The organism is Streptomyces flaveolus, from assembly GCF_044765825.1.
GTDB lineage: Bacteria > Actinomycetota > Actinomycetes > Streptomycetales > Streptomycetaceae > Streptomyces > Streptomyces flaveolus.
In genome coordinates this window covers 1-57,671 of record NZ_JBIWKU010000012.1, presented here as the reverse complement: position 1 = coordinate 57,671, position 57,671 = coordinate 1, and the positions used below count along the sequence as shown (strand labels likewise).

44 protein-coding genes and 3 pseudogenes (1 of these 47 running past the window's edge) are annotated in these 57,671 nt (G+C 73.6%); 23 read left to right on the top strand and 24 right to left on the bottom strand.

The window, feature by feature from the left end; translation table 11 throughout:
- Positions 1-211: the 5' portion of a hypothetical protein gene (locus ACIRG6_RS30205; RefSeq protein ID WP_403325066.1), read on the bottom strand. It extends 227 nt beyond the left edge of the window; only the first 211 of its 438 coding nucleotides appear in the window; its start codon is at positions 209-211; the stop codon falls past the left edge of the window.
- A 267-nt stretch (positions 212-478) separates the two neighbouring features.
- On the opposite strand from ACIRG6_RS30205, the gene ACIRG6_RS30200 reads away from it, so the two are divergent.
- The 4 genes from ACIRG6_RS30200 to fxsA all read left to right on the top strand — a co-directional run bounded on the left by ACIRG6_RS30200 (position 479) and on the right by fxsA (position 4,640).
- Positions 479-919 (top strand): Lrp/AsnC family transcriptional regulator, encoded by a 441-nt coding sequence (locus ACIRG6_RS30200; RefSeq protein WP_004002750.1) that lies wholly within the window; start codon positions 479-481, stop codon positions 917-919.
- Between the two features lie 78 nt (positions 920-997).
- Positions 998-2,602, top strand: a complete 1,605-nt coding sequence (locus tag ACIRG6_RS30195) for an amidohydrolase (RefSeq protein WP_403325065.1) — start codon at positions 998-1,000, stop codon at positions 2,600-2,602.
- Positions 2,603-3,127: 525 nt separating this feature from the next.
- Positions 3,128-4,021 (top strand): glycosyltransferase, encoded by an 894-nt coding sequence (locus tag ACIRG6_RS30190; protein ID WP_403325064.1) that lies wholly within the window; start codon positions 3,128-3,130, stop codon positions 4,019-4,021.
- 46 nt (positions 4,022-4,067) lie between these two features.
- A complete protein-coding gene (gene fxsA / locus ACIRG6_RS30185) occupies positions 4,068-4,640 on the top strand; it encodes an FxsA family membrane protein (RefSeq protein WP_403325063.1) in 573 nt (190 codons plus the stop codon).
- A gap of 138 nt (positions 4,641-4,778) precedes the next feature.
- On the opposite strand, the gene ACIRG6_RS30180 is transcribed toward fxsA, so the two are convergent.
- The 4 genes from ACIRG6_RS30180 to yczE all read right to left on the bottom strand — a co-directional run bounded on the left by ACIRG6_RS30180 (position 4,779) and on the right by yczE (position 8,270).
- Positions 4,779-5,153, bottom strand: a complete 375-nt coding sequence (locus ACIRG6_RS30180) for an RNA polymerase-binding protein RbpA (RefSeq protein ID WP_003977404.1) — start codon at positions 5,151-5,153, stop codon at positions 4,779-4,781.
- Between the two features lie 279 nt (positions 5,154-5,432).
- A complete protein-coding gene (locus ACIRG6_RS30175; protein ID WP_364680811.1) occupies positions 5,433-6,779 on the bottom strand; it encodes an MFS transporter in 1,347 nt (448 codons plus the stop codon).
- Between the two features lie 64 nt (positions 6,780-6,843).
- A complete protein-coding gene (locus ACIRG6_RS30170; RefSeq protein ID WP_364680809.1) occupies positions 6,844-7,611 on the bottom strand; it encodes a glycerophosphodiester phosphodiesterase in 768 nt (255 codons plus the stop codon).
- Positions 7,608-8,270 carry a membrane protein YczE gene (gene yczE / locus ACIRG6_RS30165; protein ID WP_364680806.1) on the bottom strand — a complete coding sequence of 221 codons (663 nt, stop codon included), beginning with the start codon at positions 8,268-8,270 and terminating at the stop codon, positions 7,608-7,610. The genes ACIRG6_RS30170 and yczE overlap by 4 nt, the downstream gene beginning before the upstream one ends.
- Before the next feature lie 102 nt (positions 8,271-8,372).
- Here yczE and ACIRG6_RS30160 point away from each other — a divergent pair, with 102 nt between their 5' ends.
- The gene (locus tag ACIRG6_RS30160; protein WP_350723286.1) at positions 8,373-9,872 is read left to right on the top strand and encodes an SCO1417 family MocR-like transcription factor; all 1,500 of its coding nucleotides are present in this window, start codon (positions 8,373-8,375) and stop codon (positions 9,870-9,872) included.
- Positions 9,873-9,975: 103 nt separating this feature from the next.
- Here ACIRG6_RS30160 and ACIRG6_RS30155 read toward each other — a convergent pair whose 3' ends face one another.
- Together ACIRG6_RS30155 and ACIRG6_RS30150 are read right to left on the bottom strand one after the other, a co-directional pair.
- Positions 9,976-11,817, bottom strand: coding sequence for a hypothetical protein (locus ACIRG6_RS30155; protein WP_403325062.1), 1,842 nt, complete (start codon positions 11,815-11,817; stop codon positions 9,976-9,978).
- A gap of 49 nt (positions 11,818-11,866) precedes the next feature.
- Positions 11,867-12,061: a hypothetical protein gene (locus ACIRG6_RS30150; protein WP_364680798.1), complete on the bottom strand. Its 195-nt coding sequence runs from the start codon at positions 12,059-12,061 to the stop codon at positions 11,867-11,869.
- Between the two features lie 310 nt (positions 12,062-12,371).
- Between ACIRG6_RS30150 and ACIRG6_RS30145 the strand changes: the two genes are divergently transcribed.
- From ACIRG6_RS30145 to ACIRG6_RS30130, 4 genes are all read left to right on the top strand, one after another.
- Positions 12,372-12,764, top strand: a complete 393-nt coding sequence (locus ACIRG6_RS30145; protein ID WP_239770149.1) for an ankyrin repeat domain-containing protein — start codon at positions 12,372-12,374, stop codon at positions 12,762-12,764.
- A 322-nt stretch (positions 12,765-13,086) separates the two neighbouring features.
- Positions 13,087-14,505, top strand: coding sequence for a HEAT repeat domain-containing protein (locus tag ACIRG6_RS30140; RefSeq protein WP_403325061.1), 1,419 nt, complete (start codon positions 13,087-13,089; stop codon positions 14,503-14,505).
- Between the two features lie 302 nt (positions 14,506-14,807).
- Positions 14,808-15,935, top strand: a complete 1,128-nt coding sequence (locus ACIRG6_RS30135) for a glycosyltransferase family 4 protein (protein WP_350724935.1) — start codon at positions 14,808-14,810, stop codon at positions 15,933-15,935.
- Positions 15,932-17,125, top strand: coding sequence for a glycosyltransferase (locus tag ACIRG6_RS30130; RefSeq protein ID WP_403325060.1), 1,194 nt, complete (start codon positions 15,932-15,934; stop codon positions 17,123-17,125). Before ACIRG6_RS30135 ends, ACIRG6_RS30130 begins: the two co-directional genes overlap by 4 nt.
- Before the next feature lie 306 nt (positions 17,126-17,431).
- Here ACIRG6_RS30130 and ACIRG6_RS30125 read toward each other — a convergent pair whose 3' ends face one another.
- Positions 17,432-18,265: a putative hydro-lyase gene (locus ACIRG6_RS30125; RefSeq protein ID WP_403325059.1), complete on the bottom strand. Its 834-nt coding sequence runs from the start codon at positions 18,263-18,265 to the stop codon at positions 17,432-17,434.
- Positions 18,262-18,507, bottom strand: a pseudogene (locus ACIRG6_RS30120) (MFS transporter); the annotation flags it as partial. The gene ACIRG6_RS30125 and the pseudogene ACIRG6_RS30120, both read right to left, overlap by 4 nt.
- 131 nt (positions 18,508-18,638) lie before the next feature.
- Between ACIRG6_RS30120 and ACIRG6_RS30115 the strand changes: the two are divergent.
- The 4 genes from ACIRG6_RS30115 (at position 18,639) to ACIRG6_RS30100 (ending at position 26,680) form a co-directional block, all read left to right on the top strand.
- The gene (locus tag ACIRG6_RS30115) at positions 18,639-19,346 is read left to right on the top strand and encodes a GntR family transcriptional regulator (protein WP_364680783.1); all 708 of its coding nucleotides are present in this window, start codon (positions 18,639-18,641) and stop codon (positions 19,344-19,346) included.
- Positions 19,347-19,437: 91 nt separating this feature from the next.
- A complete protein-coding gene (locus tag ACIRG6_RS30110) occupies positions 19,438-20,964 on the top strand; it encodes a hypothetical protein (protein WP_350724942.1) in 1,527 nt (508 codons plus the stop codon).
- A 115-nt stretch (positions 20,965-21,079) separates the two neighbouring features.
- Positions 21,080-21,961 (top strand): hypothetical protein, encoded by an 882-nt coding sequence (locus tag ACIRG6_RS30105; RefSeq protein WP_318217694.1) that lies wholly within the window; start codon positions 21,080-21,082, stop codon positions 21,959-21,961.
- A 54-nt stretch (positions 21,962-22,015) separates the two neighbouring features.
- Positions 22,016-26,680, top strand: a complete 4,665-nt coding sequence (locus tag ACIRG6_RS30100) for a hypothetical protein (protein WP_403325058.1) — start codon at positions 22,016-22,018, stop codon at positions 26,678-26,680.
- Here ACIRG6_RS30100 and ACIRG6_RS30095 read toward each other — a convergent pair.
- The 8 genes and pseudogenes from ACIRG6_RS30095 to ACIRG6_RS30065 all read right to left on the bottom strand — a co-directional run bounded on the left by ACIRG6_RS30095 (position 26,677) and on the right by ACIRG6_RS30065 (position 35,989).
- Positions 26,677-28,227: a GMC family oxidoreductase gene (locus tag ACIRG6_RS30095; protein ID WP_403325057.1), complete on the bottom strand. Its 1,551-nt coding sequence runs from the start codon at positions 28,225-28,227 to the stop codon at positions 26,677-26,679. The two genes, ACIRG6_RS30100 and ACIRG6_RS30095, sit on opposite strands and share 4 nt — an antisense overlap.
- Before the next feature lie 16 nt (positions 28,228-28,243).
- Positions 28,244-29,773: an APC family permease gene (locus ACIRG6_RS30090; RefSeq protein WP_403325056.1), complete on the bottom strand. Its 1,530-nt coding sequence runs from the start codon at positions 29,771-29,773 to the stop codon at positions 28,244-28,246.
- 64 nt (positions 29,774-29,837) lie between these two features.
- Positions 29,838-30,358: pseudogene (locus ACIRG6_RS37780) on the bottom strand (aldehyde dehydrogenase family protein); the annotation flags it as partial.
- A gap of 109 nt (positions 30,359-30,467) precedes the next feature.
- Positions 30,468-30,662 (bottom strand): hypothetical protein, encoded by a 195-nt coding sequence (locus ACIRG6_RS37775; protein WP_450152416.1) that lies wholly within the window; start codon positions 30,660-30,662, stop codon positions 30,468-30,470.
- Complete coding sequence (locus ACIRG6_RS30080) at positions 30,643-31,809, bottom strand: aromatic ring-hydroxylating oxygenase subunit alpha (RefSeq protein ID WP_365024054.1); 1,167 nt, start codon at positions 31,807-31,809, stop codon at positions 30,643-30,645. The genes ACIRG6_RS37775 and ACIRG6_RS30080 overlap by 20 nt, the downstream gene beginning before the upstream one ends.
- Positions 31,810-31,910: 101 nt before the next feature.
- Entirely contained in the window at positions 31,911-34,364 is a 2,454-nt protein-coding gene (locus tag ACIRG6_RS30075) for a GcvT family protein (RefSeq protein WP_364680767.1), read from the bottom strand.
- 220 nt (positions 34,365-34,584) lie between these two features.
- Positions 34,585-34,821, bottom strand: a pseudogene (locus ACIRG6_RS30070) (S-(hydroxymethyl)mycothiol dehydrogenase); the annotation flags it as partial.
- A gap of 310 nt (positions 34,822-35,131) precedes the next feature.
- Entirely contained in the window at positions 35,132-35,989 is an 858-nt protein-coding gene (locus ACIRG6_RS30065) for an IclR family transcriptional regulator (RefSeq protein WP_350724955.1), read from the bottom strand.
- A gap of 234 nt (positions 35,990-36,223) precedes the next feature.
- On the opposite strand from ACIRG6_RS30065, the gene ACIRG6_RS30060 reads away from it, so the two are divergent.
- Together ACIRG6_RS30060 and ACIRG6_RS30055 are read left to right on the top strand one after the other, a co-directional pair.
- Positions 36,224-36,547 carry a bifunctional 3-phenylpropionate/cinnamic acid dioxygenase ferredoxin subunit gene (locus tag ACIRG6_RS30060; protein WP_239770165.1) on the top strand — a complete coding sequence of 108 codons (324 nt, stop codon included), beginning with the start codon at positions 36,224-36,226 and terminating at the stop codon, positions 36,545-36,547.
- Entirely contained in the window at positions 36,544-37,728 is a 1,185-nt protein-coding gene (locus ACIRG6_RS30055; RefSeq protein WP_364821409.1) for an NAD(P)/FAD-dependent oxidoreductase, read from the top strand. The genes ACIRG6_RS30060 and ACIRG6_RS30055 overlap by 4 nt, the downstream gene beginning before the upstream one ends.
- A gap of 17 nt (positions 37,729-37,745) precedes the next feature.
- Here ACIRG6_RS30055 and ACIRG6_RS30050 read toward each other — a convergent pair whose 3' ends face one another.
- Positions 37,746-38,288 (bottom strand): hypothetical protein, encoded by a 543-nt coding sequence (locus ACIRG6_RS30050; protein ID WP_403325104.1) that lies wholly within the window; start codon positions 38,286-38,288, stop codon positions 37,746-37,748.
- A gap of 427 nt (positions 38,289-38,715) precedes the next feature.
- On the opposite strand from ACIRG6_RS30050, the gene ACIRG6_RS30045 reads away from it, so the two are divergent.
- Genes ACIRG6_RS30045 through ACIRG6_RS30030 form a run of 4 tightly spaced genes read left to right on the top strand, consistent with a single transcriptional unit; the run spans position 38,716 to position 43,154 of the window.
- Entirely contained in the window at positions 38,716-41,655 is a 2,940-nt protein-coding gene (locus ACIRG6_RS30045; protein WP_403325055.1) for a nitrate- and nitrite sensing domain-containing protein, read from the top strand.
- Entirely contained in the window at positions 41,652-42,086 is a 435-nt protein-coding gene (locus ACIRG6_RS30040) for a roadblock/LC7 domain-containing protein (RefSeq protein WP_239770169.1), read from the top strand. The genes ACIRG6_RS30045 and ACIRG6_RS30040 overlap by 4 nt, the downstream gene beginning before the upstream one ends.
- Positions 42,087-42,096: 10 nt before the next feature.
- Complete coding sequence (locus tag ACIRG6_RS30035) at positions 42,097-42,492, top strand: DUF742 domain-containing protein (RefSeq protein WP_318217686.1); 396 nt, start codon at positions 42,097-42,099, stop codon at positions 42,490-42,492.
- A 56-nt stretch (positions 42,493-42,548) separates the two neighbouring features.
- Positions 42,549-43,154 carry a GTP-binding protein gene (locus ACIRG6_RS30030; protein WP_189230713.1) on the top strand — a complete coding sequence of 202 codons (606 nt, stop codon included), beginning with the start codon at positions 42,549-42,551 and terminating at the stop codon, positions 43,152-43,154.
- A 43-nt stretch (positions 43,155-43,197) separates the two neighbouring features.
- Here ACIRG6_RS30030 and glpK read toward each other — a convergent pair whose 3' ends face one another.
- The 3 genes from glpK to ACIRG6_RS30015 all read right to left on the bottom strand — a co-directional run bounded on the left by glpK (position 43,198) and on the right by ACIRG6_RS30015 (position 47,887).
- Entirely contained in the window at positions 43,198-44,718 is a 1,521-nt protein-coding gene (gene glpK, locus ACIRG6_RS30025; protein WP_364680755.1) for a glycerol kinase GlpK, read from the bottom strand.
- 56 nt (positions 44,719-44,774) lie between these two features.
- Positions 44,775-45,524, bottom strand: a complete 750-nt coding sequence (locus ACIRG6_RS30020) for an MIP/aquaporin family protein (protein ID WP_364680753.1) — start codon at positions 45,522-45,524, stop codon at positions 44,775-44,777.
- Between the two features lie 728 nt (positions 45,525-46,252).
- Positions 46,253-47,887 carry a GGDEF domain-containing protein gene (locus ACIRG6_RS30015; RefSeq protein WP_364680750.1) on the bottom strand — a complete coding sequence of 545 codons (1,635 nt, stop codon included), beginning with the start codon at positions 47,885-47,887 and terminating at the stop codon, positions 46,253-46,255.
- A gap of 147 nt (positions 47,888-48,034) precedes the next feature.
- Here ACIRG6_RS30015 and ACIRG6_RS30010 point away from each other — a divergent pair, with 147 nt between their 5' ends.
- Positions 48,035-48,844: a M15 family metallopeptidase gene (locus ACIRG6_RS30010; RefSeq protein ID WP_364821400.1), complete on the top strand. Its 810-nt coding sequence runs from the start codon at positions 48,035-48,037 to the stop codon at positions 48,842-48,844.
- Positions 48,845-48,891: 47 nt separating this feature from the next.
- Positions 48,892-49,428 (top strand): NUDIX domain-containing protein, encoded by a 537-nt coding sequence (locus ACIRG6_RS30005; RefSeq protein WP_403325054.1) that lies wholly within the window; start codon positions 48,892-48,894, stop codon positions 49,426-49,428.
- Here the strand turns inward: ACIRG6_RS30005 and ACIRG6_RS30000 are convergent.
- Positions 49,419-51,800, bottom strand: a complete 2,382-nt coding sequence (locus tag ACIRG6_RS30000) for a glycoside hydrolase family 31 protein (RefSeq protein WP_403325053.1) — start codon at positions 51,798-51,800, stop codon at positions 49,419-49,421. The two genes, ACIRG6_RS30005 and ACIRG6_RS30000, sit on opposite strands and share 10 nt — an antisense overlap.
- A 213-nt stretch (positions 51,801-52,013) precedes the next feature.
- Here ACIRG6_RS30000 and ACIRG6_RS29995 point away from each other — a divergent pair, with 213 nt between their 5' ends.
- Positions 52,014-53,981: an acetoacetate--CoA ligase gene (locus tag ACIRG6_RS29995; protein WP_403325052.1), complete on the top strand. Its 1,968-nt coding sequence runs from the start codon at positions 52,014-52,016 to the stop codon at positions 53,979-53,981.
- A gap of 118 nt (positions 53,982-54,099) precedes the next feature.
- On the top strand, positions 54,100-54,990 hold the full coding sequence (locus ACIRG6_RS29990) for a hypothetical protein (RefSeq protein WP_403325051.1): 891 nt from the start codon (positions 54,100-54,102) through the stop codon (positions 54,988-54,990).
- A 69-nt stretch (positions 54,991-55,059) separates the two neighbouring features.
- On the opposite strand, the gene ptsP is transcribed toward ACIRG6_RS29990, so the two are convergent.
- Both ptsP and ACIRG6_RS29980 read right to left on the bottom strand, forming a co-directional pair.
- The gene (ptsP, locus tag ACIRG6_RS29985) at positions 55,060-56,730 is read right to left on the bottom strand and encodes a phosphoenolpyruvate--protein phosphotransferase (protein WP_318217678.1); all 1,671 of its coding nucleotides are present in this window, start codon (positions 56,728-56,730) and stop codon (positions 55,060-55,062) included.
- Positions 56,731-56,807: 77 nt separating this feature from the next.
- A complete protein-coding gene (locus ACIRG6_RS29980) occupies positions 56,808-57,257 on the bottom strand; it encodes a PTS sugar transporter subunit IIA (RefSeq protein ID WP_239770180.1) in 450 nt (149 codons plus the stop codon).
- Positions 57,258-57,671: the final 414 nt, after the last annotated feature.

The following is a 57,671-nucleotide window of genomic DNA, read 5'->3' as shown; positions in this document are numbered from 1 at the left end:
ACAGCGCGTGCTCCGGCAGCACCTCCTCGTCCGCCAGCAGGGCGATGGGCTGCGCGCAGTCCGGGCAGATCACCCGGAACATCTCGAAGGTGTCGTAGGCGTCGAGCTCCTCGTCGTCGAAGACGTCGGGATCGACGCCCTCCGGCACGGATTCGACGACGGGCTGCTGCCGCTTGGGCGCGGTACGTCCAGGGCGCTTAAGACTCTGCATGGGATTCTCCCCCTCGGGCTGGGCCGTGACGGCACTGCGGCCTCGACCACAGCAAGCACTTCCCGTCCCCCCTCCCGGGTAATCACGAGAACATCACGGAGACGGGCCGGAACGTGTGGTGTTGGTCACACGCCGCTTACGGATGCCCGGTGCGGTGGTTTTGTCCCCGCCGTGCCGCCCCCCGACCCCCTCCCACATCACGAACCGGGCATGACCTGGGCTGCTCAGGTATCCGTGGAGATCAAGCGCACTGTAGGTTCTTGCGCCATGGAGGAGCTGGACCGTCAGATCGTGCAGCTGCTCGTCAAGGACGGGCGGATGAGCTACACAGACCTGGGCAAGGCCACGGGCCTGTCCACGTCGGCCGTGCACCAGCGGGTGCGGCGGCTGGAACAGCGTGGCGTCATCCGCGGGTACGCCGCGGTCGTCGACCCGGAGGCCGTCGGGCTGCCGATGACCGCCTTCATCTCCGTGAAACCGTTCGACCCCAGCGCGCCCGACGACATCGCCGACCGGCTGGCCGGGGTCCCGGAGATCGAGGCCTGCCACAGCGTGGCGGGCGACGAGAACTACATCCTCAAGGTGCGCGTGGCCACCCCGCACGAGCTGGAGGAGCTGCTCGCCCGGCTGCGGTCCCTGGCCGGCGTGTCGACCCGCACCACCGTGGTCCTCTCGACGCCCTACGAGGCGCGCCCGCCGCGGATCTGACCCCGCCCGGACGCCCCGGCCCCGCGCGGCGCCCACCTGCGTGCGGACCGCCCGGCGCGAGGGGCGAGACTGGTGTCCATGAGTGAGTCCACCACCCCGCCCGCCACCGTCCTGCTGCGCCGCGGCGAGGTCCACAGTCCCGCCGACCCCTTCGCGACGGCCATGGTCGTCGAACACGGCCAGGTCGCCTGGGTCGGCTCCGAGGGCGCCGCGGACGCCTTCGCGGACGGCGTGGACGAGGTGATCGACCTGGACGGCGCGCTGGTCACCCCGGCGTTCACCGACGCACACGTGCACACCACGTCCACCGGCCTCGCCCTCACCGGCCTCGACCTGTCCGGCGCCGCCACCCGCGAGGCGGCCCTCGCCCTCGTCCGGGACTTCGCCGCGGCCCGCCCCGGCGACCGGGTCCTGCTCGGCCACGGCTGGGACGCCTCCCGCTGGCCCGACGGCCTGCCCCCGACCCGCGCGGAACTGGACGAGGCCACCGGCGGCCGGCCCCTCTACCTCAGCCGTATCGACGTCCACTCCGCGGTCGTCACCACCGCGCTGCTCGACCTGGTCCCCGGCGGCATCGGCCGGACGGACGGCCCGCTCACCGCCGACGACCACCATGCCGCGCGCGCCACCGCGCTGGGTGCCGTCACCCCCGCCCAGCGCACCGAGGCCCAGCGCGCCGCCCTCGCGCATGCCGTCTCCCTCGGTATCGGAACCGTTCACGAGTGCGCAGGCCCGGAGATCTCCTCCGAGGACGACCTCACCGGACTGCTGCGCCTCGCGGCCGAGGGCGACGGACCGCGCGTGATCGGCTACTGGGCCGAACAGGACGTCGACAAGGCGAGGGAGCTGGGCGCGCTCGGCGCCGCGGGCGACCTCTTCGCCGACGGCGCCCTCGGCTCGGGCACCGCCTGCCTGCACGAGCCGTACGCCGACGCAGGGCACACGGGCACCGCCTATCTGGACGCCGCCGACGTCGCCGCCCACGTCGTCGCCTGCACCGAGGCGGGCCTCCAGGCGGGCTTCCACGCCATCGGCGACGCCGCCGTGACCGCCGTCGTGGAGGGCGTGCGCGCCGCCGCCGAGAAGGTCGGCCTCGCCCGCGTCCGCGCCGCCCGCCACCGCGTCGAGCACGCCGAGATGCTCACCCCGGAGACCGTCGCGGCCTTCGCCGAGCTGGGCCTGACCGCCTCCGTCCAGCCCGCCTTCGACGCGCTGTGGGGCGGCGAGGACGGCATGTACGCCCAGCGGCTGGGCGCCGAGCGGGCCCGCACGCTCAACCCCTTCGCGGCCCTGCTGCGCGCCGGTGTCCCGCTCGCCTTCGGCTCCGACAGCCCGGTCACCCCCCTCGACCCGTGGGGCACCGTCCGGGCCGCCGCCTTCCACCGCACCCCGGAGCACCGCGTCTCCGTGCGCGCCGCCTTCACGGCGCACACGCGCGGCGGCTGGCGGGCGATCGGCCGGGACGACGCGGGCGTCCTGGTGCCGGGCGCGCCCGCGGACTACGCCGTCTGGCGCACCGGCGAGCTGGTGGTCCAGGCCCCCGACGACCGGGTCGCGCGCTGGTCGACGGACCCGCGCTCCGGCACCCCCGGCCTGCCCGACCTCACCCCCGGCCGGGACCTGCCCGTCTGCCTGCGCACCGTGGTGGGCGGCCGGACGGTCTTCGTACGCCCGGGCGAGTGATCTGCACGGGCGACGGGGCGGTGATCTTCTGACCCGCAGGCACCGGCCGTCCGCCGCGCTGACCTGGGCCTTGGTGCGAAAGCCGCAGGTCGAACGACTGTTGACAGGCGACGGCGGAGGGCCGGTAGGTTCGACGGAGTCCACCACCGGACGCCCGACCGGGAAACCTCCGCGCACTCGCCGCGGCGCCGCTGCGTCAGGGACGGTGTGCCGCACCGGCGCACCGCCACTGGGAGCCAGGCTCAGCGCTCGCGCCACGGCGGGGGAACGATACGGCCGGTCGGGAGGTGTGACCCGGGTGGGGCCCGGGCGCTCAGTAGACAACGGCTTTCGGTCGACCCGCAGCCAGCGGGTCCCTGGTCGGCCCGAAGGGCGCCGGGCCCCCATCCGCCGAGGAAACGGTCCGAAACGCGCATCCCTACCCCGGTTCTCGGGCGACGACACCACCATTCGAACGTCCTGTCAGGTCATCGCAGGCCGCGGCCACTATGGTGGTCCTCTGCGTACGGACATGAAGGGGCAGCAGTGAACGACGGCGACGGGACGCTCGCGGCAGCGGACCAAGGGAGGCGGTTCGGCCCCCTGGGCACGGCCCTGGTGATCATCCCGACCTACAACGAGGCGGAGAACATCAAGGCGATCGTCGGGCGCGTGCGCGAGGCGGTCCCCGAGGCACACGTTCTCGTGGCCGACGACAACAGTCCCGACGGCACCGGCAAGCTCGCCGACGAACTGGCCGCCGGGGACGACCACGTCCAGGTCCTGCACCGCAAGGGCAAGGAGGGGCTGGGCGCCGCCTACCTCGCCGGCTTCCGCTGGGGCCTGGAGCACGGGTACGGCGTGCTGGTCGAGATGGACGCCGACGGCTCCCACCAGCCCGAGGAACTTCCCCGCCTGCTGACCGCGCTCAAGGGCGCCGACCTGGTGCTCGGCTCCCGCTGGGTGCCCGGCGGCCGGGTGGTGAACTGGCCCAAGTCCCGCGAGTTCATCTCCCGCGGCGGCAGCATGTACTCGCGCCTGGCGCTCGACCTGCCGCTGCGCGACATCACGGGCGGCTACCGCGCCTTCCGCCGGGAGACCCTGGAGGGGCTCGGTCTGGACGAGGTCGCCTCCCAGGGCTACTGCTTCCAGGTCGACCTGGCCCGCCGGGCGGTCAAGGCCGGCTACCACGTCGTCGAGGTGCCCATCACGTTCGTCGAGCGCGAACTCGGCGACTCGAAGATGAGCCGCGACATCCTGGTGGAGGCCCTCTGGCGGGTCACCACCTGGGGCGTGGGGGAGCGGGTCGGCAAGGTCCTGGGCCGCGACAAGCCCACCGACAAGCCCACCGACAAGCCCACCGACGAGCCCACCGACAAGCCGGGTGACCAGGGGGCCGCCGCACCGGCGCGGCCGGGCGCGCCGGACGAGAAGGCCTGATCACCCCCTTATCCCGTGCTGAGCCGGGCCCAGGCACACTGGGGGTATGACGACAGGCGCTCAGACCCCCAGGCCCTCCGCCCGGCCCCGGCGCTCGCGGCTGCGCACCTTCCTGCCGCTGGGCCTCGCCGCGTGGCTCGTGCTGGAGATCTGGCTGCTGACCGTGGTCGCGGGCGCGTCGAGCGGGTGGGTGGTCTTCCTGATCCTGGTCGCGGGCCTGCTGCTCGGCTCCGTGGTCATCAAGCGGGCCGGCCGCAGGGCCTTCCGCGATCTCACCGAGACGCTGCAACAGCAGCAGCCCGGCACGACGCCCACGCCCCGCCCGAACAGCGAGGGCAACGGCCTGACGATGCTGGGCGGCCTGCTCCTGATGATCCCCGGCATGATCTCGGACGCGCTGGGCCTGCTCCTCCTGCTGCCCCCGGTCCAGAAGGCCGTGAGCCGCTACACGCAGCGAACCGTCGAGCGCAAGCTCCGCGAGGCCGTACCGGGCACTCTGGGCGACGCCTTCCGGCAGGCCCGCATGCACCACCCGGACGGCAAGGTGGTCCAGGGCGAGGTGATCCGGGACGAACCGGGCGACGCCCCGCAGGGCCCCCGCCCGCCGCTGACGCGCTGACGGAGCCGGACCCCTCCCACCCCTCCCGGATGACAAACAAAGGGTGCGTACAGCAAAGCGCGGGCGCCGTACGTGAAACCACGTACGGCGCCCGCGATCGCTTGCGTCGCTGAAAGCTCGGCTCAGCCCCCGTGGGGACTACGCACTCTTGCGGCTGTCCCGCGGATGAACCGCGATGTTCATCGCGCCGGAGCGCAGAACGGCCAGTCGCTCCTCGAGGACCTCTTCGAGTTCCTCGCGGGTGCGCCGCTCCATCAGCATGTCCCAGTGCGTACGCGCGGGCTTGGCCTTCTTCTCCTCAGGGCCGTCGCCGTCGACCAGGAGTGCCTGGGCCCCGCAGACCTTGCACTCCCACTCCGGCGGGATCTCCGCCTCGACCGAGAAGGGCATCTCGAATCGATGCCCCTTCTCGCATGCGTACTCCACGGCCTGGCGCGGGGCCAGGTCGATGCCGCGGTCCGTCTCGTAGCTGGTCACCACGAGGCGCGTGCCGCGAAGAGCTCGCTCACTCATGAATCGTGCCTCCCGGGCTTGTCGCCCACAGGACAGGTGTCGCTGTCGTCGTCATCCGGTCAACGTCCGGGCGGCGGTAAAGATTCCCGTCCGGAGTCCCCGTTCCGGGCCCTGCGTCGCCGTCGCAGCCGCAGCCTTGTCACCCAGTGCAGTACCCGCCGACGTCCGGTTTGTCACCTCTGTTGCCAGATGCGACATAGCGTTTCGACACCTTTGACGCGCAGTAACGGTACGCCTGGCAGGCCAAACGCGTACACTACAGCCCTTTCGTGTCGAGTGCTAAATCCTTTCGGGCACCGGGTTGCCCGCGTCGCCGATCGCACGCCGTACCGGTACCCGCGCGAGCAGGACGAAACCGATGACGAAGAACGCCACCAGCGAGATGATCGCGTCCCGGTAGCTCCCGGTCAGCTGGTAGGTGAGCCCGAACAGCAGCGGCCCGAGCCAGCTCATGCCGCGGTCGCTCATCTCGTACGCGGAGAAGTACTCGGCCTCCTTGCCGGGCGGGACCAGGTGCGAGAAGAGCGAGCGGGACAGCGCCTGACTGCCGCCGAGGACGAGACCGATGCCGGCGGCCAGCACGAAGAACCACCCCGGCGCCCCGGCAGGCAGGAAGTAGCCGGCCGCGAGCGTGACCGTCCAGGCGACCAGCGACCCGAGGATCGTGCGCTTGGCGCCGTACGTCCGGGCCAGCCGGCCCAGCGCCAGCGCGCCCACCACCGCCAGCACCTGGACCAGCAGCACGGCCACGATGAGCGTGGACTGGCCGAGCCCCAGTTCCTCGGAGCCGTAGACGGAGGCCTGGGAGATCACCGTCTGGATGCCGTCGTTGTAGACGAGGTAGGCCAGCAGGAAGGCCAGGGTCAGCGGGCGGCGGCGCATGTCGCGGACGGTCGCCGCGAGCTGCCGGAAGCCCGGGAGGGCCGCCTCCCGGGCGGGGGCGCGGCGGTCGCGCAGCCGCCGCAGCGGTATGAGCGCGAAGGCGCCCCACCACAGTCCGGCCGAGGCGAGGCAGACGCGGACCGCCGCGCTCTCGCTCAGGCCGAACGAGTCGTGGGCGGTGTAGAGGACCAGGTTCACGACCAGGACCAGGGACCCGGCCGCGTAGCCGAAGGCCCAGCCGCGCGAGGAGACCGCGTCGCGCTCCTCGGGCGGCGCGATCTGCGGCAGGTAGGAGTTGTAGAGCATCATCGCCACCGACTGCGCGGCATTGGCGACGATCAGGAGCAGACCGCCCAGCAGGTAGCGGTCGCCGTCGAGGAAGAACATGCCGGCCGTCGCCGCCGCCCCGGTGTACGCGGCGGCCCCGAGCAGCGGCTTCTTGCGGCCCGTGCGGTCGGCCGCCGCGCCCACCAGGGGCATCACCAGTACGGCCACGATCACCGACAGGGACACCGAGTACGCGAAGAAGGACCCGGAGCGCACCGGAATGCCCAGGGGGTGCACATAGCCGTCCGCGTCCGCCGCCGACTCGGCGACCGACGTCAGATAGGGCCCCAGGAACACGGTGAGCACGCTCGTCGAGTAGACCGAGCACGCCCAGTCGTAGAAGTACCAGCCGCGCTGCTCGCGCCGTCGGTCGGCGGCTCCGTCGGCCGCGTCCGTCCGCACGGTGTCGGTCCCCACCCGCGCCCTCGCTTCCCCGTGAACGCGCGCCGCCGCCGGAGCCCCGGCCGCAGGTCCCGGGGTCTCAGACCCAGACGCCGCGGTCCTCCATGACCTTGCGCAGTGTGTCGATGTGATCGGTCATGATGCCATCCACTCCCAGGTCCAGGAGCCGGTGCATCCGGGCCGGATCGTTCACCGTCCACACGTGGACCTGGAGCCCGCGCGCGTGGGCGGTGCGCAGGAACCGGTGGTCCACCACCTGGATGCCCCACTGGGCCTCCGGCACCTGCGCGGCCACCGCCGAGCGGCGCAGCGCGGCCGGGATGCCCCAGGAGCGCAGCCGCAGGCCGAGAACGCCCCGGATGCCGTACGAGGTGGCCAGGCGCGGCCCGGCCAGCCGCTGGGCGCGGACGACCCGGGCCTCGGAGAACGAGCCGACGCAGATCCGGTCCCAGGCGTTCGTCCGCCCGATCAGCTCCAGGAGGGGCCGCAGCGCAGGCTCCGCCTTCACGTCGATGTTCCAGCGCACCTCGGGGAAGGTCTCCAGCAGCTCCTCGAAGAGCGGCACCGGCTCCTCGCCCGCCACGCGCGCGTGGCGCACCTCTTCCCAGCGCAGGTCGGCGATCCGGCCGGCCCCGTCCGTCACCCGGTCCAGGGTCGCGTCGTGGAAGGCGACGAGCTTCCCGTCCCGCGTGGCGTGGACGTCCGTCTCGATGTAGCGGTAGCCCGCGTCGACCGCGTGCCGGAACTGGCGCAGCGTGTTCTCCAGGCCGTCCGCGGCACCGCCCCGGTGGGCGAAGGCGATCGGACCGGGATGGTCGAGGTAGGGGTGGCGTATCGGGGTGGTCACCGCCGCAGTATCGCGCTCCGGGGTTGACCCGCGGCAACCACCGTGCTGCCTTCCGGTGCCACTGGCACGGCGAACACCCGCAGGAAGACCTGGGCGAGCGGGCCGATCGACAGGGCGTACAGGAGGGTGCCGACACCGACCGTGCCGCCGAGGACGAAGCCCGTCGCCACGACGGTGATCTCGAGGACCGTGCGCACCAGGCGCACCGACAGGCCCGTGCGCCGGTTCAGGCCCGTCATCAGGCCGTCCCGCGGGCCCGGCCCGAACCGGGCCGCGATGTACAGCCCGGTCGCCGCGCCGTTCAGGACGATCCCCGCCGCCATCATGGCGATCCGCAGCGTCCAGCCGTGGCCGTCGGGCACCACGGCCAGCGTCGCGTCCATCGCGGCGCCGATCACCAGCACATTGGAGACCGTGCCCAGGCCCGGCCGCTGACGCAGCGGGACCCACAGCAGCAGCACGGCGGCGCCCACGATGGTCAGCACCACGCCCATGGACAGCCCCGTGCGCTCGGCGAGGCCCTGGTGCAGCACGTTCCAGGGCTCGAGACCGAGTCCCGACCTGACCAGCAGCGCCGAGCTCGCGCCGTAGAGCACGAGTCCGCCGTAGAGCTGTGTCAGCCGTCGTGCGAGATGACCGTGTCCGGATCGGCTGGACAAGATGTGCCCCCCTGTGTGGTGGTAGTGGCCTGCTGCATGACACCCTGTGGCTTGAGAAGCAGAGCCAACCATGGCCAATTCGGGGAAGGTGGACTGATTTCCATGGCGCAGTGGACCTCGGCTGTGGGAGCGGCTCAGCTCGCCCGGCTGCTCAGCTCCCAGCAGGACCGTCCGGCCGGCCCCGGCACCCGCCGTCCGCCCGCCTACCGCGCGCTCGCCGACGGCATCCGGCTGCTGGTCCTCGAAGGGCGGGTGCCGGTCGCCGCCCGGCTGCCCGCCGAACGCGAGCTGGCCCTCGCCCTGAATGTCAGCCGCACAACGGTCGCCGCCGCCTACGAGGCCCTGCGCGCCGAGGGTTTCCTGGAGTCCCGGCGCGGCGCGGGCAGCTGGACCGCCGTACCGGCCGGGAACCCGCTGCCCGCGCGGGGCCTGGAGCCCCTGCCGCCCGAGGCCCTCGGCTCGGTGATCGACCTCGGCTGCGCGGCGCTGCCCGCGCCCGAGCCCTGGCTCACCCGCGCGGTGCAGGGCGCCCTGGAGGAGCTGCCGCCGTACGCGCACACCCACGGCGACTACCCGGCCGGGTTGCCCGCGCTGCGGTCGATGATCGCCGAGCGTTACACCGCGCGCGGCATCCCGACCATGCCCGAGCAGATCATGGTGACCACGGGCGCGATGGGCGCGATCGACGCGATCTGTCACCTCTTCGGGGGGCGCGGCGAGCGCATCGCGGTCGAATCGCCGTCGTACGCCAACATCCTCCAGCTGATGCGCGAGGCGGGGGCGCGGCTGGTCCCGGTCGCCATGGCCGAGGGCCTCACCGGCTGGGACGTGGACCGCTGGCGGCAGGTGCTGCGCGAGGCGGCACCCCGCATCGCCTACGTCGTCGCCGACTTCCACAACCCCACCGGCGCGCTCGCCGACGACGACCAGCGGCGGCGGCTGGTGGACGCGGCCCGGTCGGCCGGCACCGTCCTCGTCGCCGACGAGACGATGAGCGAGCTGTGGCTCGAGGACGACGTCGAGATGCCGCGCCCCGTCTGCGCCTTCGACCCGGCCGGCTCCACGGTCGTCACCGTCGGCTCCGCCAGCAAGGCCTTCTGGGCCGGCATGCGCATCGGCTGGGTCCGCGCCGCCCCCGACGTGATCCGCAGCCTGGTCGCCGCGCGCGCCTACGCGGACCTGGGCACGCCGGTGCTGGAACAGCTGGCGGTGAACTGGCTGTTCAGCACGGGCGGCTGGGAGCAGGCGGTGCGGATGCGCCGCGAGCAGGCCCGGCAGAACCGTGACGAACTGGTGGCGGCGGTACGGCGCGAGCTGCCGGACTGGGAGTTCGAGGTGCCGCGCGGCGGCCTCACCCTCTGGGTGCGCTCCGGCGGACTCTCGGGTTCGCGGCTCGCCGAGGCGGGGGAGCGCGTGGGGGTGCGGGTCCCGTCCGGGCCGAGGTTCGGGGTCGACGGGGCCTTCGAGGGATACGTCCGGCTGCCGTTCACCGTCGGCGGGGCGGTGGCGGACGAGGCGGCCGCACGGCTCGCCGCGGCGGCCCGGCTGGTGGAGAACGGCGGCGCCGGGGCAAGCGAGGCACCCCGGTCCTTCGTGGCCTAGCCGGGACAAGCCCCCGCCGACGGCGGGGACCGGCGGGGCGAGTGCAGGGGCCGGCCGCCGGTCCGGCCGGGCGGGGCCGACACCTCGCGGCCGGGCCCGCGGGTCAGGTCGTCTCCGCCGCGACGGCCTTGGCGGCAACGGCTTCCGCGGCGACGGTCCCGGCGGGAGCCGGGTCCGCGGCGACCGGTTCGGCCGGCGCCGCTGCGGCGACGGTCCTCTGCGGTGCGGGGGAGGCCGTGACCGGGCCGGGCATGTCGGGGGTGCCCTCCGTCTCCCCGGGGGGCGTCCTCGTGCCGGCGGGGGCGGACCCGGTCCCGAGCCTCGCCGTCCCCTCGGTGGCGACGGTCCGCATCTCGACCGGGACGCCCTCCGTCTTGATCAGGATCGTGTGCGGCCTTGCCTTCGCGGGCACGGCCGCCTGTTCGCCGTCGGCGGGCGTCGTGCGCGGCGGCAGCAGGTCGAGGACCGCCTGCCGCTGCGCATCGCTCGTCGCGTCGTCGTAGGGGTCCGGCGTGGCCGGTACCTGGAGCCGGTGCACCGGACCGTTGCCCAGGCGGGCGTAGCCGCGGCCGGGCGGCACCTGGTCGACGGGCGTGGTGTGCGGGGCGGCGCCCAGCACGGTCGTCAGTTCGTCGGCCGTGGCCGGACCGAGCACCACCCGCGCCCGCGTGTGCTGCCGTACGGCGTCGACGAGACCGTCCAGCGCGTCCAGCTGGTCGGCGACGACCACCGTCACGTTCGCCGCTCGGCCGTGCCGCAGCGGGATCTGGAGCAGGGACTGGGGATCACTGCGGCCGTCCGCGGCGGCGAGGTGCGTGAACGCGCTCGGACGGTCCACGAGCACCCACAGGGGCCGCCGGGTGTCGTCGGGCGCCGGCCGGCCTTCCTGCCGGGCCCGGTTGACGGTGATCAGCCGGCGCTCCGTCTCGTGAGCCGCCCACTCGAGGCTGGTCAGCGCCCCGGCGAGGCCGCACTCGACGGCCAGGACGCCGTCGCGCCCGGTCAGACAGGCGTACTCGCCGGTGCCGCCGCCGTCCACGATGACCAGGTCGCCGTGGTGCAGGGCCTGGAGGGCGATCGAGCGCAGCAGGGTGGAGGTGCCGGTGCCGGGCTGCCCGAGGACCAGCAGATGCGGTTCGGTGGAGCGGATGCCCGTGCGCCAGACGACCGGCGGCACGTCCCGCTGCTCCTCGCCGTGGGTGAGCGGAAGGGTGCGCTGCACCCGGGTCGGGTCGGTGAAGCCCAGGACCGTCTCACCCGGTGCCGTGACGAACCGCTGGGCGGCGATGTCGGTGGGCAGCGGCGGGAGGACGGCGACGGTGAGGTGGTTGGCCTCCTCGTCCCACGTGTAGAGGTACTCGCGGCCCCGTCCGGCCTTGGCGGTGAGCAGGTGCTCGATCCGCGCCCGGGACTGGGCCTCCCCGTCGGTGAAGTACGCCGGGTAGCGGATCACCAGCTCGGTGACACGGCCGGCGTCGTCGAACTCGTGAGCCGGGAACGCCTTCTCCCACGCGCCGCCGTGGACGTAGAGCGGATCGGGGTCCTCGGCGATCGAGAAGTACGGGACCAGCGCCTCGTAGAGCGACTTGAGGCGCTGGATCTGCGCGTCGTCGGGGCCCTGTGGCCCCGACGGCGTGCGGTCTCTGCCCTGCCACGCCGCCGCCGCCATCAGGACGATGACGGCGAGCAGCGGGCCGTACGGAGCCAGCGCCACGACCAGGACCACGGAGGCCATCAGGAACAGCAGCGCGCCGCGCCGGTCCTTGGGGGTCTCGGTCCATCTGCGCCGGGCGGCCGAGGCCAGTCGGCGCAGACCGCGGCCGATCGTGATGAGCGGCTGGAGGACGTCCGTGGCGCTGTCGGCCGCCGTCCGGGCCAGCTCCCGGCTCCGGGCGAGCTGTGCGCCGCCGTTGCTCAGAATGCGGGGGAGGGGCCGCCGGGCCACTGCTGCCTCCTGGAGGTCCGTACGTGCGGGTATCGGGCGGGCCGGGCCGTCAGAACTTGATTCCGCCGAGGAGGCCCGCCAGGCTCTCGCCGCCCGCTCTGATGCCCGGGGCGATGGCCGTGCTGGCGAGGTAGAAGCCGAACAGGACCGCGCACAACGCGTGCGTGCCCTTGAGGCCGTCCTTGCGGAAGAAGATGAAGACGACGATGCCGAGCAGGACCACGCCTGAGATCGAGAGGATCATGTGAGTTCTCCTGGTTCACGGGGACAGTCACCATGAGTACTTCCAGGATCACAGGATGTATCCATACGATTAAAGGTGCAAATGGGGGAATTCTCATGAATTTGCCCCGTGTGGCGGAGTGGTCCCCGGGCCGGCCGCGCGCGCGGGTTGCGCCATGCCGGGTCCGTGACGATCTTTGCCTCGGGCGCGTCCGCCCATGTGCGGCGCGAGCCAGTACCCTGGCGATTCACTCGTACGGCCGCACCGCTCGCGGTCGTGCGCACGCAGTCCCCGACGTTCGAACGTCCGTGAGTGAGAGGTGGTCCGGCCGATGACTGAAGCCCCCGACCCCGAGGTCGTGGAGCTGGCGACCAAGATCTTCGATCTGGCCCGGCAGGGGCGGACCGAGGAGCTGGTGGCCTATGTGGACGCCGGCGTTCCGGCCAACCTCACCAACGACCGGGGTGACTCCCTCGTCATGCTCGCCGCCTACCACGGCCACGCCGACGCGGTCCGCGAGCTGCTGACCCGCGGCGCCGACGTGGACCGGGTCAACGACCGTGGCCAGACACCTCTCGCCGGTGCCGCCTTCAAGGGGGAGACGGACGTGGCCAAGGCGCTCCTCGAGGCCGGCGCGGATCCGTCCGCGGGCACGCCGTCGGCGGTCGACACGGCGCGGATGTTCGCCCGGACCGAGCTGCTGGAGCTCTTCGGGGTGGCGTGATGCCCAGCTGATCCACTCCTGGTCCCATGTGTTGACCAGGGAAGATACGACAAACGGGGGAGGCGGTACGGGGCCGCCGAAATTTCGGTCGCGGCAGATGTGACCGCCGGGTCATCATGACGACGTGGTTCACGGACGCGATGGCTGGGCAGGTGTTGCCGCACCGCGCGGGCCGTGGTGCGGCCCGCATGGGCCACCGACGAGAGGCAGAGAAACATGGTTCACGGCAAGCAAGAGACGGCGGGCGCTCCGACGTGCAGGCACGCGGCCAGGTAACGCGTGGTTCCCGGTTGCGTCGACGCTTGATGTGAGGCTGTTTCCCATGTTCGATCCGGTCATAGCGCCCAGCGGTACCCTGCTCGGCCTGCTGCAGCGGGGTCGCGGCGACGGCACGCTGCACGCGCTCACCGCCCCGCGGGCCGAAGCGCTCGCGGCACTGAACCACTGTGTGCTGCGCGATCCCCGCCACGACTGGCAGGTGGAGAACCGCTCCCTGTACTACGCCCGCCTCTACCTCGACCTGAACGGCGAGCTGGACGCGATCGAGACCCACCTCTTCGACCCCGAGGACGTCCTCGACTCCGACGAGTCACGCACCGGGCTGGCCCTCGCGGTCCTCGGCCACCTCGCCTCCTACGGCAGGCTCGACGCGCTCCAGCTGCTGCGCCGGTACGCCGCCCACGGCGTCAACTGGGCCTGGGCCCTGGACGAGCTGGCGCTGCGCGACGACGACGCGGGGCTGCGCGCCCTCGCCGCTCCCGTACTGGCCCGCTTTCCACGAGATCCCGAGGGCGAGGCCGAACTGGCCGCCGCCGTGCGCGACGCCTTCGAGCCCAGGCCCTGGCGGCTGTGGGCGGAGGACTCCCGCGAGTCGATCGCCACGCGCGTGCGTGCCGCCCACGAGACGGGCTGCTTCGACCGCTGGCAGCGTCAGATGAGTCCGAGCGGGCCGCGTCCGGGCTGGAGCGTCCGGGCCGTGTTCGAGTGGGCCCAGCAGGGCGTGGAGCGCGGCGCCGCGCTCCACGTCCCCGCCGCCCGCTGCCTCACCGCGGTCGCCGGCCCCGACGACCGGGCCGAGATCGTCGAGGCCGCGCGGACCGGCACCGAGGGCGCCCGCTGCACGGCCCTGCGCTATCTCGCCGACTGCGAAGATCCCGAGGCCCTCGGCCTGATCGAGGGCGCCGTGATCACCGGTTCGGCACCCGTCGTGGAGGCCGCCGTCGCCGCCTTCGAGCGCATGAGCAGCCCCGCCGCCGTCGACCGGGCCCGCGGCTGGGTCCACCGGCCCGACGCCCTCGGCGCTGCCGCCGGACGCGTGCTCGCCTGCCGGGGCGGCGCACAGGACAGCGAACTCGTCCTCGCCGCCCTGCGGGAGGCGGTACGGGGCGAGGGCCCCGACGCGCCCACCCTGTGGACCCTCGTGGACGGCACCGGCCGGCTCGGCATCGCCTGCGCCGCCCCCGTCCTGCGCCACATCTACCGCGAAACCGCCTCCTCCCATCTGCGTGGCCGGGCCGCCCGCGCGCTGGCCGCCACCGACCCGTCCTTCGCCGCCGGCTTCGCCGTCGAGTGCCTGTGGGACTGCGAGGAGACGACCCGGGAACTGGCCGCCCGTTATGCCGAGACCGGCGACAACCGCGTCGTCGAACGGCTGCGCCGGCTCGCCGCCGATCCGGCCGAGGAGGACGAGGTCCAGACGGCGGTACGCAGCCGCTTCGGACCGGACGCGCCGGCCGTGTGATCCACGCCTGGCGCGGCGGCGCGGCGTCCGCCGCGCGACCCGTGGCCGCCTCGGGGCCGCGCCCCGGCCCTGTACGAGCCCCACGCCGTCCGGCGCACGCCCCGGGGACGACCGGCCGCGGCGCCGGCCCGGTGCCGCCGGTGCGCACGGCCTGGGACAGGTGAACGGGCAGTGGCCCGTGGGGCAGGCGGACGTGGCCGGTGCCTGAGCCGCCCGGGCGGGACGGCAACGCTCACGGGACGTTCCTCGCCCGGAAAGATCGACGTTGATGCGAGCACGTCCAGCCCGGCGACAACACCGGTATGCGTGTCGTCATCGTGACCGAGTCCTTTCCCCCCGACGTGAACGGCGTGGCCCACTGCGCGCTCCAGACCGCCCGGCACCTCGTCGACCGCGGTCACGACTGCGTCGTCGTCGCGCCGGCCACGGCCGCCGCCGACGAGACCGACGCCCTCGCGCCGTGCCCCCTCGTCCGGATCCCCTCCCTCCCGCTCCCCGGTTACCCCCAGGTCCGCGTCGCCCTGCCCAGCAGGCGCGTCGCCGCGGCCATCACCGAACACCGCGCCGACCTCGTCCACCTGGCCGGCCCCTTCGTCCTCGGCGTCCGGGGCATGGCCGCCGCGGCCCGGCTCGGCGTCCCCGCCGTGGCGGTCTACCAGACCGACCTCGCCGGATACGCCCGTACGTACATGGGGGCGGGTGAGGCGGCGGCCTGGCGGCGCATCCGCTCCGTGCACACCGCCGCCGACCTCACCCTCGCCCCGTCCAGCGCCGCCCTGCACGACCTGACGGCGCACGGCGTGCCCCGGGTCACGCTGTGGCCGCGTGGCGTGGACACCGTGCGCTTCCGGCCCGGCCGGCGCGACGAGGCGCTGCGCCGCGAGCTCGCCCCGAACGGCGAGCTGATCGTCGGCTACGTCGGGCGGCTCGCCCCCGAGAAACAGGTCGAGCTGCTGTCCGGGGTCTGCGGGCTGGACGGCGTACGGGTCGTGGTCGTCGGGGACGGGCCGAGCCGCTCCGCCCTCGGACCGGCACTGCCCGGCGCGGTCTTCCTCGGCCGCCGCACCGGCGACGACCTCGCCCGCGTATTCGCCTCCCTGGACGTCTTCGTGCACACCGGCCCCTTCGAGACCTTCTGCCAGACCGTGCAGGAGGCCATGGCGAGCGGCGTGCCCGTCGTGGCTCCGGCCGCGGGCGGCCCCCTGGACCTCGTCGCCCACGGACGCACCGGGCTGCTGGTGCCGCCGCGCGACGCCGCCGCCGTACGGGACGCGGTGTGGTCCCTGGCCGCCGACCCGGCGCGGCGGGCCGCGTACGGCACGGCCGGCCGGGCGGCGGTCGGGAAGCGCACCTGGGCCGCCGTCGGCGACCTCCTGCTCGGGCACTACGCCGATGTGCTCGCCGCCCGCAAGGCGGTGCTGGCGGCATGAGCGCGCTGCGGATCGTCCGCCTCGCCAACTTCGTCGCCCCGGCCTCCGGCGGACTGCGCACCGCGCTGCGCGAGCTGGGCAAGGGGTTCCGGGCGGCCGGGCACGAGCCCGTGCTCGTCGTCCCCGGCGCGCACGCCGACGACCGGGAGACCGAGCAGGGCCGGGTGATCACCCTGCCCGGCCCGCTGCTGCCCGGTACCGGCGGCTACCGCGTCCTGACCGACAGGCGCCGCGTGGCCGCGCTGCTGGAGGAGCTCGCGCCGGACCGCCTGGAGGTGTCCGACCGCACCACCCTGCGCTGGACCGGCAAGTGGGCCAGGCGGGCCCGGGTCCCCGCCGTGATGGTGTCCCACGAGACCACCGACGGGGTGCTGCGCACCTGGGGCCTGCCCGAGGCGGCGGCCCGGCGCACCGCCGACGCCCTCAACATCCGCACGGCACACACGTACGCGCGCGTGGTGTGCACCACCGAGTTCGCCGAGCGGGAGTTCGTCCGGATCGGCGCGCGCAACGTCGTACGGGCGCCGCTGGGCGTCGACCTCGCGGGGTGCCGTCCGGCGCTGCGTGATCCGGCGCTGCGGGCCCGCCACGCGCGCGAAGGCGAGGCCCTGCTGGTGCTGTGCTCCCGGCTGTCCGTGGAGAAGCGGCCGGGTACGGCGCTCGACGCGCTGGCCGCGCTGCGGCGGCAGGGCCGGCGGGCGGTGCTGGTCGTGGCCGGCGACGGGCCGTTGCGCCCGCGGCTCGAACAGCGGGCGCGGGAGCGCGGACTGCCCGTGACCTTCCTCGGGCACGTCGCCGACCGATCGCTGCTCGGGGCGCTCCAGGCGTCCGCCGACGTGTGCCTGGCACCGGGCCCCGCCGAGACGTTCGGGCTCGCCGCCCTGGAGGCGATGGCGTGCGGCACGCCGGTGGTGGCGAGCGCGTCGTCCGCGCTGCCGGAGGTGATCGGCTCCGCCGGTGCCGTGGCCGTCGATCACGCGGAGGCCTTCGCGCGGGCCGTCGGCGATCTGCTGGAGCGCCCGGAGCGGGACCGGCGGGAGGCGGCCCGCGCCCGTGCCGAGTGCTTCGGCTGGGACGCGGCGGTCGAGGCGTTCCTGGCCGCGCACGACGCGACCGTCCCGGCACGTCCGGTACTGCCGGAGGCCGTGCCGGGGGAGGGGCCCGGCTCGCGGCCGTGGGCGGCTCGCTGACCGCAGGCGCCCCGGTGGGCCATGGAGGGGGCGGCCGCGCCGCACCGCTCGCCGCCGGACCCCGGCGAGCCCGTGGTGACCGGCCACCGCGGACGCCGGCCGGGTGGCCCCGGCGCCGCACCGACCCGCTGCCGCACTCGCGGACGCGGGCCGGCGAGGAGCCCCGGCACCACGCGCGCGAGACGGGCACCGGGGCGTCCCGCACACGCCCGCCGCGGTGTCCGCCACTCCCGCGGCGCCGCAGGTGCGTCCCGCGGGCAGCGTCCGTACCGCCGGTGCCTCCCGGCGGCACGTCCTGAGCGGGTGTCAGGCCACTCGGTACTGCTCGTCGCGGGCGTCGGTGAGGAACATCTGCCCCGGGGCGTGGGTGAGGGCGAAGGGCGGGCGCGAGGCCATCACCACCGCCTGCGGGGTCACTCCGCAGGCCCAGAACACCGGGATGTCGTCCGGCGCGGTGTCCACCGGGTCGCCGAAGTCCGGCCGGCCCAGGTCGCCGATGCCGAGCGCCGAGGGATCGCCGCAGTGCACCGGGCTGCCGTGCACCGCCGGGAGCAGGCTGGTCTCATGGATCGCCGCCGACAGGTGCGCGGGCGGCACCGGGCGCATGGAGACCACCATCGGGCCGTGCAGCCGCCCCGCCGGACGGCACTGGCGGCTGGTCACGTACATCGGCACGTTGCGGCCCTGCTCGACGTGGCGGATCGGTACGCCCGCCGAGGTCAGCGCCCACTCGAAGGTGAAGCTGCAGCCGATCAGGAAGGACACCAGGTCCTCCCGCCAGTACGCGCGCACGTCCGTCGGCTCCTCCACCAGTTCGCCGTCCCGCCACACCCGGTAGCGCGGCAGGTCGGTGCGCAGGTCCGCGCCGTCGGCGAGTGCGGTGGTCCAGCTTCCGGCGTCCGTGACGTCGAGGACCGGGCACGGCTTCGGGTTGCGCGTGCAGAACAGCAGCATGTCGTACGCCCAGTCGGCGGGCACCGAGATCAGGTTGGCCTGGGTGTGGCCGGCCGCGACCCCGGCGGTGGGGCCGGTCAGCCCGTCCCGGAAGCGGGCGCGGGCCGTTCCCGGGCGCCACGCGTGCGCGTGCTCGTCGACGAGGGCGATAGGCCGGTCCTCGGTCACGTCGTGCGAGTGGTTCATGCCAGTTCCTTCCCGCGGGTCTCCGGCAGCCCCAGCAGTGCCAGCGCCGCGATGCCGTAGCCGATCGCGCCGAGGACCGGCGCGCCGCCCACGCCCCAGCCGTCGGCCGGGAAACCGGCCGTCGTGGGGAAGACGGCGCCCATGGCGCGTCCGGTGTTGTAGGTGAAGCCCTGTCCGGCGCCCCGCACCGCCGTCGGGTACAGCTCGCTCAGGCAGGAACCGAAGCCGCTGAAGATGGCCGACTCGGCGGCGCGGTGAAACGGTGAGCGGGCGGGCGCCGCGGGGGGACACCTGGAGGCACCGTAGGGGATCGTTCAACGATCCCTCAATACCCATGTTGTTTCGTTCTGGTATCTGCGATTGAATTCCGGGCATGGCAGAGCAGTTGACGGGACTGGCCGACGACCGTGTCCTCCTCGGGCGGACCAGCACCGCGGAGCGGGTTTCGGACATCCTCAGGAGCCGCATCGCGGACGGGTACTTCCCGCCCGGGACGCGCTTGTCCGAGGACAGCATCGGCGGCGCCCTCGGCGTCTCCCGCAACACGCTGCGCGAGGCGTTCCGGCTGCTCACCCACGAACGCCTGCTCGTCCACGAGCTGAACCGGGGCGTCTTCGTCCGGGTCCTGACCGTCGAGGACGTCGAGGACATCTACCGCACCCGTGCCCTCGTCGAGTGCGCCGTCGTCCGGGGCCTCGGGGAGCCGCCGTACGGCCTCGACGGGGTCGCCTCGGCCGTCGAGGACGGGCGGCGGTCGGCCGTCGAAGGTGACTGGAAAGGGGTGGGTACGGCCAACATCCACTTCCACCGGGAGCTGGTCGCCCTCGCCGGCAGCGAGCGCACGGACGAGCTGATGCGCAGCGTCTTCGCCGAACTGCGCCTCGCCTTCCACGTCGTGGACGACCCGCGGCGCCTGCACGAGCCGTACATCGCGCGGAACGCGGAGATACTCGAGGCCCTCCGGGCGGGAGAACGGGAGACGGCCGCGCGGCTGCTCGCCGTCTACCTCGAGAACTCGCTGGAGCGGGTCGTGGACGTGTACCTGCGGCGGGTCGGCGACGACGGCACCGCCCCCGTCTGAGGGGCGGCGGGGGCCGGGGGCGGGACCGGTGCGGCTCGGTGGTTCTGCGTCGTTTGGGTCGTTGTCGGACCGAGGACCTAGTCTGTGCACCGTGACTTCGCCTGCATCGACGGACAGCGTTCCGCCCCAGCTCAGCGCGGGGCCGCGCCCTGCCCCGGGCCCGGCCGCCGACGAGGGACTGGCGCGGCGGCTGCGCGCGCTCGCCTGCACGGCGCCGCTGCACGACCTCGACGCGCGCAAGGCCAATCTCGCCGGCGAGTACTCGGTGTACGGCATGGCGGAGGTGGCCCTCGCCGCCATCGACCTCGTCACACTGAACATGGACTTCGACACGGGCGCCGACCACGACCAGATAGTCGCCCGGCTCGTCCCGCGCGTCGCCGCCCAGGCCCCGGCACGGCCCGCCGCCGAGCACGAGCGGGTGGCCCGCTGGGTCCTGGAGAACCTGATCAACGTCGGCAGCGTCGACCGCGGGTTCCGCGCGGTGTACGGCACCTTCGAGCCGGACGGCACCTATGTGCGGCGCGACTACGACTTCAAGCTGCTGGAGGAGGTCCCCGGCCCCGGCGGCACCGTCTATCTGCGCACCACCGACGAAGCGGTCAACGTCCTGGTCGGCGCCCTGGACACCGATGTGACCAGCGCCCAGATCGCCGCCGAGGTCAAGCTGGAGGTGCTGATCAGCCGGGGCCGGCTCGCCGACGCCCAGCTCGCCGCCGAACAGGCCCGCTACCGGACCGTCCAGTACTCGGAGACCCTGCGCAAGGCCCTCGACGCCACCCGGCGCAACGTCCGCGCGGTCGACTGGCTGACCGCCGTCCCCGACATGATCGCCGAGGCCCTGGACCACGTCGCCGACCGGTACCGGCACGAGAACGCGATCCTCACCAACATCCGCAAGGCCCGCGACGAGTCCGAGGACCCCGAGCACAAGCGGCGCGCCGCCGAACTCGTCGACATCGTCAAGGACTGCATCCGCCGTCACACCCAGCTCCAGTCCCGGCTGCTGGAGGCCGGCCCGCTCTTCCGCGCCGAACAGGACCGGCAGGCCTTCGCCACCCCCCTGACGACCTCGGGTCTCGACCTGTACGGGCACCTGGTCGCCCCCGTCCTGCCGCTGCCGCTGGAACAGGCACTCCGCGCGACCGACGCCTTCTTCGCGCACGGCGCCGGTCTGCGCACACCCGTCTCGGTGCGGGTCGGCGACCTCGTCGACATCCTGCTGACCCCGCCGGTGGAGCGGGAGCACCTGGGCGCCGAGATGCCGGAGCCCGACCTGATCGCCACCCCGGACGACAGCCGCTTCAGCGAGGAACAGCTCGCCTCCGCCATGGAGTTGCTCGACCTGCCGCACGACGCCCCGCGCCGCCTGTCCGGGCTGCTGGCCGACGCCCGCGCACAGGACCCCGACCTGCCGTACCTCGTCGCCCTGCTGGCCGTGCACGCGGCCAGCCCGCCGGTCGGCACCGCCTACCGGCAGGGCGAGCCCAAGCTGCTGTTCGCCGTGGACGACGGCACCGAGCTGGACGATCCCGAGTTCGGCGGCGCCGACCTCATCGTCGGCACCGCACTGCTGGACGCGGCGGGGATGGCGGCGGACCGGACGGAGGCCGCGTGAACGGCGCCGGACCACCCGGGCGGCCCGGCGGCCGGCGCCGGCCCGGCACCGCCCACCCGCACCGCGGGAACCAGCAGCACAGCACCACCCACCAGCACAGCGAGGAGCACCGACCGTGACCGAGCACGTCGACCGGAGCGAACCGGAGGCGGGAGCCGCACCGGCCACCGCGGCCGTCACGCCCGCCGACGCCGCCGACGCGGCGCGGCTCGTGGCCTTCGGCCTCCAGCCCAAGCTGCTCCCCGCCCGCGACCAGGAGTACGCCGACCTGCTGCGCCGCTACCGCGAGGACCCGCCCTTCGCGCGGCTCGCCGACGCCGTGGCGGCCGGCCTCGGACTCGTCGTCCTCGAGGTGTCCCCGCGCGCGGGGATGGCCGTCACCGCCGCCGAGGACTCGGTGTTCGCCGTCCGCATGGGCGACTACGCGCGTCGCGCCGCCACCGACTCCGGCGACCGCTTCCTGCACGGCCTCGCCCACCTCGCCGTCGCCGCCATGGCCTACCCGCGCCCCGAGGACCTCGCCGACGACGGCTACATCGGCCGCGTCACGGTCAACGGCGTGGACGCCTTCGTCCGCCAGGCCTGCCGTCGGCTGGAGGAGCGGGCCGAGCAGCAGGGCGAGAACACCGACCCGGCCACCGACGCCCCGGGCCTGGAGGCGGCCTGGCGGATCTGGGCCAGACGCAGCGCCACCGGCGCCACCAAGGACGCGCGCCGGCTCCCCGGCTCCACCACCGGCATCGTCGGCAAGGCCGCCGCGTTCCTCACCGAGTCCGGCTTCCTCCAGCGCACCGGCGACGAGAACGGCGGCACCTACCGCACGACCGCCCGCTACCAGCTCCAGGTGCGGGACATGGCGGGCAGCGCCGCGATGGCCGAGCTGCTGGAGCTGGGCGTCGTCCCGGTCACCGACGGCACGGCGACCCTGCTGCCCGCCGAGGACACCGAGGACCTGGAGCTGGTGGCCGACGCCGGACTGCCGTTCCACTCCTCCTGACCCCGCATCACCCCCGAACGTCCCCGACTTCACGAAGACTTACGAGAGTCCGCCATGTACGAGCTGTCCCGGGTCCGCCTCTACTCGATCGGGCCCGCCGGTGCGCGCTACGCCGACACCGTGCTTGACCTGCGCGGTGTCGGTGAACCCGTGCCCCGTCCCGCGCCCGCGCAGGCGGAGTTCTTCGAGGAGGAGCCCGTCGGCCCGCCGCGCCGGCCCGCGCCCGCGGGAGTGCTGTTCCTGGAGAACGGCGGCGGCAAGTCCGTCCTGCTCAAGCTGATCTTCTCCGTGATGCTGCCGGGCCACCGCAACACCCTGGGCGGCGCCAGCTCGGGTGTGCTCCGCAAGTTCCTGCTCGCCGACGACTGCGGACACGTGGCGCTGGAGTGGCAGCACGTGCAGACCGGCGAGTGCGTCGTCGTCGGCAAGGTCAGCGAGTGGCGGGGACGGCAGGTCTCCAACGACCCGCGCAAGTTCGCCGAGGCCTGGTACTCCTTCCGGCCCGGCCCCGGACTCACCCTGGACAACCTGCCCGTCGCCGAGGCCACCACCGTCCGCCCGCCCGCCGAGGGCGTCTCCGGCGCCCAGGGCCGGCGGCGCACCATGAAGGGCTTCCGGGACGCCATCACCGAGGCCGGGAAGGCCTACCCGCACCTGGAGGTGCACTGGGAGGAGACCCACGACCGCTGGATCGAGCACCTCGGCGACCTCGGCCTCGACCCCGAACTCTTCCGCTACCAGCGCGAGATGAACGCCGACGAGGGCGAGGCCGCCGGCCTCTTCGCGGTCAAGAAGGACTCCGACTTCACCGACCTGCTGCTGCGCGCCGTCACCGACACCCGCGACACCGACGGACTCGCCGACCTGGTCAGCGGATTCGGCAACAAGCTGGGCCGACGCGCCGAGCTGATCGCCGAACGCGACTTCACCGCCGGATCCGTCGACCTCCTCGGGCGGATCGTCGAGGCCGCCGACGCCCGCGGCCGCGCCCGGGACATCCACACCGGAGCCGAACGCCGCACCAGGACCCTGGCGCGCCGGCTCTCGGCGCGCGGCGCCCGGGAGCGGGCCCGGACGGCCGACCTCGCCCAGCGGGTCACCGCCGCCGCCTACGCCGTCACGCACGCCGAGTCGGCCCGCGACCGCAGCGGGCTCATCGCCGCCGAACTCGCCTACCGGCACGCCTCGCTGGCCCTGACCGCCGCCGAGAAGTCGGCCGCCGCGCAGAAGCGCGAGCTCGCCGACGCGCGCACCCTGCACGCCGCCTGGCAGGCCGCCGAGGCCGTCCTGCGCCACCGCGCCGCCGCCGACCGCGTCGCCCGCGTGTCCGCCGCCATCCAGGAGGCCGAGCGGGACGCCGCGCCCGCGCTCGCCGCCCGCGCCGAGGCCGCCGTCGACCTCGTCCGCGCCCTGCACGCGGCGGCCACCAAGGCCGAGCACCACGCCAACGAGGAGGAGGAGCGCTCCGCCGCCCTCCAGGACGTCGGCGACGCCGCGCACCGCGACTCCACCGCCGCCGCCACCGAGGCCCAGCGGGCCCGCAGCGAGGCCGGGCACCTGCGCCAGCGCCTGACCGAGGTCGAGCAGGAGACCGCCGAGGCGGTCCGCGCCGGCTGGCTCGACGACATCGCCCCCGACGCCGACCCCGCCCGCGCCGCCCTCGCGGCCAGCGACGCCGAGAAGACGACGGTCGCCGCCTGGGACACCGCCCGCGAGGCCGCCCGCCGGGCCACCGAGCACGCCCGCGAGGCCGCCGCCGCCGAGTCCCGCGCCGAGCTGACCGCGGCCCGCGCGGCCGACGCGGCCACCGCCGCCGAGCGCGCCCACGAGGCCGAACGCCGCACCGCCGAGGCACTGGCGGCCGAGGAGCGTCTCGCGGAGCTGCTCGGCCTGGCCGCCCGGACCCGCCCGGGCATCCCCCAGCCCCGGCAGGACGCGGACCACGACCGCCCCGCCGAGGCGCCCAGGGCGTCCGACGGCGCGCTGACCGCCGAGGAACTCGACCGCTTCGCCGACGAGCTGCGCGAGCTGCTCGACGACACGGTCTCCTCCGCCGAACGCCAGCTGTTCGAGCTGCGCACCGCCGCCGCCGACGACTCCCGCATCCTCGGTGCCCTCGGCGACGGCGGACTGCTGCCGCCCGGCCCGGACGTGCTGGCCACCGTGGAGTTCCTCGGCGAGCACGGCATCCCCGCCCTGCCCGGCTGGCGCTACCTCGCGCAGTCCGTCGACCCCGCCGACCACGCGCGCGTGCTGGCCGCCCGGCCCGAGCTGGTCGACGGCGTGATCATCACCGACCCCGACTCGCACACCCGCGCCCGGGACGTCCTCGGCGACGCCGCCCTGCTGCCGCGCTCCGCGGTCGCCGTCGGCACCGCCGCCGCCCTGCTCGCACCCACCCCGGCCCCCGGCTCCGGTGCCGAGGACGTCTTCCTCGTACCGCCGAACCCGGCCATGCACGACGAGCACGCCGCCGACGAGGAGCGGCAGGCCCTGCGTGCGCGGGCGGCGGAGCGCGACGAGGAGATCCGCGCGCTCGCCGCCCGGCTCGGCAAGGACCGGGAACTGGCGGCCCGGCTCGCCTCCTGGCGCAGCGGCTGCCCCGCCGGACGCCTCGCCGAACTGGCGCGGACCGCCGAACAGGCGCGTGCCTTCGCCGAGGAGACCGAGGCCGAGCTGACCGAGGCGCGCACCGTGCGCGCCGAGGCCGACGAGAGCGCCGCCGAGGCCGTGCACCTGCGCGACGAGCGCCAGGAGGCCGCGCAGAAGGCCCGCCGCGCCGCCGACGCCCTCGCCGGACTCGCCTTCCGGCTGCGCGAACGCGCCGGCTGGCAGGCCAGGCTGAGGGAACTCGCCGACGAGGGCGCCGAGGCCGAGGCCCGCGCCCAGGTCTGCCTGGAGCGGGCCCGCGCCGCCGACGAGGACCGCCGCGCCGCCCAGCGCGCCGCCGACGACGCCCGGCGCACCGCCCGCGCACTGCGCGCCGAACGGTCCGAGATCGCGGGCGCCCCCGACGACGTGACCGAGGACGCGGCCGGGAACGGCACGCAGGCGCCGAAGGCGTCGCTGCCGGACCTCCGCGAGGCCTACCGCGCCGCCTCCCAGGTGTATGAGAAGGTCGGCGTCGGCGCCGACCTGCGCGCCGAGCAGGCCCGCGCGGAGAGCGACGAGAGCGCGGCACGCGCCGAGCTGGACCGGCTCAGCAACAAGGTCCGCACCCGGGCCGCCCAGCTGCTGGAGTCGCCCGACGGCTCCGACGGGCCGTCCCGGCAGGCCGCCGCCGCCCGCGCCGAGGAACTGGTCCAGCTCCTGGAGACCCGCGTGTCGACCGCGAGCGAGCAGCTCGGCCGGCTGCGCGGCGAGGCCGAGCGGCACGCGCCCGAGGACGGCGACGCCCACACCGAACTCCCCGAGGACCTGGCCCCGGCAGACGCCGAGCACGCCCAGACCCTGCTGCGCACGGCCACCGCCGAACTCGCCTCCCGCACCGAGGCGCTGACCCAGGCCCGCGACGCCCACGCCGAACTGCTCGACGCGCACCGCGCCGCCGAGGACGCGGCCGGCGGCTTCGACGAGATCGCCGCGATGCTCCGCGACCTGCTGCGCGAACCCGCGTCCGACGACGAGGCGGAGGACCCCGAGCCGTACCCCGGAAGCCTGGAAGAGGCCCGGCAGGCCGCCGCCGAGGCCCGCCGGTCGCTGCGCGGCTGCGCCGCCGACCTGTCCGCCGCCGAGGCGGCCGTCCGCGAGGCGAGCGACGTCCTCGTCCGGCACGCCAACTCCACGCGCTACGAGCAGGTCCGCACCCCGGCGCGGCAGCAGATCCGCGAGCTGCCCGCCTCCGCGCTGCCCGAGCACGCGGGCAAGTGGGCGGACGCCTTCGCGCCCCGGCTGCGGGTCCTCACCGACGAGCTGGCCCAGCTGGAGCGCAACCGGGACTCGATCGTGGACCGGCTGCGCGGCCTGGTCGAGTCCGCGCTCGCCACGCTCCGCTCCGCCCAGCGGCTCTCCCGGCTGCCGGAGGGCCTCGGCGAGTGGTCCGGGCAGGAGTTCCTGCGCATCCGCTTCGAGGAGCCCGATCAGGCCACCCTCACCGAGCGGCTCGGCGAGGTCGTCGACGAGGCGACCAGGGCGGCCGTGAGGAAGAACTCCGACCTGCGCCGCGACGGCATGTCCCTGCTGCTGCGCGGCGTCGCCGCCGCCCTCCACCCCAAGGGCGTCGCCGTCGAGATCCTCAAGCCCGACGCCGTGCTGCGCGCCGAGCGCGTCCCCGTGGGACAGATGGGCGACGTCTTCTCCGGCGGCCAGCTGCTCACCGCGGCCATCGCCCTGTACTGCACGATGGCCGCCCTCCGCAGCAACGACCGGGGCCGCGACCGGCACCGGCACGCCGGCACCCTGTTCCTCGACAACCCCATCGGCCGCGCCAACGCCACCTACCTGCTGGAGCTCCAGCGGGCCGTGTCCGACGCGCTCGGCGTGCAGCTCCTGTACACCACCGGCCTGTTCGACACGACCGCGCTGGCCGAGTTCCCGCTGGTCATCCGGCTGCGCAACGACGCCGACCTCAGGGCCGGCCTGAAGTACATCAGCGTGGAGGAGCACCTGAGGCCGGGGCTGCCCCAGCAGGCCCCGGCCGGTGAGGGCGAAGCGGTGCACAGCGAGATCACGGCGACCCGGATGTACCGACGGCCCGCCGGCGACCGGTCACCCGCCTAGCGGTCCGCCCGGACCAGATCCGCGCACTTCTCGCCGATCATCATCGTCGTGATGCACGGGTTGACGGTCACCAGGTCCGGCATCACCGATCCGTCCGCCACCCGCAGGCCCCCGACCCCCTTGACCCGCAGCCGCGCGTCGAGGGGGGCCAGGGGGTCGTCGTCCGCGCCCATCCGCACCGTGCAGGACGGGTGGTAGACGGTGTTGTGGGTCTTGCGGATGTAGTCGAGCAGTTCGTCGTCGCCCCGCACCTGCGGGCCCGGCGCCAGCTCCGCGCCCGTCCAGCCGCTGAGCGCGGGCTGCGCGGCGATCCGCCGGGCCAGCCGCAGGCCGTAGATCATCACTCGCACGTCGTGCTCGTGCGTGAAGTACCGGGGGTCCACCTTCGGCTTGTCCCGGTAGTCCCGGGTCCGCAGCCGCACCGTCCCCCGCGACTTCGCGCGCGTCACGTTGGGCGTGAGACAGAAGGCGTTCTCCGAGGTGGGGTAGCCGTGCCGGGCGGTGTTCATGTCGAACGGCACCGAACCGTAGTGGAACATCAGGTCGGGCCGGTCCAGGCCGGGCTCGGTGTCGTAGAAGATGCCGGCCTCCCACCACTGGCTGGACGTGGTGGTCATCGGCTGCCGGGCCTCCCACATGATGACGCCCTCGGGGTGGTCCTGGAGGTTCTCGCCGACGCCGGGGGAGTCCACGGCCACCTCGACGCCGGCCTCGCGCAGGTGCCCCGCCGGTCCGATGCCGGACAGCATCAGCAGCTTCGGCGAGTCGATCGCCCCGCACGAGAGGACCACCTCACGCCGGGCCCGTACCGCCCGGGTGTGGATCAGGTCCGGGTCCAGGTACTCGGCGCCCACGCACCGCCGCCCCTCCAGCAGGAGCCGCTTGGCCCGCACGCCCGTGCGGACGTCCAGGTTCGGCCGCCTGCCCAGGACCGGGTGCAGATAGGCGACCGAGGACGACTGGCGGATGTTGTTCTCGTCGGAGTTGATCTGGAACCAGTTCGCGCCCCGCACCACCGTCCGGCCCGTGTTGAAGGGTGTCGTCGGGATGCCCGCCTGCGCGCACGCCTTCAGCAGCGCGGCCCCGCACGGGTCCTCGCTCTTGACCGTGCGCAGCTTCACCGGGCCGGTGCGGCCGTGGTGGTCGCCGGGGGCGTCGTTGGACTCCAGCCGCCGGTACAGCGGGAAGAGGTCGGCGGCGCTCCAGCCGGTGCAGCCCCGCGCCGCCCAGTCGTCGAGATCCTCGGCCGGTGCCCAGAAGGCGATGCAGGAGTTGTGCGAGGAACAGCCGCCCAGCACCTTGGCGCGGGCGTGCCGCATGAAGCTGTTGCCCCGGGCCTGCGGCTCGACGGGGTAGTCCCAGTCGTAGCCGGACTCCAGCAGGCCCATCCAGCGCTCCAGCCGCAGCACGTCGTCGTCGCCGACGTCGCTCGGCCCCGCCTCCAGCACGCACACCGTGACGCCGGGGTCCTCCGAGAGCCGGGCCGCCACCACGTTCCCCGCCGTGCCGCCGCCGACCACCACGTAGTCGAACTCATCGATGTCCACGAGACGTTGTCCTCCTTCAGTCGGCCGCAGGAGTGACGAGCGGAGCGGCCCCGTCGTCGAGCCGGTGCTCCGCGAGCACGCCGGTCCGGTGCCGTTGGACGAACCAGTAGTAGGCGTAGCCGCCGCCCGCGATCACGGCGACGAACAGCACCGCGCCCCAGCGCAGATACCAGTGGTGGGGGGCCGCCGCGTTGTAGACCGCGGCGCGCGGCCAGATCAGGTTGAGCGTCATGGCCGCGCCCCACAGGACGGCGGCGATGTTGACGGGCAGTCCCCAGCGGCCCAGCGAGAAGCGGCCCTCACCGGCCGGCTGCCACCTCCCGCGCAGCCGGGCCACCAGCATCGGCGCGGTGACCCCCAGATAGGCCAGGTAGATCATGACGATGCCGATGCTGGTGACGACCGTGAAGATCTGCGGCTGGCGGATGTTGACCACCAGGATCGCCAGCGCCAGCACCCCGATGACCACGGCCGGCAGCACCGGCGTCCGGAACCGCGGACTGACCCTGGCCAGCAGCGAGGACGCGGGCAGGTTGTTGTCCCGCGCCATCGCGAACGCCAGCCGGATCGCCGCCGTGTGGACCGCGAGCGCGCACACCGTGACGGCGATCAGCACGCACCACAGCATCGCCTTGCCGGCCGTCGGCCCGAGCACGTCGAGCACGACGTACTGGAGTCCGTCCGTGGAGAGCTTCTCGCCCTTCAGACTCGACACGCTCATCAGCGCCAGCAGCAGGACCAGCCCGCCCAGTACGAACGACGCGATGATCGCCCGGACGATCGCACGGGGCGCGTTGCGGGACGGGTCGAGGGACTCCTCGCCGAGCGACGCCGCGGTGTCGAAGCCGTACATCACGTACGCGGAGGCCAGCGACGCCACGAGGAACGCGCCGAGGTAGCCGGTGGAGTACCCCGCTCCCGTTCCCTCCGTGTGCGTGACCACCTGCGGGCCGCGCGTGATGTGCGCGGCGAACAGGACGATCAGCACCACGGTGGCGATCAGCTCGATGAACACACCCGCCGTGTTGATCGTGGCCATCAGCTTGACGCCGAACGCGTTGACCAGTGTCGTGAACAGGATCAACACCCCGGCCAGCAGGACCGCGTTCGTCGCCACGTCGTACTTTCCGCTGCCGTCCCCCACGAACTGGAACGCGGACGAGATCTGCGGAAGCGTCAGCTGGTAGGCCAGCGCCACCGCCGCGATCGACACGATGGAGGCGACCAGCATCATCCAGCCCGCGAGCCAGCCCAGATGCGGATTGCCGATCTTCTTCGACCAGTTGTAGACCGACCCCGCGACGGGATGGCGGGCGGCCAGCTCGGCGAAGCACAGGGCGACCGTGAACTGGCCGGCGAAGACCATCGGCCACGACCACCAGTAGGCGGGCCCGCCGCTGCCGTACCCGAAGTAGAAGAGCTGGAAGGTGCCGGTGAGGATGGAGATGTAGCTGATGCCGGCGGCGAACGTGTGGAAGGTGCCGAGGGTGCGTTTGAGCTCGGGTTTGTAGCCGAACTCGGCGAGTTCGGTGTCGTCGGTCGTCATGAGCGGACTCCTGGTGGGCCTCGGGAAGGTGGGGGAGTGGCTCGCGCGGGTGTCGGAGCGGACGTCAGGTGAACCAACCCTGGGGTGTGGGACGGGTGTTGCGCCAGATGTGCTTCGTCTCGCGATACTCGGCGAGCCCCGCCGGACCGAGCTCGCACCCGAACCCGGACTGCTTGAAGCCGCCCCACTCGGCCCGCGGAACGTACGGGTGGTAGTCGTTGGTCCAGACCGTGCCGAGCCGCAGCGCCGCCGCGACCCGCGCGGCCCGCGCCTCGTCCCCGGTCCGCGCGGCGTCCGCGAGCCCGTACACGGTGTCGTTGGCCGGACGCACCTCCTCCTCGCTCCGGAAGCGCTCGACGGTCAGCACCGCACCGAACGACTCCTCCCGCACCACCGACATCCCGGAGCCGCAGTCGTCCGGCACGGTGGGCAGGCAGGAGACGCCCTCGCCGAAGCCGGGCCCGGTCGGCCGCGCCCCGCCGCAGCGCAGCACCACGCCCTCCGCCGGACCCCGGGCGACGTACGCCTCGGCCTTGTCCCGGGGTGCGCCGCCGAGATCAGCGGCCCGGTCCGCGCCCGCTCGTCGTCGATGTCGTACGCGCTCTCGACCAGCCGCTTGCCCGTGTCCAGGGACTCCGCGCGCGCCGGTGCGTGTCTGTCGCGCGCGAGAAGGCCGGCGATCCGCAGCGCCAGGTCAGCGCGTTCGCCCGCCGGGGGCGCGGGGCCAGGGGCCCTCGTCGAACGCCCGGCGGGCGGCGGCCTCCACCGTGTCCTTGCCGCCCGCCTCGTCCACCGTCCCGGCCGGCGAGCCGTCGGCGGGACAGCGGAGCTCCCGGGTGCGCCCGTCGAGCGCGGCCCGCCGGCGTCCGTCAAGGAACAGGCCCGGCATGACCGTCGCCTCCCAGCCGCTGAAGGAGCCACTCGTGGAAGATCCCGATGTGGTGCTCGGTCGGCACCAGCACCCCGCCCGCGCGGTACGCCCGGGACGACATCGCCGGCTGGGTCCGCTCGCAGGCCTCGAAGTCCTGCGCGTTGACCCGGTGGAACAGCTCCACCGATTTCGACAGGTCCGCTCCGGACGCCACCACCTCGGGCGCGTACAGCCAGTCGCACTCGACGACCGTGCGGTCCTCGGCCAGCGGAACCATGCGGTGCAGGATCACGTGGTCGGGCACGAGGTTGACGAAGACGGTGGGCTTCACCGTGATCGCGTAGTAGCGCCGGTCCTGGTCCTCCGCCACGTCGGGCAGCCTGCCGAAGCCCTCGCTGCCGTCGACGGTGAAGCCCTGGACGTCCGCGCCGAACTCGGCACCGTGGCCCACGTAGTACTGGGCCGCGTAGCCTTCGGCGAACTCGGGGAGCACCTCGGTGAGTTCGGGGTGGATCGTGGCGCAGTGGTAGCACTCCATGAAGTTCTCGACGAGCAGCTTCCAGTTCGCCTTCACGTCGTAGGTGATGCGCCGGCCGAGCGCGAGGTCCTCGGTTCCGTAGTGGTCGATGGCGGCCGGGTCGCCGAGTCGTTCTACGGCGGCGCCCCGCACGGTCTCCTCGAAGGAGGGCGGCTCGTCGCCCAGGCACACCCAGGCGTAGCCGAGCCACTCGCGCAGGGCCACCTCCACCAGCCCGTACGCGGTCCGGTCCACGTCCGGCATGCTGGTCAGGTTCGGCGCGGCGATCAGCCTGCCGTCCAGGTCGTACGTCCACGCGTGGTACGGGCACTGGAGGCTGCGGCGCACCTCGCCGGACTCCTCGAGGCAGATCCGGGCCCCGCGGTGCCGGCAGATGTTGAGGAAGGCGCGCAGCGCGCCCTTGCGGTTGCGGGTGACGATGACGTTCTCGCGGCCGACCTGGACGGTGCGGAAGGCACCGGGCCGGTCGAGGTCGGCGCTGCGCACGGCGCAGAACCACATGGCCTCCAGGACGTGCTGCTGCTCCTGGCGGAAGATCTCCGGATCGGTGTAGTAGCGGCCCGGCAGGGTCGGGACGAGGCTGGGCGAGCCGGGTCGGTGGGCCGGGGAAACGGGTGTCGTCGTCACGTGCGTCTCCTGTGTCTCCTGGCGGGCGCGGCGGCGGGGCGGGCGCGGCGGCGGGTCGGACGGGCGGGGCGGGCGAGGACGGGGCCGTCCGATGCCGCTCGCTAACGGCGGATGCGGGTCATCTCCGGGTCGAACAACGGCTCGTCGGCGACGGTGGCGGGCACCTTTTCGCCGAAGTACTCGACGTGCACACCGGTGCCGCTGGGCAGGCCGGACAGCAGCCAGGCGTACGCGACGCAGCGGCCGAGCGTGTAGCCGTAGGAGGCGCTGGTGACGTACCCGGCGGGGGAGCCGTCGACGTACACCGGTTCCTTGCCGAGGACCACCGCGGCGGGGTCGTCCAGGAGGAGGGGGGTGAGGCGCCGGGCGGGTGCGCCCGCGTTCTCCAGCGCGGCTTTCCCGGTGAAGTCCTCCTTGTCCATGCGGACGGCGAACCCGAGGCCCGCCTCGAACGGGTTGTGCTCGCCGGTCATGTCGACGCCCCAGGCCCGGTATCCCTTCTCCAGGCGCAGCGAGTTGAAGGCGGAGCGGCCGGCCGCGACCACGCCGAGCTCCCGCCCGGCCTCCCACAGCGTGTCCCAGAGCCGGAGTCCCAGGTCGGCGGTGGTGTACAGCTCCCAGCCGAGCTCGCCCACGTACGACAGGCGCATGGCCGTGACGGGGACGTGGCCGACGTAGGTCTCCTTGGCGCGGAAGTAGCCGAACGCCCCGTGCGAGAAGTCGTCGGGGGTCAGGGGCTGGACGAGGTCGCGGGCGAGCGGACCCCAGACGCCGACGCAGCAGGTGCCGGAGGTGATGTCCCGGACGTGTGCGCCGTCGGGTGCGTGGCGCAGCAGCCGGTCGAGGTCGGCGGGGGTGTTGGCGCCCACCTGGAAGCGGTCGGGGCCGAGGCGCGCCACGGTGAGGTCGGAGCGGATGCCGCCTGCCTCGTCCAGGAGGAGCGTGTAGGTGACCGCGCCGGGCTTCTTGCGGAGGTTGTTGGTGGTCATCCGGTCCAGGAAGTCGAGGGCGCCGGGGCCCGTGACCTCCAGGCGGCGCAGGGGGGTCATGTCGTACAGGGCGACCTTGTCGCGGGTCGCCCTGGCCTCCGCCGCCGCGATCGGGGACCAGTGACGGGCCGACCAGGCGTCGCGTTCGGGCAGGTCGAGGCCGGTGACGAGGCCGGCGTTCGCCTCGTACCAGTGCGGCCGCTCCCAGCCGCCGCCCTCGAGGAAGCAGGCGCCGAGCTGCTGCTGACGGGCGTGGAAGGGACTGACCCGCAAGGGGCGTGGCCGCTCCATCGGCTGAAGCGGATGCACGACGTCGTACACCTCGACGAACTGCTGTGAACCGCGCTCACGGATGTACGCCGGTGAACGCTGCGCTTCCTCGAACCGCGTGAGCTCGCACTCGTGCACGTCGAGGGACGGCCGGCCGTCGACCATCCACTCGGCGACCGCCTTGGCGACGCCGGCGGAGTGCGTGACCCACACGGCCTCGGCCAGCCAGAAGCCGCGCAGGTCGCGGGACTCGCCGAGGACCGGCATGCCGTCGGGCGTGAAGGAGAACACGCCGTTGAACCCTTGGTCGATCTCGCAGTCGCGCAGGGCGGGGAGCAGCCGCCGGCAGTCCTCCCAGCTCGGCGCCCAGTCCTCCGGTGTGAAGGGGAAGGAGGACGGCATGTCGAGGTCCCGGGCACGGGCCTCGTCGTAGGGCGGCACCGCGAACGGGTCGACGGGCAGGGGCCTGTGGGCGTAGGAACCGATGCCGACGCGGTCGGTGTGCTCGCGGAAGTAGAGGTCCCGGTCCTGGAACCGGAGGATCGGCCGCGACGCCTCCGCCGTGGCACCGCTCAGCTGGGGGAGCGGCCCGGTCTTCGCGTACTGGTGCGCGAGCGGCTGCAGCGGTACGTCGACCCCGGCCATGTGGCCGATGACCGGGCCCCAGAAACCGGCGGCGGAGACGACGTGGTCGGCGGGGAAGGTGCCCCGGTCGGTGACGACGCCCGTGACGTGGCCGTTCCGCCGTTCGACGCCGGTGACGGTGTGGCGGTCCAGGAAGCGGGCGCCTCGCGCGGTCGCCCGGTCCATCTGTGCGCGGGACGCGAGGAGCGCGCGGGCGAGGCCGTCGTCGGGGGTGTGGAGGCCGCCGAGGACCACCGACTCGTCGATCAGCGGCCAGAGTTCCTTGCACCGGGAGGCGCTCACGACCTCACCGCGCACGCCCCAGGAGGCGGCCAGGCCGGCCCTGCGGTGCAGGTCGGCGAGGCGCTCCGGGGTGGTGGCCAGCTCCAGGCCGCCCACCGGGAGGAAGCAGGGGACTCCGTCCGCCTCCAGGGAGCCGAACTTCTCGACGGTGTACTGGGCGAACGCCGTGAGGGTCTTCGAGGGGCTGGTGCGGAAAACGAGGCCCGGCGCGTGCGACGTGGAACCGCCGGGCGCGGGCAGGGGGCCCTGTTCGAGAACGGTGACGTCGGTCCAGCCTCGGGCGGTCAGCTCGTCGGCGAGCGAGCAGCCGACGATGCCGGCGCCGATGACGACCACGCGGGGGGAACCGTGTGCGGGGGTGCTGGACATGCCCCTCCTTGCCGGGGTGAGTGAGCCGGAGCGGGGTGAGCCGAAGCGAGGTCGGCGGCGGTGGTGGTGTCCCGGCCGTGCCGGGTGACGACGACGGTGCCGCCGGGCAGGGCGAGATGCCGGGTGCGCACGGACGCTTCGACGGCGGGGCGGTCCGAGCAGGAGCGGCCGGTCGTGCCGGGTCCGCCGTGGAAGAGGGTGCCGTCGGTGAGCCGGCCGCTCACAGCACGACCACCGAGCGCAGCACCTCCCCCCGGTCCACCTTGGTGAACGCCTCCTCCACCCGGTCCGGCGCGATGGTCTCCGTGACGAAGGCGCCCGGGTCCAGCGGCCCGTACAGGTACTGGTCGATGAGGAACGGGACGTCACGGCTCGGCGGACAGCCGCCGTACCAGGACGACTTGAGGGCGCCGCCGCGCGAGAACACGTCGATCAGCGGCAGCTCGATCCTCGTCTCCGCCCCCCGGATCCGGTACGACGATCGTCCGCACCTCTACGGGTGCGCCCTTCTTCACCGCGACCACGGCACGGACCTCGTGTGGCACGACAGGCTCCTCTGCTGTTGCGCTTCGCACGATGGGTTGCGTGATGAGGAACATAGTGGGAACGCCACCGAGGGACCGTCAAGAGGTGCGGCTCAACCCTTGGCAAAGGGCGCGCGGTACGGACCACGGCAGAACGCGCCGCGGCGCGGGACCTGGAAGCCCCGGAGAATCCCCGGCCTTCCGGTCCCGCGCCGCGGTCGCGCCCGCCCGGCCCCGGCCGGGTCAGTCGCCGTATCCCATCCGGCGGGAGAGTTCGTCCCCCGCCGCCAGGGCGCGCTTGGCCAGCTCCGGCAGCCGGTCGGGGCTCAACCGGTACACCGGGCCGGAGACGCTGATCGCCGCGATCACCTTGCCGTCGTGCGAACGGACGGGCGCGGCGACGGCGGCGAGGCCGATCTCCAGCTCCTCCTGAGTGATCGCGTACCCCTGCTGGGCCACCGTCTCCAGCTCGCCGCGCAGCGCCGCCGCCCCGGTCACGGTGCGCTCGGTGAACCGGTGCAGCGGGCGGGCCAGCAGGCCCTCGCGCAGGGTGGACGGCAGATGGGCGAGCAGTACCTTCCCGCTGGCGGTGGCGTGCAACGGGGTGCGCCGGCCGAGCCAGTTCTGCGCCGTCACCGAGGCGGTGCCGCGGGCCTGCATGATGTTGACCGCGGCGTCGTCGTCCAGGACGGCGATGTTGGACGTCTCCCCGAGTTCGTCGGCGAGTTCGCGACAGACCGGAACGCCCTCCTGCGAGATGTCCAGACGCACTGCCGCCGCCCCCGCGAGGCGCAGTACGCCGGCGCCCAGGTAGTACTTGCCGCGGTCCTTCTCCTGGGCCACCAGTCCGCGGTTCTCCAGGACGCCGAGCAGCCGGAACGCGGTGGACTTGTGCACGTCCAGCTCGTCGGCGATCTCGGTGACGCCCGCCTCGCCGTGCCGGGCGAGGATCTCCAGCACGCTCACCGCGCGGTCCACCGACTGGACCGAGCCCGCGGCGCCTCTGCCGTTCTGCTTTCCCGAGTGTCCCGGGTGCACCGGTTCCGCCGCGTTCTCCACCTGGTCGTCACCGTGCTCGGACTGCTTCTGCGTGCGGGTCATGGCTCAACTCTCACCACCTGGCGGCCCCGTGCGGACCGCATCTGCGGGAAACCCTTGACGCCGCGGTCGCCCGCCCGGATTCTGTTGCGCACAGCGCTTGTCAGTGCGTCATGTGAAACATCATGTTACCGAAGAGTCCGGATCCCGGAAGGGTGCGCGCCCCGAGCGGAACGCGCCGTCCCCGAGGGCGCGGGTCCCGCGGGAGCCGCGCGTTCCGGACCGAGAGGGGGGCCCATGATTCCCGTCTGCCGCCTCGAAGACCTCCCCGAGGGCGAGTCCGTCCGCATCGCGACGACCCCGCCCATCGCGGTCTTCCGCACCGACGACGGCGAGCTCTACGCCATCGACGACACCTGCACCCACCAGGACGCCTCGCTCTCCGAGGGCTGGCTGGAGGGGTGCCTGGTCGAATGCCCGCTGCACGCCGCCTCGTTCGACCTCCGCACGGGCCTGCCGACCTGCCTGCCCGCCCGCCGCCCCGTGCGCACCCACCGTGTCAGCGTCGACGACGGCGTGGTCCACGTGCATGTCGCCGCGGAGGAGGGGAGCGCCGCATGAGGACCGTGACCGTCGTCGGCGCCTCGCTCTCCGGCCTCTACGCCGCCCGGGAACTGCGCGCCCAGGGATTCGACGGACGGCTGGTGGTCGTCGGCGACGAACCCCACCGCCCCTACGACCGGCCCCCTCTCTCCAAGGACTTCCTCACCGGCCGGGCCGGCGAGGACCAGCTCGCCCTCACCGATGCGGAGGAAACCGCCTCACTGGACGCCGAGTGGCTGCTCGGCGTCCGCGCCCGCGGCCTCGACCCCCGCGGCCGTACCGTGCTCCTCGGCGACGGCCGCACCGTGGCCACCGACGGCGTCGTCATCGCCACCGGCGCCTCGGCCCGGCGTCTGCCCGGTGACAGCCTGGCCGGCGTCCACACGCTGCGTACCCTGGACGACGCCCGCGCCCTGCGCGAGGAACTCACCCGAGGCCCGCGCCGGGTCGTCGTCATCGGCGGCGGGTTCATCGGCGCCGAGACCGCCTCCTCCTGCGCCGCCCTCGGCCACGCCGTCACCGTCGTCGAGGCCGCCCCGCTCCCGCTCGTCGCCCAGCTCGGCACCGAGATGGCCGCCGTGTGTGCCGCGCTGCACCGCCGCGGCGGCGTGGACCTGGTCACCGGGACGTCCGTGGCCGCACTGCACGGAACCGGCGCCGTCACCGCGGTGGCCCTCGCGGACGGCCGCGCCCTCCCGGCGGACGTGGTGGTCGTCGGCATCGGCGCCGCACCCGGCACGAGCTGGCTGGCGGGCTCGTCACTGGCCCTGCAGGACGGCGTCCTGTGCGACGACGGATGTGTCACGGCCCTGCCCGAGGTGGTCGCCGTCGGCGACGTGGCCCGCGTCGGCGGGACGCGCGCGGAGCACTGGACCTCCGCCACCGAACAGCCCCGGGTCGCCGTCACGAACCTGCTCGCCGGGCACACCGTGGAGAGCCTGAGGCCGGTGCCGTACTTCTGGTCCGACCAGTACGGCGCGCGCATCCAGTTCGCCGGCCGGCGTCAGGAGGGTGACACCGTCCGGATCACCGAGGGCGGGCTCACCGGCGGGGCGCCCGCCGAGGACGGCTTCCTCGCCCGTTACGAACGGGACGGCCGTACGACCGCGGTGCTCTCCGTGGACCGGCCGCGCCCTTTCCAGCGGGCCCGGCGCGAACTCGCCCGGACAGCGGCCCCGGCGCAGCCCGCCGCGAGCTGAACGCCCGGTACGGCCGCTCAGGGATGCGACAGCTGCCCCGCGCCACCGCGCCCGCGTATCCGCTCCTGGCCGCGCTCGGCGGTCCGTGCCTGCCGCCGCGCCCGGCGCCGCTCGCGCCGCACGGCCCGCGCGGTGCTGTTCGGCATCGACACCACACCGTGGCGCTGGTTCCAGACCTGACGCGTCACCCACACGTCGAGCACGCCCCACGTGGCCACCACCGTGCCGGCCACGCTGCCGATCACCATCGGGAACGCCAGCCAGGATCCGGCCATCGTGCACAGGAAGGCCACCATCGCCAGGATCAGCGTCACGGCGACGACGAGCACCGCGCGTACCGCGGCCGTACGCACCGGATCCGGCAGCCGGCGTCGCCGCGCGGGCTCGTCCGTCCACAACTGCCGGTAGACCGGCTGCGGTTCGCGCCGTGTCTCCCGCTCCGCCCCCTCAACGGCGCGCCCGGGCGCCGGAATGTCGCGATCCGTCACCCCGGGGCCCGCTCCCGCCGGTCCGGCCGCCCCGGCGTCCCTCGGCGCCCTGCGCCGCTCCGCCGTGCCCATCACCATGTCACTCCCCACCGCCTGCAGACCGCCACCCGCGTCCGAAGACCCGGCTCCCCTCTGGCTGCCCGGCTTGCCTCGCTTTACGCCGCACGGAGGCGGGATGCGGCTCCTGTGGCCGATTCCGCCTCCATCTCCCACAGAGAACGACGAACCACGGCCTGCCAAGATTCCCGGAAGTCCCCCGCAGTCGAAGAATTTCGGCCAATCCGCCCGCCGTGCCCCACGGGCACGGTCCCGCGCCGCCCGCCGGAACCCGGGAGGCAATCTCCCGCAATGACCGGACAACTGACCATCCCCCGCCGCCGGTGCGGAAGTTCGCCTTCCGGACGGGTCTTCGAGTTACCTGTGCGTCGGTAGTAGGCTCGCGCCGTTTGTTGACGCACATGTGTACCCCCTGCCGGTGGGGGTCCAGCTGGGGGAGGCCATGCGCTTTCGCGGGAAGTCCATCCGCCGGAAGATCGTGGCGCTGCTTCTCGTGCCGCTGGTGTCCCTGACCACGATCTGGGCCTTCGCCACGGTGCTCACGGGACGTGAGGCGGGCCGGCTGTTCAACGTGTCGACCCTCGTCGAACAGGTCGGCTACCCCGTCGAGGACACCGTCCGCGTCCTCCAGCAGGAACGCCGCCAGACCCTGGTCCATCTCGCCGACCCACGCGCCTCCGACGGCCTCTCCGCCCTGCACCGCAGTCGCACCGCCACCGACGAGGCCGTCGCCGAGATCCGCCGCAACGCCGAGAACGCCGATGTGCGCGACGCGCTCGGCGCCGCCGAGGACGACCGCCTGACCGCGGTCCTGGACGCCTTCGACGGCATCGACGCCCTGCGCCGCAGCGTCGAGGACGGCACCGTCGACCGCGCACAGGCGCTCGGCCTCTACAACCGCCTGGTCGACCCCTGCCACGCGCTGCTCGCCAACCTGCACGTCGTCGACGACGTCGACCTGGACAAGCAGTACCGCGCACTCGTCAACGTCTCCCGTGCCCGCGAACTGCTCTCCCGCGAGGACGCCCTGCTCGGCTCCGCCCTGGTCACCGGCAGGCTCACCCGGAGCGAGACACGGGACGTCTCGGACCTCGTGGCGCAGCGCACCGTGCTGTACGAGAGCAACCTTCCGCTGCTGCCCGCCACGGAACGCGGCCGGTACGAGCGCTTCTGGAAGAACGCCTCCTCCGCCCCCCTGCGCGTCGCCGAGGAGGCTGCCGTCTCCACCGAGGACGGTCTGCCCCACGGCGTCACCGCCAAGAGCTGGGACACCGCCGCCGGGAGCGTCCTCGACGAGCTCGGGGACCTCGACGACCAGGCCGCCGACCGCTATCAGGACCGCGTCCGGCCGGTCGCGATGAACGTCATCACCAAGGCGGTCGTCGCCGGCGCGCTCGGTCTGGTCGCCGTGCTGTTCTCCCTCTTCCTGTCCGTCCGCGTCGGCCGCGCCCTCATCCGCGACCTCAGGCAGCTGCGCCTGGAGGCCCACGAGGCGTCCGGCGTCCGCCTGCCCAGCGTCATGCGCCGCCTCTCGGCCGGCGAACAGGTCGACGTCGAGACCGAGGTGCCGCGCCTGGAGTACGACAAGAACGAGATCGGCGAGGTCGGCCAGGCCCTCAACACCCTCCAGCGTGCGGCCGTGGAAGCCGCCGTCAAGCAGGCCGAGCTGCGCGCCGGAGTCTCCGAGGTGTTCGTCAACCTCGCCCGCCGCAGCCAGGTCCTGCTGCACAAGCAGCTCACCCTGCTCGACACCATGGAGCGACGTACCGAGGACACCGAGGAACTCGCCGACCTGTTCCGCCTGGACCACCTGACCACCCGCATGCGCCGGCACGCCGAGGGCCTGGTCATCCTCTCCGGCGCCGCCCCGTCCCGGCAGTGGCGCAAGCCGGTCCAGCTCATGGACGTGGTGCGGGCCGCCGTCGCCGAGGTCGAGGACTACGAGCGCATCGAGGTCCGCCGGCTGCCCCGCATCGCCGTCACCGGGCCGGCCGTCGCCGACCTCACCCACCTCGTGGCCGAACTCCTGGAGAACGCCACGGTGTTCTCGCCGCCGCACACCGCCGTGCAGGTCCTGGGGGAGCGGGTCGCCAACGGCTTCACCCTGGATATCCACGACCGCGGCCTCGGCATGGCGGCCGAGGCCCTCCTCGACGCCAACCTCCGGCTCGCCGAGACACCGGAGTTCGAGCTGTCCGACACCGACCGGCTCGGCCTGTTCGTCGTCAGCCGGCTCGCCCAGCGGCAGAACGTCCGGGTCTCCCTCCAGCCCTCCCCGTACGGCGGCACCACCGCCGTCGTCTTCGTCCCCGACGCGCTGCTCACCGACGACGCGCCCGACACCAACGGCGTCGGATTCCGCCTCGACCGGCCGCAGCGCGCCAAGGAGAAGGAGCGGGAGGAGAGCCGCCGTTCCGCCCTCGCCCACGTTCCCGTCCGGCTCCCGGGCCGGCCGGCCCCGCTGCTGGACGGACCGGTCGAACTGGAGGCGCCCGTCGACCTGGACGCCCTCGACGACCTGCCCGGCGGGCTCGGCGACCAGGACAGCGAGCGGGGCGGCCTCTTCCGGTCGCGTCGTTCCCTCACCGCGGCGCAGGACGACCCGGTGATCGGCCGTGGCGAGCGGCGACGCCAGGACACCGAGGGGCCGGAACGCCCGGCCGGCCCGGACCGGTTCCCCGGAGCCTCGGAACGGCACGGAAGCGGGGACCGGCCAGGCGGGCCGGTACGGTCCGGCGGCTCGGAACGGCCCGGTGCCGGGGGCGACCCGAACGCCCCGGTCCCGCTGCCCCGCCGCCGGACGCCCAAGCTGGTCAGCTCGCACGGACGCCCCGTCCCCGAGCGCGGCTCCCGCGACCGTGCGGACGACATGGCCGGGCAGGATGCCGGGAGCCGGACGGACCGGCAGGCGGAACCCGGTGAGGCCCCCGCCCCGCCCCCTGCCACCGACCGCGAGACCGACCGCGAGACCGACCGCGACGCAGGCCGCGAGGCCGGCCGCCCGGAGCCCGACGCGCTGCCGTCCCTCCCGTCCCGCCGCCGCGGCACACCGCTCACGCCCAGCGCTCCGGACGACTCCGCGCCGGGCACCGACGGCAGCGCGCTGCCCCGGCGCGTCCGGCAGGCCAACCTGGCGCCCCAGCTCAAGCGCAGCGCCGAACGGCCCACCGAGGAGAGGTCCGGCCCGGCCGACCGGGACGCCGAGGAGGTGCGCAGCCGCATGGCCTCGCTCCAGCGCGGCTGGCAGCGCGGCCGCAAGGAGAACGCCGCGGGCGACGCCGGTTCCGACGGCACACGACCGGACACATCACGACCACAGACGCCACAAGCGCCGCAGGCACCACAAGCACCACACCGAACGACTAAGGGGGACGGTCGATGACCGCACCGAAGGCGACCGGCCACACCGAGACCAGGTCCGGCGAGCTCAACTGGCTCCTCGACGACCTCGTGGACCGCGTAGCGAGCATCCGCAAGGCCGTCGTCCTGTCCGGCGACGGCCTGGCGACCGGCGCTTCCAAGGACCTGACCAGGGAGGACAGCGAACACCTGGCCGCCGTGGCCTCCGGCTTCCACAGCCTCGCCAAGGGCGTGGGCCGCCACTTCGAGGCGGGCAGCGTCCGGCAGACGGTCGTCGAACTCGACGACGCCTTCCTGTTCGTCACGGCCGCCGGCGACGGCAGCTGCCTCGCCGTCCTGTCGGACGCCGACTCCGACGTCGGCCAGGTCGCCTACGAGATGACCCTCCTCGTCAAGCGGGTCGGCGTGCATCTGGGCACCGCCCCGCGCACCGATCTGCCCTCGGGTGGGTAAGTGGGATGACATGAGCGCAGACGGTCAGGGAACACACCACTGGTTCGACGACGAGGCCGGCCCCGTCGTCCGTCCGTACGCCATGACGCGCGGCCGCACCAGCAGCACGGCCCAGCACCGCCTCGACCTCATCGCGGTGGTGGTCCCGGAACCGCACGCGGACGACCCGGAGGCGGACGTCACGCTCGCCCCGGAGCACGTGGACATCGTCGGCCTGTGCCGGGACACCCCGCAGTCGGTCGCCGAACTCGCCGCCGAACTCGACCTGCCCGTCGGCGTCGTACGCGTCCTGGTCGGGGACCTCGTCGACGCCGAGCTCGTGCACGTGAACCGGCCGGTGCCCCCGGCCGAACTACCGGACGAGAACATCCTGCGCGACGTGATCAACGGCCTGCGCGCACTGTGAAACGGTCTCGTGGGGACGCCGGAGCGGCCCCGCGGGCAGGTAAGGAGAAGAGATCGATGATCTTCGGGCGTTCTCAGCGCGGCAAGCCGCCGGTCGAGCCCGTCACGCTCAAGATCCTCGTGGCCGGCGGCTTCGGCGTGGGCAAGACCACCCTCGTCGGCGCGGTCAGCGAGATCAGACCGCTGCGCACCGAGGAACTGCTCACCGAGGCCGGACGCCCCGTCGACGACGTCAGTGGTGTGGAGGGCAAGCACACCACCACCGTGGCGATGGACTTCGGCCGGATCACGCTGCGCGAGGACCTGGTGCTCTACCTGTTCGGCACCCCCGGGCAGGAGCGGTTCTGGTTCATGTGGGACGAGCTGTCCGAGGGCGCCCTCGGCGCCGTGGTCCTCGCCGACACGCGCCGCCTGGAGGACTGCTTCGCCGCCGTCGACTACTTCGAGCGGCGCTCCATCCCCTTCGTCGTCGGCGTCAACTGCTTCGAGGGCTCGGCCCGCTACCCGGCCGAGACCGTGCGCCAGGCCCTCGACCTCGACACCGACGTGCCGCTGGTGATGTGCGACGCGCGTGACCGGGAGTCGGTCAAGGAGGTCCTCGTCGGCGTCGTCCAGCACGCGATGGCCCAGGCGGCGGACCGGCGCCGGCCCGTCGCCACCTGAACCCGTCCCTCCACGCGCGCGTGCCTACCGCGCCCGCGCGCCCCTAACCGTCGGCGTCCTCCTCCATCCAGCCGAAACTCTTCTCCACCGCCTTGCGCCAGTTGCGGTACTCGCGGTCCCGCACGGACGCGTCCATGGCGGGTGTCCACTCGACGTCCCGCCGCCAGTGCGCCTTGAGTTCGTCGAGGCCGTTCCACACGCCGGTGGCCAGTCCGGCCGCGTACGCCGCACCCAGGCACGTCGTCTCGGAGACCCTCGGCCGGATCACGGGCACGCCGAGCACGTCCGCCTGGTGCTGCATCAGCAGGTGGTTGCGTGTCATGCCGCCGTCGACCTTCAGCGTCGTGATGGGCACCCCGGAGTCCTGGTACATGGCGTCCACGACCTCGCGCGTCTGCCAGCTCGTCGCCTCCAGCACCGCCCGCGCGAGGTGCGCCTTCGTGACGTACCGGGTGAGCCCGGTGACGACTCCGCGCGCGTCGGACCTCCAGTACGGCGCGAACAGTCCGGAGAACGCCGGCACGATGTACGCGCCCCCGTTGTCCTCGACACTCGCCGCCAGCGGCTCGATCTCGTCGGCGGCGCGGATGATGCCGAGCTGGTCGCGGAACCACTGCACCAGCGCGCCGGTGATGGCGATCGACCCCTCCAGGCAGTACACGGGAGCCTCGTCGCCGATCTTGTAGCCCATCGTCGTCAGCAGCCCGTTCTTCGACGGCACTGGCCGGTTCCCGGTGTTGAGCAGCAGGAAGCTGCCCGTGCCGTACGTGTTCTTGGCCGCTCCGACGTCGTAGCAGGCCTGCCCGAACACGGCGGCCTGCTGATCGCCCAGTGCCGAGGCCACGGGCACACCGGCGAGCTGTCCGACGGCGGTGCCGTACACCTCGGCGGAGGACCTGATCTCGGGGAGCACGGCCTCGGGGATGTCCATCGCCGACAGGATCGCCGGGTCCCACTGGAGGGTCTGCAGGTTCATCAGCAGGGTGCGCCCGGCGTTGGTCACGTCGGTGACGTGCCGCCCGCCGTCGGTGCCGCCGGTGAGGTTCCAGATCAGCCAGGAGTCGATGGTGCCGAAGGCGATCTCACCGCGCTCCGCCCGGGCCCGCAGACCCGGCACGTTGTCGAGCAGCCAGGCGGCCTTCGGCCCGGAGAAGTAGCTGGCCAGCGGCAGCCCGGTCTGTTCGCGGAAGCGGTCCTGCCCGTCCGTGCCGCCCAGTTGGCCGCACAGGGCCGCGGTGCGGGTGTCCTGCCAGACGATGGCGTTGTGCACCGGCTTGCCGGTCGCGCGGTCCCACAGCACCGTGGTCTCGCGCTGGTTGGTGATGCCGAGCGCGCTGAGCCGGTCGGCGCGCAGTCCCGCCTTGGCGAGCGCCCCGGCGACCACGGCCTGCACCTTGGACCAGATCTCGGTGGCGTCGTGCTCGACCCACCCGGGCCTGGGGAAGATCTGGCGGTGTTCGCGCTGGTCGACGGCGACCATCGCGCCGTCCTGGTCGAAGATGATGCAGCGGCTGGAGGTGGTGCCCTGGTCGATCGCGGCGACGTACTTCGCGTGCTCCGTCATGGCCATCCCTTGGGCTGGGTTCAGAGGACTGCTGGGGCCGTTGCCCGTGCCGTGGGTCAGAAGGCGACGTTGTAGAGAAGACCGGCGAGCGCCCCGCCGATCAACGGGCCGGCCACCGGGATCCAGGCGTAACCCCAGTCGGACGTGCCCTTGTTCGGTATCGGCAGGAAGGTGTGCACGATGCGCGGGCCGAGGTCGCGCGCCGGGTTGATCGCGTAGCCGGTCGGCCCGCCGAGCGACAGTCCGATGCCGACGACGAGCAGGGAGACGATCAGCACCAGCGTCCCGGACTCGCCGAGCCCCTCGGTCAGCCCGAACGCGAGGATCGGCAGCACGAGCCCCACGGTCGCGATGATCTCGGTGACCAGGTTGGCGACCGGGTGCCGGATCTCCGGGATGGTGGAGAAGATCCCGAGGGTCGGCACCGGCTCGTCCTCCGTGCCCTCCGTCGTGCCCGTCCTGCGCACGTTGGCCTGGAACTGGGCGAAGTAGGTGAGGTAGCACAGGACGGCACCGATCATGGCGCCGACGAGCTGGCCCAGCAGGTAGACCCAGACCTTGCCCCACTCACCGGTGTCGATGGCGATCCCGATGGTGACGGCGGGGTTCAGATGCCCGCCGGAGAGCGGGGCGGCGGTGTACGCGCCCGCCAGCACACCGAACCCCCAGCCGAACGCGATCACCACCCATCCCGCGGCCCGCGCCTTGCTGTACCTGAGCGTGACGGCGGCGCAGACCCCCGCGCCGAAGAGGATGAGGATCGCCGTGCCGATCGTCTCGCCGACGAAGATGTCTCCATTGCTCATGGCGGCTCCTAGGCCCTGGTCCCCGAAAGCAGGGTGGTGCGGCGTGCGAATCCCGTGGCGTCTTCCGCCGGAGGCAGGGGCCACGCGTGCCGTCGCAGTCGAACCGCCCGTGGGGGGAGTGGGCCTCGAGGCGCAGGGGCCCGCCCGGCGCGCACCGGAATGCGCCGAGATGTACGGCGATGTCGACCGACACCGGAAGTGTCGACCGGCACCCGGGGAGCGTCAAGGCAGCCGACGGCAACGGTTCGGCACCCGCCGGCCGGCGCCCCGACCGTCACGCGGCCGGAGCACCCCGCCGATCACCGGCCGCCCACAATCCCGCGCCCACGACAGGGGACGGACACCGGGCAACACCACCCCGCGGGCACACCCCCGACCCGCGAGGGCCCCCGACTGCCGCCCTGGCTCCTGCCCGTCCATCCGCCGGCCCGCGCACGCCTCCAACTGCCGCCCGGCGCCTGCCGGTTCCTCTGCCGGTGCCCAAGGGCCCGCTCACCCCCGGACCGCCGCCCTGACTCCTGCCCGTCCATCCGCCGGCCCGCGCACGCCCCCGACTGCCGCCCCGCCGCCTGCCGGTTCCTCTGCCGGTGCCCAAGGGCCCGCTCACCCCCGGACCGCCGCCCCGGCTCCCGCCCGTCCCGCTGCCTCCGACTGCCCGTTCCCCGGCCGGCACCCAGAGGCAGCGCCGTACGCCCCCCGCGACCCCTGCTCCGCGCCGCCGCCGTCCCTCACCCCGCCGACGCCGGCGCCCGCACCGAGCCGCGCCGTACCTCGTGCCCCGGCACACCGGCCCGCCCCAGTACCCAACTCGCCCCGCACAGCGCCTTCGCCGCCTTCTTCAGCGGGGCCAGACAGGCCGCGGCCCGCCGATGGTCCGGCACACTGCCCGGCGCGCACACGACCGTCGCCAGGGACAGCGTCACGGGCCGGCCGCCCGCCGACCACGCCGCGCCCAGCAGGCGGTCGGCCAGCGGATCCAGCTCCTCCGGCACGGCGAGCACCAGGAAGTCGTCGCCGCCGATGTGCCCCACGCGCGTGGCCCCCGACGCCTCCTGCTGCAGCGCCCGTCCGACCGCCCGGATCAGCTCGTCGCCCGCCGCGAACCCGGCCCCGTCGTTGACCCGTTTGAAGTCGTCCACGTCGAGCCAGCTCAGCGCGAACGGCCGGCCGTCCGCGATCCACCGGTCCACCTCACCGGTGAGCGCGTCCGAACCCGGCAGCCGGGTCAGCGGATTGAGCCCGGCCGCCTCCTCCACCCGGCTCTCGGCCAGCGCCCGCACGAGATCCGCGAGCCGTACGACGCCCACGCACCGTCCGTGCGTGTCGACCACGGCCACGTCGTCCGACGTGCGCCCGGGACCGCCGACCGCCACGACGTCCAGGACCTCCCAGGCCGTGGCGCCCACGCCCACCGTCCGCGGCGGGTCACCGAGCTTCGCGGCGGGCCGGTCGGCGTACAGGGCGTGCCCGTAGCGCCCCGACATGGACAGCAGGAACCGGGACCGGTGCACCGACCGCACCGGAACCCCGTCCCGGTCCACGAGCAGCACCCCGGACACGTCCGGTGCCCCGGTCAGCAGCGCGCGCACCTGCCCGGCGGAGGCGGTCGCGGGCAGCAGCGCGGCCGGGCGGACGAACTCCCGCACCGACGGCCCCGACCGCGAGACCGGCGGCAGGCCGGCGCCGCCCGGGTTCCGCGGCGGCACGTACACGTCCGCCGCCGGCAGCCGCGCGGGCGGCGCGAACAGATGGCCCTGCGCCAGTTGCGCCCCGGCCGACCGCGCGGCGGCGCACTGCAGCTCCGTCTCCACGCCCTCGACGCACAGCAGCGCCCCCAGTCCGTCGCACAGCGTCCGCGCGGCCCGGACGGCCGCGGGCCGCGCCGGCAGCGACGCGTCGAGCTTCACCAGCTCCGGCGCCATGTCCGCCAGCAGCCGCAGCGGCACGTCACCGTCGCCGACACCGTCCGCACAGATCCGGAAACCCTGCTCCCGCAAGGCCGCCACCGCCTCCAGCAGCGCCCGGTGCGGTACGTGCGTGTACGGCGGCCCGATGTCGATCGTCACCTCCCACGGCAGGCGTCCCGACTCCCGCACGGCGTCGTGCAACAGGCGGAGACCGCCGAGATCGGCGAGCGTGCCGGCGAACACGTTGACGTGCAGCGGCAGCAGCGTCTCCTTCCGCACCGCCGCGCGGAACGCCGCCACCGCGAGCCGGCCGTCGAGTCCGGGATTGCGGCGGGCCTCGGCCAGCACGTCCCCGGTCTCCGGGCGGGCGAGTATCTCCAGCGCCGCGACCCCGCCGGTCATCAGGTTGACCACCGGTTGGAAGGCGAAGCGGAGAGTATCCGTCCAGGAGCGCACGCGAGCATGATGGCGCCACCGGCGTCCGCCCAGGCCCAGTTCATGCGACGTTCACGTAGGATTCCGAACCGGTCACGCAGCGTGCCGGCGCAAGTGATCGTCCGACCGCTTCCCTCGCGGGACCCCCGCCTGATAGATGCAGGGAACATGACACGACTCTCCACCGCCGTACGCGGACTGGTCACCACCGTCGCCGCCCTGCTGGCCGTGACCACCGCCCCCGCCACCGCCCAGGCCGGCCCCGAACCCAAGGCGCCCGAGGACTTCGTGGCCCTGAGAAGCGTCGACCCCACGATCCTCCAGGACATGCGCTACGCCACCCCGCACAACTTCGTCGGCGAGCGCATCGACGGCTACCGCCAGTCCCTGTGCATCCTCACCCGCCCCGCGGCCCAAGCCCTCCACCGGGCCCAGACCCGGCTGCTGAGCCAGGGCTACTCCCTCAAGGTGTACGACTGCTACCGGCCGCAACGCGCCGTCGACCACTTCGTCCGGTGGGCCGAGGACCTCGACGACCAGAGGATGAAGGCCGAGTTCTACCCGAACGTCGACAAGACCCGCCTGTTCGACGACGGTTACATCGCCGAGAAGTCCGGCCACAGCCGCGGCTCGACCATGGACCTCACGATCGTGAAGCTCCCGGCGAAGCCCACCCGCCCGTACCACCCGGGACAGCCACTGGTGCCCTGTTTCGCACCCCAGCAGGAACGCTTCCCCGACAACTCCGTCGACATGGGCACCGGCTACGACTGCTTCGACACCCTCTCGCACACCCTCGACCCCCGCGTCCAGGGCGCCCAGCGCGCCAACCGGCTGCTGCTGAAGTCCACCCTGGAGGACGCCGGACTCGTCAACCTCCCCGAGGAGTGGTGGCACTTCACCTACAAGCCCGAGCCCCACCCGGACACCTACTTCGACTTCCCGGTCTCCGCGACGTCACTGTCCGGCCGCCACTGAGCCGCCCGCCGGAGCCGCCCCCTCCGTGATCGGATACAGTCCGCCGCGTGTCCGAAACTCATACCTCCGTTCCCAACTCCGCGCCGGGCTCCCATTGTTCGCGCTGCGGAACGCCCTACGGAGAGGGCGTCTCCGGCTGGCCCCGCACCTGCCCGGCGTGCGGCACCACCGCCTACCGCAACCCGCTGCCGGTAGCGGTCGCCCTCCAGCCCGTGTACGACACCAAGGGCACCGCCCTGGTCGTCATCACCCGAACCGTGACCCCCGCGCTCGGGGGCGTCGCCCTGCCCGGCGGCTACATCGACGACCGGGAGGACTGGCGGCAGGCCGTCGTCCGCGAACTCAAGGAGGAGACGGGCATCGACGCGGCGAGCCGCGACGTACGGCTCGCCGACGCCATGAGCTCGCCCGACGGCCACCTGCTGCTCTTCGGACTCCTCCCGGAGCGGCCCGCCGAGAGCCTCCCGCCGTCCGCCGCCACCGACGAGACCGAGGGATGGCACCTCCTGCGCCGGGCCGAGGAACTCGCCTTCCCCCTCCACACCCGGGCCGCGCGCGCCTTCTTCGAAGGCCGCTACATCTGAGCCGAGAACTCAGCCAGCCCACGGACGCGCACCGGGCGGGACGGCGCACTCACGCCGTCCTCTCCCTCCCGCTCCACCACCACCCGCCGGCCCTCCCAGCGGACCGCGTACCGCTCGGTCGCCGGCTCCTCCCAGCCGTCCCCCGCGTCCGGCACGACCAGCCCGCCCCCGGCCCGGCCCCGGGCGGGCGCCCACACCTCCAGCTCCACCCCGCCGCCCTCCCCACGCACCGGAACCACCGCCCCCGCCCGCGCGAACACCGGAATCCGGCCCGGCGGAGCCTCGACGAGCACCTGCCCCGGCCCCTCGTACGCCCGCTCCGTCACCGTGTCGTACCAGCGCCCCCGCGGCAGGAGCACCGCCCGCCCGTCCGCGCCGGGGTCCAGCACCGGCGCCACCAGCAGGCAGTCGCCCAGCAGAAACGCGTCCTCGCAGTCCCGCAAGGCCCGCTCCTCCGGCGCCGACCACCACAACGGCCGCACCCACGGCGCACCCGTACGCCGGGCCAGATGCGCCAGCGTCACGAAGTACGGCAACAGCCGCCGCCGCTCCACCAACGCCGCGCGCACGTGCTCCAGCACCTCCGCCCCGAACTCCCACGGCTCCCGGAACCCCGCGCGCGCACCCCCGTACGTACGGAACAGCGGCAGATACGCGGCCAGCTGGAACCACCGCAGATACAGCTCCGGCGACGGGCTCCTCCCGGACCCGCCCACGTCCGGGCCCGAGTACGGCACCCCGCACAGCCCGAGCCCCATCACCAGCGCCAGCGACGCCCGCAGCCCCGGCCAGCCGGAAGCCGGCTCCCCGGTCCACGCACCGCCGTACCGCTGCATCCCGGCCCACCCCGAGCGCGACAGGACGAACGGCCGCTCCTCGGGCACCAGCTCCCGCAGACCCTCGTACCCGGCCCTGGCCATGCACAGCGCGTACACGTTGTGCGCCTCCCGATGGTCACCGCCGCGCCCCTCCAGCCGGTGCCGCGCCGAACGGGGCAGCGTCGGCTCCCCGAACGCGGCGAACGACACCGGCTCGTCCCGGTCGTGCCAGAACCCGGCGAACCCCCGCTCCAGCCGCTCCGCGCAGAGCCCGCCCCACCACGCCCGCACGCGCGCGTCGGTGAAGTCCGGGAACACCACCTCCCCGGGCCACCCCACACCCCGCACCACCGGCCCGGCGGCGCCCCGCACGAACACGTCCGCGTCCGCCCCGCTGTCGTACGCGGCATGCCCGGACACGGCCGGGACCCCGGGATCGACGACCGACACCAGCCGTATCCCGTCCCGCCGCAGCTCCTCGGCGAGCACCGGCAGCTTCGGGAACCGCTCCTCGTCCACGGTGAACACCTGGCGGGCGTCGAGATGGTCGACGTCCAGATGCACGGCGTCCAGCGGCAGCTCACGCTCCTGGTAGCCGGCGACGACCCGCCGCAGCTCCTGCTCGTCGCCGAACTCACGCCGCCCGTGATGGTGACCGAGCGCCCACGCGGGCGGCAGCGCCGGAGCACCGGTCAGCGAAGCCCAGGTGAGCAGCACGCGCGCGGGGGCCCCCACCACGACCCAGCAGCGCAGCGGCCCCCCGTCCATCCGCAGCACACTCCTGCCCGGCCGGTCGTGCCCCGACCCCGCACCCTCCTCGCCCTCCCGCAAGGTCACCGAGCCGTCCCACGCGTTGTCGTGGAACACCAGGTGCGTCCCCGCGTCGGCCACCACCAGCTGCACCGGCATCGTCACGGACGCCGGGGCATCACCCCGAGCGGAGCCCGCCGGGCCGGGACCCGTGTTCCACAGCCGGTACGTGCCGTCGCGCAGCCGGGGCCCCGAGGCCCGCCCGCCCAGCCCGAAGAACCGGGCGTCCGCCGCCACCTCCGACCGCTGCGTCCAGCGCGCGGGACCACCGCCCGCCGGCTCCCACCACCGGGGAGGCAGCTCACGGCGCAGGACCACACCCCCCGGAGTACGCACCTCCACCGCGCCGTGCCGCGACACGGCCACCGTCACCCGCTCGGCCACCACCCGCCGGCCACCGTCCTTGTCCGGCTCCAGCACCGCCCTCGGATCCGGCTCCGGACAGCGGCCCGCCAACGCGTACGACGGCTCCGGAGCCGCCCCGTCCCAGCCCCAGAACACCGCCCCGTTCACGGCGACGAGGATCCGCAGCTCAGAACGGCCGAACCGGATCACGCCGCCCCCGGGCCCGGGCTCCACCTCCCGCATCACCCCCGGCACCCTCGCCCGCTCCGCCCCACGCGGCGGCAGCCCCGCGGCGTCCGCACGCCGCCTGCGCCACGCCGCCCGTACGGTACGCAACCCCTGCGCCGGCCCCGCAGAACCGAACACCTTCATCGAACGCACCAGGTCACGACCGTCCATGCCGCTCACCCTGCCACCGACCGCCCTCCGCGGGGGCCGCGTTCAACTGCCGTTCACCCGTGACAGGACCACATCCTCACGACACCGACTATGTGGGACGCACCCTGGTGCGGGAGTCGATCACATGGCATCGTCCGTGTCAGCCGCGTCACGCGCACACCCCAGCCCGTGCGCGGAGGACGCACACGACGCGCACAGTCCGGGAGCCGCCCCATGCCGACCACGAACCTCCAGCCGCTCTGGCAGCCCGATCCGCAGCGCATCGCGCAGGCACGGATCACCAGGTTCCAGACCTGGGCGGCCGAACACCACGGCGCCCCCGCCGAGGGCGGATACGCCGCCCTGCACCGCTGGTCCGTCGACGAGCTGGACACCTTCTGGAAAGCCGTCACGGAATGGTTCGACGTCCGCTTCTCGACCCCCTACGCGCGCGTACTCGGCGACCGCTCGATGCCCGGCGCCCAGTGGTTCCCCGGCGCCACCCTGAACTACGCCGAGCACGCCCTGCGCGCCGCGGCCACCCGCGCGGACGAGCCGGCCCTCCTGTACGTCGACGAGAGCCACGAGACGACCCCCGTCACCTGGGCGCAGCTGCGCCGTCAGGTCGGCTCCCTCGCCGCCGAACTGCGCGCCCTCGGCGTCCGCCCCGGCGACCGCGTCAGCGGCTACCTCCCGAACATCCCCCAGGCCGTCACGGCCCTCCTCGCCACCGCCGCCGTCGGTGCCGTCTGGACCTCCTGCGCCCCCGACTTCGGCGCCCGCAGCGTCCTTGACCGCTTCCAGCAGGTCGAACCGGTCGTCCTGTTCACCGTCGACGGCTACCGCTACGGCGGCAAGGAACACGACCGCCGCGACACCGTCGCCGAACTGCGCCGCGAACTGCCCACACTGCGCGCCGTGGTCCACATCCCGCTCCTCGGCACCGACACCCCCGAGGGAGCACTCGCCTGGGACGCCCTCACGGCCGCGGACACGGACCCCGTCTTCGAGCAGGTCCCCTTCGACCACCCCCTGTGGGTGCTCTACTCCTCCGGCACCACCGGCCTGCCCAAGGCGATCGTCCAGTCCCAGGGCGGCATCCTCGTCGAGCACCTCAAGCAGCTCGGCCTGCACTGCGACCTCGGACCCGAGGACCGCTTCTTCTGGTACACGTCGACCGGCTGGATGATGTGGAACTTCCTCGTCTCCGGCCTGCTCACCGGCACCACGATCGTCCTCTACGACGGCAGCCCCGGCTTCCCCGGCACGGACGCCCAGTGGCGCATCGCCGAACGCACCGGCGCCACCCTCTTCGGCACCTCCGCCGCCTACGTCATGGCCTGCCGCAAGGCGGACGTCCACCCGGGCCGCGACCTGGACCTCTCCAGGATCGAGTGCGTCGCCACCACCGGCTCCCCGCTCCCGCCCGACGGCTTCCGCTGGCTGCACGACGAGGTACGCGAGGACCTGTGGATCGCCTCCGTCAGCGGCGGCACCGACGTGTGCTCCTGCTTCGCGGGCGCCGTCCCCACCCTCCCCGTGTACATCGGCGAGCTCCAGGCCCCCGGCCTGGGCACCGACCTCCAGTCCTGGGACCCGCACGGCGAACCCCTCACCGACGAGGTCGGCGAGCTCGTCGTCACCAACCCCATGCCCTCGATGCCGGTCCGCTTCTGGAACGACCCCGACGGCAGCCGCTACCACGACAGCTACTTCGACACCTACCCCGGCGTCTGGCGGCACGGCGACTGGATCACCCTCACCCCACGCGGCTCCGTCATCATCCACGGCCGCTCCGACTCCACCCTCAACCGGCAGGGCGTCCGCATGGGTTCGGCCGACATCTACGAGGCCGTCGAACGCCTCCCCGAGATCAGGGAGTCCCTCGTCATCGGCGTCGAACAGCCCGACGGCGGCTACTGGATGCCCCTCTTCGTGCACCTGGTCCCCGGCGCCGCACTCGACGACGCCCTGCGGACGCGGATCAAGCAGACCATCCGCGAGCAGCTCTCCCCGCGCCACGTTCCGGACGAGATCATCGAGGTGCCGGGCGTCCCGCACACCCTCACCGGCAAGCGCATCGAGGTCCCCGTCAAGCGACTCCTCCAGGGCACCCCGCTGGAAAAGGCCGTCAACCCCGGCTCCATCGACAACCTCGACCTGCTCCACTTCTACGAAGACCTCGCCCGCAAACGCGCCTGACCAAGTCCTCGGCAAGCCGGCCGTCCGCACGACGGCGGCCGGCCCGCGCGCCCGCCCCGTTGTCAGTGCCGCCGGTTACGGTGAGTGAGCATTGATCGACTGCGCACAGGGGGAAGACATGGCGCACACCGACCAGACGATGCGACGCGTCCTGCGCCGCGAAATCGCCGGCACCATCGGACTGCTCACCGACGAGCACGACTTCCGCGCCATGCGGCGCTACCGCAGCTTCACCTTCGACGACCACGCCGCCTACCTCAGGCAGGTGGAAGCCCTGCTCAGGACACGCGCCTCCCAGGGCACCCACACCACGATCGCCCTCTTCGACCCCGAGGACTACGCCGAGTTCTGCTCGACGGCCGGCCTCGACCCCGACCTCCCCGCCACCCGCACCCGGTTCACCGCGGAACTCGCCGCCCACGGCCCCACCGTCCCCTACGACGGACAGCCCCTCGCCGACCTCGTCCCCACTCTCGTCGACGAAGCCGTCCGCCAGGCCACCTGGGAGTACGCGTCCACCCTGCTGGCCCGCCTCGGCACCTGCGCCACCTGCGGCGAGGACCTCGGCCGCGCCGCGTTCACCCGCGCCTCACGCCTGCTCGCGCGCATCCTCGAAACCGCACCGCCGGGCCACCGGCACCTGGTCTGCAGCGTTTCGACCACACCGGAAGCCCTCACCTCCGTCCTCCACGCCGACGCCGACACCGAAGGCGCCGTACAGCTGGACGAAGCCGACGCCCTGGAATTCACCGCCGTCCTGGCCCTCGGCCTCGCCACCCACACCCCCGGCGGCCTGGTCATGCGGACCAGCGCCCCCGGCAGCCCCGACCGCATCTACGGCTGGCGCCTGCGCGGATACGGCCTCGCCCCCCTCACCGCCGGCGAGGTCTTCGACGCCTACTGCACCGACATCGAGTCCGGCGATCTCATCTCCCCGGAGTCCAACGTCGACTACGGCGCGCCCCCCGACCTCGGAGACGACATCCCCGCGCCGGGTCACCACCACTGAACGCGAGGGGCGCCCCACCCGAAGGTGGAGCGCCCCTCACACAGTGACGGCAACGGCCTCGCCGGGCCCCTACTCGCCGGACAGCACCGCCTGCGCCGCGTTGCGCGCCTCCTCGGCACTGTCCGCCGCGCGAGCGGCCGCCGCGGCCCGCTCGCACTGCGCCAGCGTGAACTTCGCCAGCGTCGCCCGCACATAGGGGAGCGACGCCGCACCCATGGACAAAGAGGTGACGCCCAGACCGGTCAGCACACACGCGAGCAGCGGGTCCGACGCGGCCTCACCGCAGACGCCGCAGCTCTTGCCCTCGGCCTTCGCCGCGTCGGCGGCCAGCGCGACCAGGTCGAGCAGCGCGGGCTGCCACGGGTCCTGCAGCCGCGACACCGCACCCACCTGACGGTCGGCGGCGAACGTGTACTGCGCGAGGTCGTTCGTCCCCAGCGACAGGAACTCGACCTCCTGAAGGATCGAACGCGCCCGCAGCGCGGCCGACGGAATCTCCACCATCGCACCGAACTTCGCCCGCAGCCCGGCCTCACGGCACGCGTCCGCGAAGGCCTTGGCGTCCGCACGGTCCGCGACCATCGGGGCCATGACCTCGAGGTGGACCGGCAGCCCCTCCGCGGCCTTCGCCAGCGCCGTGAGCTGCGTACGCAGCACCTCCGGGTGGTCGAGCAGCGTCCGCAGACCCCGCACGCCCAGCGCCGGGTTCGGCTCGTCGGCCGGGGTGAGGAACTCCAGCGGCTTGTCCGCGCCCGCGTCCAGCACCCGTACGACGACCCGGCCCTCCGGGAAGGCCTCCAGCACCTGCCGGTAGGCGGTGACCTGCTTCTCCTCGGACGGCGCGTTCTTGCTGTCGTCGAGGAAGAGGAACTCGGTACGGAACAGGCCGACGCCCTCCGCGCCCGCCTCCACCGCGGCGGGCACATCGGCGGGACCACCGACGTTGGCCAGCAGCGGCACCTTGTGACCGTCGGACGTCGCACCCGGCCCGGTCGAGGCGGCCAGCGCGGCCTTGCGCTCGGCGGCCTCCGCCTCCATCCGCGCCTTCTTCTCCGCGCTGGGGTTCACGAAGATCTCGCCGGTGCTGCCGTCCACCGCGATCACGGTGCCCTCGGGAAGCTCACCGGCACCCGGCAGCGCCACCACGGCCGGCACGCCCAGCGCCCGCGCCAGAATCGCGCTGTGGCTGGTCGGCCCGCCCTCCTCGGTGACGAAGCCGAGCACCAGCGTCGGGTCGAGCAGTGCTGTATCGGCCGGCGCCAGGTCACGCGCGATGAGCACGTACGGCTCGTCACTGTCCGGCACACCCGGCATCGGCACCCCGAGCAGACGGGCGACGATACGGTTCCGCACGTCGTCGAGGTCCGCGACGCGGCCGGCCAGGTACTCACCGGCACCGGCCAGCAGGGCACGGTACGCCGCGAAGGCGTCGTACACCGCGCGCTCCGCCGTGCTGCCCACGGCGATCCGCCGCTCCACGTCCGCCATCAGCTCGGGATCCTGGGCCATCATGGCCTGTGCCTCGAGCACCGCCTGGGCTTCGCCCCCCGCCAGGTTGCCGCGCGCCATCAGGTCGGCCGCCACAGCCTCCACGGCCTTGCGGGCGCGCCCCTGCTCACGCTCCGCGTCCTCCGCCGGGATCTGCTTGGCAGGCGGTTCGAGCACCGCCGTCCCCATGTGCCGAACCTCGCCGATCGCCACACCGTGGCTCACACCGACGCCTCGCAGCGTTGTCTCCATCTCACCCGTCCCGATAATGCGGCGGGTCCCGCCGCCGCGGTGGTTGTCCTACCAGCCGTCCTACGACGGCGTTGTCGTCACTTCCAGAGGAAGAGACTCTCGCCGGCCTTCACTTCGCCGTCCTCACGGAGATCGACGAGTGCCTCGGCCGTCGCCTCGAGGGCCACGATCGGACAAACCGGCGACTTGCCCGCGGCCTCGACGGCCGACGGGTCCCAGCGCACCACGGCCTGGCCGCGTACGACGGTGTCTCCCTTGTTCACCAGCAGCTCGAAGCCCTCGCCGTTCAGCTGCACGGTGTCGATGCCGAGATGGGTCAGCACACCGTGACCACTGTCGTCGACCACGACGAACGCGTGCGGGTGCAGGGAGACGATGACCCCGTCCACGGGAGAGACGGCCTCGGACGGCTCCCGAACGGGGTCGATGGCGGTACCCGGGCCGACCATGGCCCCGGAGAAGACCGGATCCGGCACGGCGGCCAGTCCGATGGCGCGTCCTGCAAGCGGGGACGAGACGGTGGTCATGGGAAGCCTCCCAGTGATGGAGATCTGTACGGGCCGTCACTGCCTGTCCCGGACGGCACACTGATCAGCAGGGTATGTCATAGGAAGTACCGGTTCCGCACGTGTGTTCCGAATAGAGGTCTAGACCACAGTCCTCAGTGATTTGCACCCGTTCTGCGGGCCCGTGTAGAGTCCTGACTCCTGCCGAGGACGAGCGGCCCCGTGCTGGCGTGCTTGTCGGGCAGGCACCCAACTCATCAGATCCTATCTTCGGATCGCCTTCTGCGTGCCCGCGGAACGGTGGTCAGAGGGACCGGAAAAGCCTGATAGTGTTGGAAACACCGAAGGGAAGCGCCCGGAGGAAAGCCCGAGAGGGTGAGTACAAAGGAAGCGTCCGTTCCTTGAGAACTCAACAGCGTGCCAAAAGTCAACGCC

Bases quoted from the DNA above. Each gene is read 5' to 3' on its own strand.
- ACIRG6_RS30200 (WP_004002750.1), top strand. From the start codon at position 479: ATGGAGGAGCTGGACCGTCAGATCGTGCAGCTGCTCGTCAAGGACGGG.
- ACIRG6_RS30195 (WP_403325065.1), top strand. From the start codon at position 998: ATGAGTGAGTCCACCACCCCGCCCGCCACCGTCCTGCTGCGCCGCGGC.
- fxsA (WP_403325063.1), top strand. From the start codon at position 4,068: ATGACGACAGGCGCTCAGACCCCCAGGCCCTCCGCCCGGCCCCGGCGC.
- ACIRG6_RS30180 (WP_003977404.1), bottom strand. From the start codon at position 5,153: ATGAGTGAGCGAGCTCTTCGCGGCACGCGCCTCGTGGTGACCAGCTAC.
- ACIRG6_RS30160 (WP_350723286.1), top strand. From the start codon at position 8,373: ATGGCGCAGTGGACCTCGGCTGTGGGAGCGGCTCAGCTCGCCCGGCTG.
- ACIRG6_RS30150 (WP_364680798.1), bottom strand. From the start codon at position 12,061: ATGATCCTCTCGATCTCAGGCGTGGTCCTGCTCGGCATCGTCGTCTTC.
- ACIRG6_RS30145 (WP_239770149.1), top strand. From the start codon at position 12,372: ATGACTGAAGCCCCCGACCCCGAGGTCGTGGAGCTGGCGACCAAGATC.
- ACIRG6_RS30140 (WP_403325061.1), top strand. From the start codon at position 13,087: ATGTTCGATCCGGTCATAGCGCCCAGCGGTACCCTGCTCGGCCTGCTG.
- ACIRG6_RS30135 (WP_350724935.1), top strand. From the start codon at position 14,808: ATGCGTGTCGTCATCGTGACCGAGTCCTTTCCCCCCGACGTGAACGGC.
- ACIRG6_RS30130 (WP_403325060.1), top strand. From the start codon at position 15,932: ATGAGCGCGCTGCGGATCGTCCGCCTCGCCAACTTCGTCGCCCCGGCC.
- ACIRG6_RS30125 (WP_403325059.1), bottom strand. From the start codon at position 18,265: ATGAACCACTCGCACGACGTGACCGAGGACCGGCCTATCGCCCTCGTC.
- ACIRG6_RS30115 (WP_364680783.1), top strand. From the start codon at position 18,639: ATGGCAGAGCAGTTGACGGGACTGGCCGACGACCGTGTCCTCCTCGGG.
- ACIRG6_RS30100 (WP_403325058.1), top strand. From the start codon at position 22,016: ATGTACGAGCTGTCCCGGGTCCGCCTCTACTCGATCGGGCCCGCCGGT.
- ACIRG6_RS30090 (WP_403325056.1), bottom strand. From the start codon at position 29,773: ATGACGACCGACGACACCGAACTCGCCGAGTTCGGCTACAAACCCGAG.
- ACIRG6_RS37775 (WP_450152416.1), bottom strand. From the start codon at position 30,662: ATGCCGGGCCTGTTCCTTGACGGACGCCGGCGGGCCGCGCTCGACGGG.
- ACIRG6_RS30075 (WP_364680767.1), bottom strand. From the start codon at position 34,364: ATGTCCAGCACCCCCGCACACGGTTCCCCCCGCGTGGTCGTCATCGGC.
- ACIRG6_RS30065 (WP_350724955.1), bottom strand. From the start codon at position 35,989: ATGACCCGCACGCAGAAGCAGTCCGAGCACGGTGACGACCAGGTGGAG.
- ACIRG6_RS30060 (WP_239770165.1), top strand. From the start codon at position 36,224: ATGATTCCCGTCTGCCGCCTCGAAGACCTCCCCGAGGGCGAGTCCGTC.
- ACIRG6_RS30055 (WP_364821409.1), top strand. From the start codon at position 36,544: ATGAGGACCGTGACCGTCGTCGGCGCCTCGCTCTCCGGCCTCTACGCC.
- ACIRG6_RS30050 (WP_403325104.1), bottom strand. From the start codon at position 38,288: ATGGGCACGGCGGAGCGGCGCAGGGCGCCGAGGGACGCCGGGGCGGCC.
- ACIRG6_RS30045 (WP_403325055.1), top strand. From the start codon at position 38,716: ATGCGCTTTCGCGGGAAGTCCATCCGCCGGAAGATCGTGGCGCTGCTT.
- ACIRG6_RS30040 (WP_239770169.1), top strand. From the start codon at position 41,652: ATGACCGCACCGAAGGCGACCGGCCACACCGAGACCAGGTCCGGCGAG.
- ACIRG6_RS30035 (WP_318217686.1), top strand. From the start codon at position 42,097: ATGAGCGCAGACGGTCAGGGAACACACCACTGGTTCGACGACGAGGCC.
- ACIRG6_RS30030 (WP_189230713.1), top strand. From the start codon at position 42,549: ATGATCTTCGGGCGTTCTCAGCGCGGCAAGCCGCCGGTCGAGCCCGTC.
- glpK (WP_364680755.1), bottom strand. From the start codon at position 44,718: ATGACGGAGCACGCGAAGTACGTCGCCGCGATCGACCAGGGCACCACC.
- ACIRG6_RS30020 (WP_364680753.1), bottom strand. From the start codon at position 45,524: ATGAGCAATGGAGACATCTTCGTCGGCGAGACGATCGGCACGGCGATC.
- ACIRG6_RS30010 (WP_364821400.1), top strand. From the start codon at position 48,035: ATGACACGACTCTCCACCGCCGTACGCGGACTGGTCACCACCGTCGCC.
- ACIRG6_RS30000 (WP_403325053.1), bottom strand. From the start codon at position 51,800: ATGGACGGTCGTGACCTGGTGCGTTCGATGAAGGTGTTCGGTTCTGCG.
- ACIRG6_RS29995 (WP_403325052.1), top strand. From the start codon at position 52,014: ATGCCGACCACGAACCTCCAGCCGCTCTGGCAGCCCGATCCGCAGCGC.
- ACIRG6_RS29990 (WP_403325051.1), top strand. From the start codon at position 54,100: ATGGCGCACACCGACCAGACGATGCGACGCGTCCTGCGCCGCGAAATC.
- ptsP (WP_318217678.1), bottom strand. From the start codon at position 56,730: ATGGAGACAACGCTGCGAGGCGTCGGTGTGAGCCACGGTGTGGCGATC.
- ACIRG6_RS29980 (WP_239770180.1), bottom strand. From the start codon at position 57,257: ATGACCACCGTCTCGTCCCCGCTTGCAGGACGCGCCATCGGACTGGCC.